This is a genomic window from Actinomycetospora sp. NBC_00405 (assembly GCF_036044095.1).
Classification (GTDB): domain Bacteria; phylum Actinomycetota; class Actinomycetes; order Mycobacteriales; family Pseudonocardiaceae; genus Actinomycetospora; species Actinomycetospora callitridis.
The window spans coordinates 5,781,999-5,838,257 of the sequence record NZ_CP107938.1 but is presented as its reverse complement, the minus strand read 5'-3'; the positions used below and the strand labels follow the sequence as shown (position 1 = coordinate 5,838,257).

The following is a 56,259-nucleotide window of genomic DNA, read 5'->3' as shown; positions in this document are numbered from 1 at the left end:
CCCCGGTGAGGGTGAACGACGTGCCGAAGCCGCAGGCCACCATGGCGAGGACCAGGACCGCGTAGCTCGCCGCGTCGCCCACCACGGCCCACAGCGTCAGGCCCAGGCAGGCCGTCAGGAGGCCGACGAGCATGAGCCGCTGGTGGGGGAAGCGGTCGGCCAACCGGCCCGACAGGGCGGAGGCCACCATCGTCACGGCCATCGCGGGCAACAGGGCGAGCCCGGCCAGCGCGGCGCTGAAGCCCTCGTGCTGCTGGAAGTAGACGCTGGCGGCGAAGATCATCCCGTAGAAGCCGAAGTTGAACAGGAGTCCGATGGCGGTCCCGCCCACCAGCGGTCGGGATCCCATCAGGGGCCTCGGCAGCGGGGGGTGGGCGCCGTAGCGCTCGCGCAGGACGAACCCGCCCGCGGCCAGGGCGGCGACGACGACCCCGGCGATGACCGCAGGTCCCCGGATGCCCTGGCGACCCACCTCGTTGAGGGCGGCGATCAGGGCGGCCACGGTCACTACGACGGCGGCCTGACCCAGCGGATCGATGACCCGCCGGGGGTCGCGTGGCGACGGTCCGACCGTCGCGAGCGTGGCCCCCAGGCAGAGCAGTCCCACCGGGAGGTTGATGACGAAAACCCAGCGCCACCCGACCGTCGAGGTCAGGACCCCGCCCACGAGCGGGCCGGCGGTGGCGGCGACACCCGCGATCGCGCCCCACAGCCCGAACGCGCGCGCCCGGGCCTGCGCCGTCGGATGGACCTGTTGCAGCAGCGCCAGCGAGGCAGGCACCAGCAGGGCCGCGCCGCACCCCTCGACGAGACGGAACACCGTCAGCGTGAGGGCGTCGCCCGCAACGACGCAGCCGAGGGACGCCCCGGTGAACACGGACACCCCGAGGCAGAACACGCGGCGGTGCCCCCAGCGGTCGCCGAGCGCCCCACCGAGCAGAAGCAGGCCCGCGAACGCGACCGAGTAGCCGTCCACGATCCACTGCAGGTCCGTCAACGACGTGGCGAGCTCGCGCCCGATCGCGGGCGCCGCCACGTTCACGATGGTCACGTCGAGGATGACCATGAAATAGCCGCTGCAGACCGCCAGCAGAGGCGCCAGGGCGACCCCGGCACCGGGCTCGGCGGGGTCACCCACGGAGCCCCGGCTCGCTGTCACGCCGGCATCCTCCACCCGCCACCGAACGATTCATCCGCCCCGACATCGTGTTCGGCGAGGGGCTGGTGACGAGTGCCGGCCCGGCGTCGGTCAGCGCAGGGAGCGGAACGCGGCGCGGACCTCGGTGGAGAAGAGGGCCGGCTCTTCCCAGGCGGCGAAGTGACCGCCCCTGTCGGCCTCGCTGAAGTAGGCGAGGCCGGGATAGACGGTCTCGGCCCAGCTCCGCGGGGCAGCCCAGATCTCGTCGGGGAAGGTCGTGAAGCCGACCGGGACCGAGACCGGCGGAGGAGCGTGCCCCGCTGCACGGGCGACGAACTGCCCGAACTCCCAGTACCACCGGGCGGCCGAGGCGCCGGTGCCCGTGAGCCAGTACAGCGTGATGTTGTCGAGGACGCTGTCCCGGGTCAGATGGCCGACGGGCTCGCCGTCGACGAACGCGCGGGAGATCTTGTAGTAGCTGTCCGTGTCGTGGTCGAGCATCCAGGCCGCCAGCCCGACCGGCGAATCCAGCAGTGCGTAGCCGATCGTCTGCGGTCGGGTGGACTGCTCGAGGAAGTAGCCGAAGCCGTCCGTCGTGAACGTGGTGAGCGCATCGAGCGCCGTCCGTTCCGGCTCGGTTCCCGCCGGCAGCATGTCCTTGATACCGATCGCCCCGGCGAGCAGGTTGACGTGAATGCCGAGCAACCCCTCGGGTGCCTGGCGTCCCATCGCGTCGGTCACGGCGGCGCCCACGTCGCCGCCCTGGGCGACGTAGCGGGTGTAGCCGAGGCGGACCATCAGCTCCGCCCAGGCCCGGGCGATGCGGCCGGCGTCCCAGCCGAGCTCGGTCGGCTCGCCCGAGAAGCCGTAGCCGGGCAGGGACGGCAGCACCAGGTGGAAGGCATCCGCCGGGGTCCCGCCGTGCGCGGTCGGGTCCACCAGCGGGCCGACCGCGTCCAGCAGCTCGACGACCGAACCGGGCCAGCCGTGCGTCATGATCAACGGCATCGCGTCCTCGTGTCGCGACCTGACGTGGATGAAATGCACATCGACGCCGTCGATCGCGGTCGTGAACTGCGGAAGCGCGTTCAGCCTCGCCTCGCAGCGCCGCCAGTCGTACTCGCTCCTCCAATAGCGCGCGAGTTCCCGGACCGTCTCCCGTTGCACGCCCTGCGAGCGATCGGACACGAGTTCGCGGGTGGGCAGACGTGTCGCCAGCACGCGTCGGCGGAGGTCGTCGAGGTCCTCCTGCGCGACCTCGACGCGGAACGGGTGCACCTCGGGTCGGGTGCCGGTGGGGATCGGGGTATCGGTGGGTGCCGACATGGCATCTCCTGACAGGCAAACAGCGGATGGCGTCGAGGTGTGCCCCCTGTCGGCATCGAGACGATTCCGTTGAGCCCGAAATTCCCCCGGCAAGACTCGAGGGACAGCTCACGAGGGCGCCGGCTCGCCGTCCTGCGACGCCGCCGACCGCCAAGAGGGCGCTACGCCGACACGAATGCGACGTCGCGCGCCGATCTCCGCGAGCACTGACTGCGGTCGCCGGACACGCCGACAGCAGAATCGGAGGGAGTCGTCCTGGCCCTTACGTCACTCTCTCCGAGCAGACCCGCGAATGGGGAACCGTACTCCTGGACGTCCGCCGGCAGGGAGGATTCGACGCCAGGAGGGAACGTGTGCCGATGCTGTTCGACTCGTCGGCGGCACCCTCTCTCCTCCATCGGAGGGAGGGAACGAGAATTCGCGCACGCGGAGTGCCGGAAACGACACGCTCGGGCACGAATTTCACCGATCGGTTTCTCGATGTCGGTCGCTGACAGATCGCCCGACCGGTCGGCGGCTGTTCGGCGGTAGGCCCGAGCAGTTCGCGGCCGCTAGCGTTCGCCGGCGCGACACGTGGCGCATCCGTCAACGCAGGGGGCGGCGCCGGTGTTCGGCGCCCATGACCCCGGTGCCTCCTCCCGGTCTCCTGCGCGCGTCCCGGAGCGTGCATGTCTCCCACCGTCTCCGCTGCCGTCGTCACGAGCCGCATCGAGGCCGAACTGATCGCCGGCTTCCTGCGTGACCACGACATCCGTGCCGCCGTGGCGGCGGACGACGCCGGGGGCCAGGAGCCCGAGCTGCAGCTGCAGGGAGTCCGCGTCCTCGTCGACTCGTCCGACGAGGACGCCGCGCGTCGTCTGCTGGCCGCCGTCGAGGCCGGCACCGATCCGGGCGATTAGCGCCGCTGACCCGAACCCCACCGCGACGGGAGCGCCGGCCTCCGTCGCAGGACCGCAAGGAGCACGTCATGGCCACGCGCGCAGCAAGCACGGCGACCGCCGAGCGGGAGATCCGTCCCTTCGCGATCGACGTCCCCGAGGAACAGCTCACCGACCTGCGGCGTCGCATCACAGCGACGAGGTGGCCCGACCGGGAGACGGACCCCTCGCAGGGCGTGCAGCTCGACACGATCCAGGCGCTGGCCGACTACTGGGCGACCGAGTACGACTGGCGCGCCTTCGAACGCCGATTCGCCGCCCTGCCGCACTTCGTCACCGAGATCGACGGCGTCGACATCCACTTCATCCATGTCCGCTCCGAGCACGCGGACGCGATGCCGCTCCTCGTCACGCACGGGTGGCCGGGCTCGACGATCGAACAACTGAAGATCATCGATCCGCTCACCCGCCCCACGGAGCACGGTGCGAGCGCGTCGGACGCCTTCGACCTGGTGATCCCGTCGCTGCCCGGCTACGGGTTCTCGGGACGGCCGACCGAGACCGGCTGGGACCCCGTCCGCATCGCCCGGGCGTGGGTGGAGCTGATGGGCCGGCTCGGCTACACGAGGTTCGTCGCGCAGGGCGGCGACTGGGGCAACGCCGTCACGGAGCAGATGGCGCTGCTGAAGCCGCCGGGGCTGCTCGGCATCCACACGAACATGCCGGCGACGGTCCCGCCGGAGATCTCGAAGGCGCTCGCCGTCGGCGACCCGACGCCGCCCGGCCTCACTCCGGCCGAGGAGAACGCGTACGAGGTCCTCGCCCACTTCTTCGCGACCGGCGTGGGCTACGCCGGCGAGATGGCGAACCGGCCGCAGACCCTCTACGGCATCGCGGACTCCCCCGTCGGCCTGGCCGCGTGGATGCTCGACCACGACGTCCGCAGCTACGAGCTCATCGCGAGCGCCTTCGCCGGACGACCCGGCGGGCTCTCGCGGGACGACGTCCTCGACAACATCACGCACTACTGGTTGACCAACACCGGGATCTCCTCGGGGCGGCTCTACTGGGAGAGCAAGCTCGCCTTCTTCGACGTCAAGGGCGTCGAGGTCCCGGTCGGCGTGACGGTCTTCCGCGACGAGCTCTACCCGGCTCCGAGGAGCTGGGCGGAGCGGGCCTACCCGCAGCTCATCCACTTCAACGAGATCGACGAGGGCGGCCACTTCGCCGCCTGGGAGCAGCCGCAGGCCTTCGCGGAGGAGATGCGGACGACCTTCCGGTCGTTGCGGTGACCAGGACCGCGGAGCTCCCGGTCGAAGGGGTGCTCCCGCCGCTCGACGGGGCGACCACGTGGCTGAACTCCGCACCGCTGACGCCCGAGGGCCTGCGCGGGAGGGTCGTCGCCGTCCAGTTCTGCACCTTCTCCTGCATCAACTGGCTGCGCACGGTGCCCTACGTGACGGCCTGGGCCGAGGACTACGGGCCCGGGCTGGTGGTCGTGGGCGCCCACTCCCCGGAGTTCCCGTTCGAGCACGACCCCGAGAACGTCCGACCCGCGCTCGCCGCGATGGGCATCGGCTACCCGGTGGCCGTCGACAACGACTTCGCGATCTGGCGCGCCTTCGACAACGCCTACTGGCCCGCCCTGTACGTCGTCGACGCGCAGGGACGGGTCCGGTACCACCACTTCGGCGAGGAGGCCTACGAGCGGTCGGAGCGCGTCATCCGGCAGCTGCTCGCCGAGGCGGGGAAGGACGTGGACCCGGACCTGGTCCACGTCGAGGCGGACGGGGTGTACCTCGCCGCCGACTGGCCGCGGATGGGCTCACCGGAGACCTATGTCGGCTACGCCCGGGCCACCGGGTTCGCCTCGCCGGGCGGGCTCGCCCTCGACCGAAGCCGGGTCTACCCCGAGCCTGCGCGGCTCCGGCTGAACCAGTGGTCGCTCTCCGGCGCGTGGACCGTGGGCGGTCAGGCCATCGTCCTGGACGAGCCCGGCGGCCGGATCGTGCACCGGTTCCGGGCTCGGGACGTCAACCTCGTGATGGGCGGCCGGGCGGACGGTGGGCCGGTGCGCTTCCGGGTGACGCTGGACGGTGAACCACCGCGCGCCCGCCGGGGCCTCGACGTCGACGAGGACGGCTCCGGGATCGCCCGCGAGGAGCGGCTGCATCAGCTGATCCGGCAGGACGGGGCGATCCGCGAGCGGACCGTCGAGATCACCTTCGCCGACGCCGGTGCCCGGGCGTACGTGTTCACGTTCGGCTGAGGGGCGAGGTCGCCGGCCGGGCGCACGCCTGACGCGCCGTCGAGAACGACCCCGGCCCCCGCCGCGTAGGCGTAGGTTCGGGGAGTCGGCCCCGAGGGCCGGCGTCCGTTCTCCGGGCACCCGCGATCCGGGCGAGCCCGTGCCCCCGACCCCGTCGCTCACCAGTGGTAGCGGCGGGGTCGTGTCGTGAGGTCTCCCGCCGAGGTCGCCGACGTCGTGGTCCTGCTCGCCGGTGGGCGGGCCGGCACGTCACCGGTTCCGACGTCGTCATCGACGGCGGCCTGGTGACCACCTCGTGACAGCGACGAGGCGAGCGGCTGCCCGTCTCAGTTCGACGGCTGCTCGAGGGGGCTGCCCACGGTGTCCAGGTGCTGCCGGAGGATGGCCAGGGTCCGCTCGCCGACCTCCGACGGCACGGGCCCGGTGTCGTCGAGCTGCCGCTCGTGGTCGTCGAGGACCCGACGGGCGGCCTCGACGAGCGAGACGCCGCCGAACTGGGCCGTGAAGTCGAGGCTCACGGCCGCCTGCTCGGTCGGCACGCCGAGCACGACCGCCAGCACACCCTCGGCCCGGTGGACGGTCGCCTGCTCGCGCGCGACCTCGGTGATCTCGCTGATCTCCATCGACAACCCCGACGTGCTCGCGCCGCGACGGAACGCGGCTGGTGGTCGGCGGGGGCTGGGCCGAGAGATCGACACCGCCACCATCGCTCATCTCCGGCGTCGATGCCACCCGGTGTGCGGTCGCGCACGACGTCTCCACGCGGACGATGCGGCCACGGGACGCCGGGACGACGGGGGAGCGCGGATGGACGGGCGACGGGTGATCCTGACCGCGGGCGCGGCCGCGGACCGCACGGTCGCTCGATCTCCGGCCAGGTGCTCCCGACCGACGGGGACTCGAAGGCCGCCCGGTGATCGTCAGGCGGCGTCGACCCGTCGGTAGCGGATGTGCGTGGCCAGCGGTGAGTGGAGCACCTCGACGGGCTCGAGATCGAAGGAGTCGGCGCCCTCGAACATCCGCTCGCCCGCGCCGAGCAGGGTCGGGGCGATGTCGAGGGTGAACTCGTCGATCACGCCGGCGTTCAACGCCTGCCGGACGGTGGAGGCGCCCCCGGCGATGTCCACACCCTGGTCGCCCGCGGTCTCGGCCGCCCGCGCGTAGGCGGCCGCGAAGCCCTCGGTGACGAAGTGGAACGTCGTCCCACCCTCCATCTCGATGGGCTCGTGGGCGTGATGGGTGAGCACGAACACCGGCGCGTGGTACGGCGGCTCGGCGCCCCACCAGCCGCGCCAGTCCTCGTCCCACTCCCCGCGGACCGGCCCGAACATGTTCCGGCCCATGACGTAGGCCCCGCGGGGGCGCATGAGCCACCCGGTCGCGATCTCGTCGGCCTCGTTGGCCCGCGGGTCGCCGATGTGCCACCCGTGCACCTCGATGCCGCGCTGCCCGAGCGGGTCGTCCCGGCTCTGGTCCGGCCCGGCGACGAAGCCGTCGAGTGAGATCGACATGTGGCAGGTGGTGTCCGACATCAGCGCTCCTGGGTGATTGCGAGTTGCAACCGGTCGGAGCACGGTAGCAGCTGGACCCGCCCAGCCGACGCGGAAGGCCGAGGACGGCTCGACCGTCGCCGACCGGCCACGGCCGGGCCGTCGATGGTCAGCGCAGCACCGCCTCTACCCGATGGTCCCGAGGGTGTTCGACGCGCTGCTCGTGCCGATCGAGGACGCCCCGTCACCGGTGCGGGGCCCGGAGTCCGGCACCCCGGCGTACTCGGGCAGCTCGGGGCCGGTGACCGCACGCTCGATGAGCTCGGTGAACCACTCCGAGGTGAAGTCCGGGGTCGGTGCGGGGTCCGGCCCGGGGACGTCGCGGGTCTGCGCGTTCAGCCGGCCGATCTCCTGGTTGGCCTCGACGAACGAGCGCATCCGCGCCTCGTACCCCGCGAACCCGGCCTGCGGCTCCCATCCGGCGGCGGCCAGCTCCCCGGCGAGCACGTAGGCGCCGACCAGGGCCAGCCCGGTGCCCTGCCCGGACATCGGCGACGAGCTGAACGCCGCGTCCCCGAGCAGCCCCACCCGCCCGCTCGACCAGCGGTCCATCACCACCTGGGCGACCTGGTCGAGGTAGAAGTCCGGGGTGTCGTCCAGGTGCTCGAGGATGCGCGGGGTCCACCAGCCGTAGCCCGCCATCCGCTCGCGCAGCAGCCGCTTCTGGGCGGCGACGTCCCGGTGGTCGACGTCGTGGTCGGCCGCGGGGAAGGAGAACATCGCCATCGCCTCGTGGGCCTCGTGGATGGGCCGCAGGCCGGCGGAGCGCCCGTTCTCCTGGTACTCGATCAGCCAGCGGTCCAGGCCGAACTCGTTGGGCACGCTGTAGAAGGCGAGCACGTGACCGAGGTGGCGGACGAACCGCTCACGCGGCCCAAAGACCATCGCCCGCAGCGCCGAGTGCAGCCCGTCGGCCCCGATCACCAGGTCGACACGTCGTCGGTCGCCGCCCTCGAAGGCCACGTCGACCCCGTCCGCGTCCTGGGTGAGCTCGGCGATGCGGTCGCCGAAGATGTACTCGACGTCGTCCCGGGTGTCGTCGTAGAGCACGCGGGACAGGTCCCCGCGCAGGATCTCGATCTCCGCGATGAACCCGTCGCCGCCGTCGTCCTCGGCGCTGAAGGTCTCCAGCACGTTCCCGTCCGCGTCCACGCTGTGGGCGCCGGCGGTCACGGTGCGGGCCGCGCGCACCTGCGCGTCCAGCCCCATGAGCCGGATGACCTCCTTGGCCACCCCGCGCGCGTCCACCGCCTGCCCGCCGGGGCGCAGCCCGGGGGCCCGCTCCACCACGGTGACCTCGGCTCCCCGTCGACGCAGCCAGTGGGCCAGCGCGGGCCCCGCGATGCTCGCCCCTGCCACCAACACCCTCGTGCCGCTCACTGCGCCCCCCGCTCGCCCTCTCGGACCACGGTCGGGACCCTACGGTGACCCCCTGACACCGGGGTCTCGGTGGCGGCGGCCCGGACGTGATCCGACGGGAGGGTGAGCACCTGGACGACGAGGACCTCCCGCTCTGCGCCGGCGACGTCGTGGTCGACAGCACCGGCGACCGCGTCCGGTTCCGGGCCGCCGTCCCCGCGCGCTGATGCGGGATCCTGCCGCCTCAATCCCCCCGGCACGGTGACGTTCGGCAGACCGGTCCGGGGATGACCGCACCGTGCGACGGCGTTGCACAGGAGAACGGGCCCGGGTCCCCCATGCAATCACCCGGCCCCTGTCCGACCGGACCACCGGTCAGGAGGAGCACCAGATGACCGACGTCAGCCCCGTCACCACCGAGGCCACCACCGGCAGCGTCCGTCTCGTGCGGGTGCCCGAGCTCGTCGGGGTGCCGGCGACCGACGCCCACGACCGCGCCCTCGACGCCGGCGTGCTCGCCGTCGCGGAGAACGCCACCCACACCGCGAGCGGCCGCAGCCTCATCCACCGCCAGGACCCCGACCCGGGCGCCGAGGTCGAGCACGGGGCGATCGTGCGGATCTGGGTCAGCTCCTGACCCGGTAGCCACGCCGGGGGCTCGAACCGCAGCCCCCGGTGGGGCACGATCGCAGGATGTGCCGCAACATCCGGGTCCTGCACAACTTCGAGCCCCCGGCCACCGACGCCGAGGTGCACGAGGCGGCCCTGCAGTACGTCCGCAAGATCAGCGGTGCGGCCCGGCCCTCGAAGGCGAACGAGGACGCCTTCGCCCGGGCCGTCGCCGAGGTCACCGCGAGTACCCGTGTACTCCTCGACGAGCTGGTGACGACGGCCCCGCCGAAGGACCGCGAGGTCGAGGCGGACAAGGCACGGGAGCGGGCCCGCGAGCGCTACGCCCGCTGATCGGCCCGCAGCCACCTCACCGCGCCCTGCTCCGCGGGCCGGGACGGCGCTGGATGACGCGTTCCGACGACCTCGGCGCCGCGGTGGGACTGGGCTCCGGCCCGATGGGCTGAGGCTCGACGGGCTCCGGCTCGGTTCGCTGAGGCTCGACCGTCGCGGCGGGCGGCGGCGCGTCCTCGGCCCGGTCGCGCCCGCGGGGCAGGCAGCACTTCTTGTACTTCGCCCGGGAGCCGCACCAGCACGGGTCGTTGCGGCCCGGGGGCCACGGGAGGCGGGGGCCGGGCTCCGGAGCGGTGCCCGCGTCGTCCTCGTCCGCCAGCATCGCGGCGAGCAGCTCCGGGGTCGCGACCTCGACCTCCAGGACCTCGCCCTCGGCGTCGGCGGCCTGCAGCTCGCCCTCGATGATCGCGCGGTGGGCGTCCCAGTCGCGCCCGAGCTCCCCGGCCGCCTCCGGCTGGGCGGCCAGGAGCTGGGTGAACGCCGCCTCCGGGAAGAACACCAGGTCCGGCGCGGCGTCGAGGTCGTCGGCGAGCGTGTCGTACTCGTCGGGGACGCGACCGAGCCCGGCGCGGACATCGCGGCGGGTCATGACCAGCTCGTCCACCACCGCCGCGACCTCGAGCTGCTCCTCGGAGCCGTCGGTCGCCCGGTCCTCGCGCTCCATGGCGGTGAGCATGGCGGCCGTGACCCACTGCTCGGCGAGCTCGGCGCGCCCCGTCTCCGTGAGCGCCTCGGCGACGGGTCCCACGGCGTCGACGTCGCGGTGCAGGAGGGGTCGCAGCGCCGCGAGCGCCGCCATCCCCTCGTCCTCGCGTCCCAGACGCAGGAGGCGCTCGGCGTGGATCGCCTGCAGCCACGTCGCGTCGACGGTCCCCTCGCCCGTCGTGGCCGCCCGGGCCGAGAGGGCGAGGGCCTCCTCGTGGTCCCCGGCGAGCTCACGGGCCTCGGCGGCGAGGCTCAGCGCGTAGCCGGCGTCGTCGGGGTCGGCCAGCCGGCCTGCCTCGACCGCGGCGACCAGCTCGACGGCGAAGGGCCGTGGATCGCGCGCGGCCTGCGCGTCGGCGCCGATGCCGTCGAGGTCGTCCGCGGTCAGGAGAGGAGCCACCGGCGCAACCTAGTCCCGGCCCGCCTCGTCCCGCTGGCAACGGCACCTCGGCGCTCGGGCCCCCCGGGACAGGACCGGTCGGCGTAGGGTCGATCGCCCCGGCGGAGTTGGCCCCGGACCTCGGCAGACCCCGCCCCTTTCTCGTTGGGCGGAGTTCCCGTGAGCGCCTTGTTGATCTCCCTCGTCGTGGTCGTCCTGGTCCTGCTGGTGCTCGTCACGGCGAGCGTGCGGATCGTGCAGCAGTTCGAGCGGGGTGTCGTGCTGAGGTTCGGGCGCCTCCTGCCGGACATCCGTCAGCCGGGCCTGCGCCTGCTGGTGCCGTTCGCCGACCGGATGGCCAAGCTCTCGGTGCAGACGGTCGTCCTCGACGTGCCGTCGCAGAGCACCATCACCCGCGACAACGTCACCATCGGGGTCGACGCCGTCGTCTACTTCCGCGTCCACGACCCGGTGCGAGCCGTGATCAACGTCCAGAACTACCTGCAGGCGACCTCCCAGGTCGCGCAGACCTCGCTGCGCTCGGTCATCGGCCGCGCCGACCTGGACACGCTGCTCTCGGACCGCAACCGGATCAACGGCGAGCTCAAGGACGTCATCGACGCCCCCACCGAGGAGTGGGGCATCAGCATCGACCGCGTCGAGATCAAGGACATCTCGCTCCCGGAGGGCATGCGGCGGTCGATGTCGCGCCAGGCCGAGGCCGAGCGCGACCGGCGGGCCCGCGTGATCCACGCCGACGGTGAGCTCCAGGCCTCGACCAAGCTGTCCCAGGCCGCCGCGGCGATGGGCGAGACGCCGGGCGCGCTGCAGCTGCGTCTGCTGCAGACCGTGGCCGACGTGGCGTCGGAGAAGAACAGCACGCTGGTGATGCCGTTCCCGGTCGAGCTGCTGCGCTTCTTCGAGAACCGCAGCGTCGACCCGGTGCCGACGGCCGCCGCCACTCCGGCGCCGGTCCCCGCACCGGAGCCGGACGTGGACGCTCCGGCCGCTCTCGGGGCCAGGGCGACGACGGACGCGCCGAGCAACGGCGCCGCCGTCCCGTCCCCCGGCACCGACCTCCCGGACCCGGGCGAGCGCTGACCGCCCGGGCTCAGTCGTCCCGCAGCGCGCGGCGCAGGATCTTGCCGGTGGTGGTGCGGGGCAGCTCGTCCAGGAACTCGATCTCCCGTGGGACCTCGTGGGCGGCCAGCCGCGACCGGACGTGGGCGCGCAGCTGGTCGGCGAGCTCCGCGGACGGGGTGACCCCGGGGCGCAGCACGACGAACGCCTTGGGGACCTGCCCGCGCCGCTCGTCCGGCACGCCGACGACCGCAGCCATCGCGACGGCCTCGTGCCCGCCGAGGCTCTGCTCGATCTCGCCGGGTCCGATCCGGTAGCCGGACGAGTTGATGACGTCGTCCTTGCGGGACTCGAACCACACGTAGCCGTCGGCGTCCTGGCGGGCCAGGTCGCCGGTGAGCAGCCAGTTGCCGAGGTACTTGGCCTCCGTCGCCTCCGGGTTGCGCCAGTACTCCAGCATCACTGACGGCGTCCGGCGGTCGAGGGCGAGCTCGCCGACCGTGTCGATCACGGGCGCGCCGTCGTCGTCGAGCACGACGGCGGTGAACCCCGGCAGTGCCTTGCCCAACGATCCCGGACGGACCGGGTACACCGACGCGCAGTTGCCGATGCAGGCGTTGAGCTCCGTCTGCCCGTAGCCCTCGTTCACGGTCGCGCCGAAGAACTCCTCGCTCCACTTCAGCAGGTCGGCGCCCAGGGCCTCGCCGCCGGACGCGACCGAGCGGAACACGAACCCGTCGCCGTCGATCCCGGACGCGCGGATCACCCGGAGCGCGGTGGCCGGCAGCAGGGTGAGCGTCACGCCGAACTCGCGCATCAGCCACACCGACCGCTCGGCGGTGAACGCCGGCTCGCGGTCGACCACCACCGGCAGGCCGTGGAACCAGGCCGGCACCAGGATGTCCATGATCCCGGCGATCCACGCCCAGTCGGCCGGGGACCACAGCACGTCGTGGGCCTTCGGGTAGAACTCGAAGATCGCCTCGAAGGCCGGCAGGTGTCCGAAGACGATGCGGTGGGCGTGCAGCGCGCCCTTGGGATCGCCGGTCGTGCCCGAGGTGTAGATCAGGAACGCCGGGTCCTCCGCGGCCGTGTCCACCGGCGTGAAGGCCGGGGACGCCGCGGCCAGTGCGTCCTCGTAGGAGTCCGCGCCCGCGCCGCCGATCACCAGCAGCGGCACCTGCTCGCCGCCGTCGTCGAGCGCCTCGCGCACCCGGTCCGCGTTCGCCGCGGCCGTCACCACGGCCCTCGCGCCGGCGTTGCGCAGCCGGTAGCGCAGGGCGTCCGGACCGAACAGCGACGACAGGGGCAGCGCGATCGCGCCCATCCGGAACATCGCGACGAAGCCGACACCCGTCTCGAACGAGGCCGGGCTGACCAGCCCGACGACGTCGCCCCGCCCCACCCCGAGCGCGGCCAGCGCATTCGCGAGCCGGTTCGAGGACTCGGTCACCTCGCCGAACGTGTGGTCGCGCGTGCTCCGGTCCACCTCGACGACGGTGAGCGCCCGCGCGCCCGGGTCCTGGCGGTCGGCGCACGCCACCCCGAGGTTGAACCGCTCCGGGATGTCCATGGTGGCGAAGTCGACCTGGCGCCAGAGCTCGTCGTAGCCCGGGGCGGGGCTCAGCAGCGGACGCTCCACGACGACTCCCGCGGGTCCACGACGATGAGGACCGGTCCACGGTAGGGCGCGGCTGGTGGCGTGGGTACCTCCATCGGGCACCACTGCCGTCAGCGCCTCGGGTCCTCCGGCCACGCGTGCTTGGGGTAGCGGCCCCGCAGCTCCGCGCGCACCTGCGGGTAGCCGGAGTCCCAGAACGACGCGAGGTCGGCGGTCACCGCCACCGGACGTCCCGCGGGCGAGAGCAGGTGGACGACCACCGGGACGCCGGCCAGGACGGGGGCCCGTTCCCACCCGAACGCCTGCTGGACCTTGAGCGCCACGACGGGCGCCGCAGGGTCGGTGTAGTCGACGCGGACGCTGCGTCCCGACGGGGTCGTGACCGTGGTCGGCGCGAGCTCGTCGAGCCGGCCGGCCTCCGACCACGGCACGAGGTGGCGCAGCGCGGACGCGACCTTCACCCGCGCGACGTCCGCGCGGCGGCGCATCCGCGTGAGGTCGAGCCACTCGTCGAGACGGGACAGCAGGGCCTCGTCGTCGACGGCCGGCCACGGGTCGCCGCGCGCCGCGTGCAGGAACGCCAGCCGGGCCCGCAGCGCCGTCGCCGCGTCGTCCCAGCGCAGCAGCCCGAGCCCCTCGGCGGCCAGGCCGTCGCGCACCGCGGCCGCGACCGCCGCCGGGTCGGGGTGGGCCAGTGGCCGGCGGGCCAGCACGATCGCGCCGAGGCGCTCGCGGCGCTCCGCCACGACGTCGCCCCCCTCCCAGGCCACCACCGCGTCGTCGTGCCACCAGCCCGCGGCGGCCTCCCGCGCGAGGTCCTCGTCGACGGGCACGGCGAGCCGCACCCGCGCCACCCGGTCGCCGGGACCGCGCACGGCGTCGGCCACGGCGATCCACGGGCTGCCCCGCAGCCGCGACCCCGCGGACAGCTCGACCCCGGTGCCCCCCGTCGTCAGGTACTCGCCGGCGTCGGCGCCGCGGGCCCGGGCGAGGCGGTCGGGGTAGGCGAGGGCGACGACGGAGGCCGCGCCCGCGTCGCTGCTCCGACGACCGGGCCCTTTCGCCCGGGTCCCCTGGCGCAGCCTCCGGACCTCCGCCCGCCACCGCGGATCGTTCGTGGCCCGGGCCGTGCGCAGGAGCTCCTCCAAGTCGTCGGAGTCGCCCCGCACGTCGGCGGCGAGCAGCGCCACCACCTCGGTCGCGGTGTCCGCCCCGACGGCCTCCGCGCCGTCGAGCAGCGCGCGACCGAGCCGGGGGTGCACGCCGGCCGTCGCCACCGACCGCCCCCGCTCGGTGATGCGCCCGCCCTCGTCGACGAGCCCCAGCCCGCGCAGGACCTCCCGCGCGGCGTCGAACGCCACGGCCGGCGGCGGGTCGAGCAGCGCCAGCCCTGCGGCGTCCGGCGTGCCCCACCGCGCGAGCTGCAGCGCGAAGCCGGCCAGGTCGGCGTGCGCCACCTCCGGGTCGTCGTCGCGGTCGCGGTGCGCGTGCTCGGCCTCCGACCAGCAGCGGAACACCGTGCCGGCGGCCTCCCGGCCCGCGCGCCCGGCGCGCTGGGTCGCCGACGCCTGGGACGCGAGCACCGTGACCAGGGCGTCGAGGCCACGGGCGTGGTCGGTCCACGGCCGCCGCGAGAGCCCGGCGTCGACGACGACCCGCACCCCCGGCACCGTCAGGCTCGTCTCGGCGATCGACGTCGCGAGCACGACGCGGCGCCTGCCGGAGCCGCCGCCCAGCACGGCGTCCTGGTGCGCCGCGTCCTGCCCGCCGTGCAGCGTGAGCACCTCGGCATCCACGCGGCCGAGGCGGCGCGCGACGTCGTCGATCTCCCGGCGCCCGGGCAGGAACACGAGCACGTCGCCGCTCGCCCCACCCAACCCCCGTCGCACCACCGCGGTCACGTGGTCGAGGAACGCCGGCTCCACCCGCATCCCGCGTGGCGGCGGGACGGGACGCGGGGGCGGGCTCCAGACGACGTCGACGGGGTGCATCGGGTCGGGGGCGGTGACGACGGGTCCGTCGAGGGCGACGGCCAGGTCGTCGGCGGCCGCCGTGGCGGACGTCGCGAGCAGGCGCAGGTCCGGGCGCAGGGCGGCGCGCGCGTCGACGCCGAAGGCCAGCGCCAGGTCGGTGTCGAGGTGGCGCTCGTGGCACTCGTCGAGGACGACGGCGCCGACCCCCGCGAGCTCCGGGTCGCGCTGGAGCCGGGCCACGAGCAGCCCCGTCGTGACGACCTCGACCCGGGTCTCCGGGCCGGTGCGGCGCTCGCCGCGGATCGCGTAGCCGACGCGTCCGCCCACCGGCTCGCCGAGCAGCCACGCCATCCGCTGGGCCGCGGCGCGGACCGCGACGCGGCGCGGCTCGGCGACGAGGACCCGCCCGCGGACCGACCCGGCCAGCGCGAGCGGCACCAGCGTCGTCTTGCCGGTGCCGGGCGGGGCGACGAGGACGGCGGCCCCGCGCTCGTCCAGTGCGGCCTCGAGCTCCGGGAGCGCCGCGCGCACCGGCAGGTCGAGGTCGACCTCGTCGATCACACCTGCCGGTCTACCAGTCGGACGGCCCGGATCATCCGAGCCGGGTGATGCGGGCGTCGGCCGGGACCGCTTGTCTCGACGCCGAGGGCGGACCGCGAGGCCTCCGCCGCGATCCGCCGTCGTCCGAGGAGTCGCGATGTCCGCTGTGGAGGATCTGACGGAGCTCGTCGAGCGCGCGGGTGCCGCCGAGCGGACCGCCCTCGCGTCGAGGTGGAAGGAACGCGAGGACGTCGACGCTCTCCGGCGCCGTGTGGAGGGCGCCATCACCGAGCAGCACCAGCTGGAGAAGCTCTCCCCCGGGCCCGTGCTGAGCGACCGGCGCGCCCGTCTCCGGGACGCCTTCCTCGACGAGGGACTCCGCCGCGCGCCGCCTCCGGCGGTCGATCACGCCGACGCCGCGCGCGCCGAGGCGGAGGCCGCCGGTGCCGTGACCGTCGCGCGGCTGGCGTTGTTCGAAGCGCATCTCGCGGTCCTCGACGCCCGGCTCGCCCGCATCGACGCCGGTGAGGCCGAGCCCGGCGCGGAGGCGATCGACGGCCACTCCCCGCTGCAGGGGCGCAACGCGGTCACCCGGCACGGGCCCGCGCTGGCGAACGGCGTGCGCGGCGAGATCGTGTACATGCTCGCGCGCAAGCCGCGCTCGCTCCTCAAGAGCCTGGCGATCGGCCTCGCGCTGGGCCTGCTCTACCTCGGGTTCATCCGGGTGTTCCAGTGGGACAGGGCCCAGGCGTGGCTGCCCTACCTCGGGCTGTGGGCGATCTCGGTCGTCATGGGCGGCGCGGTCTGCCTCAACGCCATGAGCTTCGACGCGATGCGCGTCCGGGCCGCTCTCGACAGCGGCGCGCGGCTGTGGCACCTGCTGGTGACCAAGAACCTGGCCCTGGTCTGTCTCGTCGCTCCGATCGGCTTCCTGCTCAGCGGCCTGCTCGCCTGGCGGGCCGGCAACCTCGACGCGTTCTTCAAGGCCTGCGCCCTGATGATCTCGTTCATCCTGCTCTGGCTGGGCGTCGGCAACGTCCTGTCGGTGATCGTGCCGATCCGCGACGAGCCGATCCTGCGCCGCCGGAAGGACGGCACCCTCAAACAGTTCGCGATCGTCTTCGCCGTGTCCTACGCGATCGGCTACATCGTGAACATCATGCTGCTCTGGCGGGTGTTCGCGGCCCAGGAGTGGGCGGCGCGCCTGGGGAGCGCGATCCTCCCGGCGATCTTCGTCATCGTCAGCAGCGCCTCGATGTGGGTCCTCCTGACCATCGTCGCGGTCGCGCTGTCCCAGCAGCCGAAGATTCGCCGGGCCCTGATGAAGGAGCTCGCCGACTTCCAGTCGAACGCCGAGGCACAGGCGCTCGCCCGGGAGGCGGACCAGGCCCGGGCGAGCGGCGCCTCGACGCCCGGGCCGACGACGGAGACGGCGGAACCGGGGACGTCAGCCGCGCGGTGATCGCGTCCGGGAGGTCATCGGGGGCTCCTGCCAGGTGCCGTCGATCACCGAGGGTTCCGGTCCGTAGAGACGGAAGATCGCGGTGAACGCGCCGGCCGGCGCGGGCAGCCAGTTGGCCCGCTCCTCGGGCGCGGACGGTTCGTCGTGCTGCACGGTCAGGGTCAGGGAGCCGTCCGGCCCGAACACCAGGCCGTCGGTGCGGTCCCCGATCGAGTACCGGTCGATCGGGTTGTCGACCAGCAGGCGGCTCGGGAGCGCGTACATGGTGATCGACCAGAAGAGCTTGACCGGCGGGAGCCGGTCGGCCGGGAAGCGCACCGTGTACGAGTCCCCGCCCGTCAACGGCCGGCCCTGCTCGTCGGCGTGCCAGCCGATGTAGATCGCTTCCTCGACGTTGTTGCCGTAGATGCCCATCGCCGCGGCCGTGGCGCGACGCAGGTAGTCCTGGCCCAGGCTCGCGCGACTGCCGAAGAGCCCGACCGAGGAGTGCGTGGCGTGGATGGCATCGTCCAGCCGACGGCGCCCGTCGTCGACGCCGGCGTCGAGCGCGGCTCGCTGCTCGTCGGTCAGCGACGCGGCGTCGAACGACCACCCCGGACCGATGCCGGCGCGGGCGAACCGGGCCATGAGCTCCCGCTCGGACGGGTCGGGCGGCTGGCAGAACTGCAGCAGGAAGTTCAGGTAGGCGATGAACTCGCGGCTCAGGGCGCGCTGCTCGTCCCACACCGGCCAGTCCACGGCCGGCGCAGGCGGGGGCGGCGCGGTGCCGACCACCGCGTGCCGTGGCGCGAGCCCGTAGTGCTCCTGCAGCGCCTCGACGTTCGGGAGGTCGTCCGGTCCGTCGAGGCCGGTGCGACCCAGGCAGCCGATGAACTCGGTCTCGGACCGGAACACCCCGTCGATGCCCTCGGGCACGTCCCCGTCCCAGCCCGGGCCGGCGAACAGGTAGCGGCCCCCGGCCCGGCCGGTGCTGAGGACACCGGCGTAGGCGAAGTTGTAGGTGAACAGGTCGAACCACTGGAACGTCACGTACCGGTCCCCCGGGACCGGCGGCACCGTCAGCACCCACGGTTCGGCGCGCAGGTCCAGCCACGCCCAGGAGTACGGGGTGTCGTTGTTGGCCGTCACGATGTCGGTGTCGGCGGGGGTGTAGACGCGGTCGTAGTGGCGGAACCGACCGAAGCCTCCGACGTAGCCGGGGAACGTCTCGTCCACGGCCTGCTCGTAGAGGGTCTTGTAGTTGAACAGCATCGCGTAGGCGTAGACGAACGCGTCGGCCGTCGTGGCCCTCAGCTCGTCCGGTCCGGCGTCCACCCGATGGCCTCCCGCACTCGGCCGCATCCCTGACCACCGCACGGTAGGGAGGCGCCCGGCGTCGTGGCCTCGTCCTGAGCGGGTGAGTCGAGTTCGACCGGCCCGCTCAGCCCACCCGCGTGATGTGGACGCGTCGACCTGGGCGGGCAGGTAGCCGGGGCAGACGACGTCCGTCGCCCGGCTCTGGGCGATCACCGGCGAAGGTCTTCACCGGCGATGCAGTGCCCGTCGTCGGGAAGGCGGTCGTCGGGAGCGCCGTCGACGACCACCCGCACCTCGTGCACGGCGTTGCGCGCCGCGTCGAGGGGCTGGACGCGCCCCTGCGCGTCGGTGGCGCGGGCCGCGAGCACGTGCTCGCCCGGCGGCAGCTCGAGCGCGAGGGCGAAGTGCTGCCACGTCCGGTGCTCGCCCCGCGCCTCCACGGTCGCCGGACGCCACCGGCCGTCCACGCCGACCTCGACCGACGCGACGGGCGATGCGCCCCACGCCCAGCCGGTCACCTCGACGGCGCCGACGCGTGCCCCCTCGACCGGGGCTGTGATCACGCTGGTGACGTCGAGGTCGCGCACCGGCTGCGGCCGGAGCTCGCCGGGGACGGTGCGCTGGTAGAGGCGGGTGGTGAACAGGTGCTCGGGGCGCCGGTCGGCGACGGTGAGCGTGCGGAGCCACTTGACGTTGTTGGTGCCGAAGTACCCGGGCACCACGAACCGTGCCGGCCCCCCGTGCTCGTCGTCCAGCGGCGCGCCGTTCATCCCGAGCGCCACGATCCCGCGCTCGCGGGCGACCTCGAGCGGCACGTCCTTGCGGTACTCGGTGCACGCGACGTCGGCGAAGACCCCGGCGTCGGCGCCCGTTGCCCACAGCGCCGACGCCGGGGCCGCGCCGGCGGCCTCGAGCAGCGCCGCGAACGGGACGCCGTGCCACACCACGTTCGCGGCCCGCCGCACGAGGACGCCGGGCTCGAGCGGGTTCCCGAAGCACTCGAGGACGGCCGGCACGTCGACGGTCGGCATGGCACGCAGCGCGGGCAGGTCCAGCTCCCGCGGAGTCGCGACGTCGCCGTCGATCCGCAGCCGCCAGGACTCGCGGTCGACGTGGGCGATGCCGAAGTGACCGATGACGTAGACGTCGTCGATCGCCGTCACGCGCTCGGTGAGGCGCTCCGGGCCGGGGATCCACTTCGTCGTCGACGCGGGGTCCATGGGCGTGGCGGTCACGACGGGACCTCCCGGGTTGGTCGAACGGGCCTGTCCAGGCTCCGGTGCCGGCCGGCCCGGGTCCAGAGGACGATCCGGTCCGGCGCCGCGAACGGCTGTGGCGGCGGGCCGGACCTGCGTAGCGTCAGGGCGCATGACGACGCCGTCGGTGCTGGACGAGACGCAGCTGGGCCACCTGCGCCACTGGGACAACCTCTCCCGCCGTCTGCCGCACGACTGGTCGCTGATGCAGGGCAAGGGCGCCGGCGAGGACGACTTCGGCAGCTACCGGTTCCAGCTCGCCTACATGATCTACGGGCTGGCCCTCACCCACCGGCACCGGCTCCCGGCGGCCCCGGGCCTGTTCCGCCCGACGATCCAGCGCCTCATCGAGAAGCTGCTGATGCCCGACGTCTGGCTCTACTGGCGCGACGTCTCGCGCGGCGGCATGGTCGCGAACGCGCACCTCTCCGAGGGCTACCACGAGGAGTGGGACCCCGTGGTGCGCGACAACATCATGTACTCGGCCTACGTGCAGTCCTGCGCCCTGCTGCACGACCACCTCTTCGCCGAGGACCGCTACGCCGAGCCCGGCGCGCTGACCTTCCGGCACTGGTCGTTCTTCTGGGGCGGCGAGGAGAAGCGCTTCTCCTACGACCGCGACTCGCTCAACGAGCACCTCTACTGGCAGATGGTCGAGAACGGCTACCTCGGCGTCGCCTGCGAGCCGAACTGCGTGTTCCAGATCTGCAACCAGCCCGCGATCCTCGGCTTCCGGCTGCACGACGTCCTCACCGGCGGGGACCGCGCCACCGAGGTGGTGGCCGGCTACGAGAAGGCCTGGGCCGACTTCGGGCGCCTCGACGGGGCGGGGCACTACAACCAGATGATCCTGGAGGACAGCCTGGTCGTGGCGCCGAACGCGATGCTCGCGCCCTGGGTCGACGCCTGGTGCGGGGCGCTGATGAACACCTGGAACCGCGACTTCGTGCGGGGGAACTACCCGCGCCAGGTCGCGGAGTTCCTCGTCCCCGGCCCGGACGGCACCCTCTCGGTGCGCTCCGCGCCGGCGAGGAACGTGATGGGCCAGGCCGTCATCACCGACACCTGCGACACCGGCTGGGTCGCCGCCTGGGCCTCCGAGATGGGCGACCGCGCCACCCTGGACGGCCTGCTCGCCCACGCCGACCGGTTCATGACGCCGACCCGGCAGGACGGCGGCCTCTACTACCCGCGCAACGACACCCCGACCGATGCCGACGGCCACCGCACCGAGGTCGAGCCGATGACGGGCAACGTCCTGCTCGGCTACGCCCGTCTCAACGTCCCCGACGGGCTGCACGAGCTCTACCAGCGCCCGTGGGGACCCGAGCACTTCACCGAGCCCGCGCTGACCGAGGTCGGACGCGACGTCGAGGTCCACCGCGCCGAGGTCGTCGACGGGGTCCTGCACGCCCGTCTGCGACGCACCGGCGACGGCGAACCGGCCGTCGTCGTCGGGCGTGTGCCCGAGGGCGCGCGGCTGCAGATCGACGGCCGGGGGGTCGAGGCACGCCCGGTGCCCGGGGGCCTGCGCGTCGACGTCGCCCCCGGGCCGGCCCACGACCTCGAGCTGGTGCCGTGAGCGCGCCCACCGACATCGCCTTCGACCTCGTCGACCACCACGGCGACCCGGTCGACGCCCGGTCCTACCCCGGTGCGTGGCTCCTGGTGCAGTTCGGCTTCACCTCGTGCCGCGTCGTGTGTCCGCGGGCGCTCACCCGGCTCACCGCGGCCCTCGACGAGCTCGACGACAGCGTGGCCGACCGGGTCCGGCCGCTCTACGTGAGCGTCGATCCCGAGCGCGACACCCCCGAGGTCATGCGGGGCTTCCTCGCCGCGTCGTACCCGCGCTTCACCGGGCTCACCGGCACCCCGGAGCAGGTCGAGGCGGCCAAGCGGGCCTTCCGCGTGTTCGCCCGCCGCCGCGCCGATCCCGAGGACCCGGACGGCTACGCCGTCCCGCACACCGCGATGACCTACCTCGTCGGCCCCGACGGGCACCTCGCCCACCACTGGCCCGACACCGCCGACGCCTCGACCGTCGCCGCCGGGCTGACCGCGCGCGTGGCGGCCGGGATCGGGGCGAGCCCGTCACCCTGACCGGGTCACGGAGGTGCGGACGGGGTCGGGGCGAGCCGGTCGAGGAACAGGGCGAACAGCTGCTCGGCGAACGCCACGTCACTCCCCCGCGCGAGGGACAGCACGGCGATGCCCGTCGAGGTGGCCTGCAGGAGCCCGAGCGACACCGGGTCGGCGTCCCTCCCCGCGGTGGCGAGCACCTCCGCGCCCAGCGGCGCCACGCCCGCGGCGAGGGCGCCGAAGGCGGCGCGGACCGCCTCGTTCTGGTCGGCGGCCTCGGTCAGGGCCAGCAGGACGCGGGTGTCCTCGGGCGAGCTGAACACCCGCGCGAGGGCCGTGACCTGCTCGGCCCTCCCGTGGGCGACGGCCAGGGTCTCGGCCAGCAGGGCGACGCGACGGCGCACCGCCTCCTCGGCGACCGCGACGAGCAGGTCGTCACGGGTCGGGAAGTAGTAGGTGAGGTGGCTCTGGCGCATCCCGGCCCGGGCGGCGACCCGGGGCTGGGTGAACCCGCCCAGCCCCGACTCGCCGATCACCTCGAGCGCCGCGTCGACGAGGGCGCGGCGCCGGTCGGGCTTCGCCGTCACGACGGCCCTCAGACCGCCGCCGGCTCGGCGGCGGGCGCGGCGATGTGCAGGGTGTCGGCGAGGTAGCGGCGCACGAGGGCCGGGTCGACGGTGTCGGAGACGAGGCCGAGGTAACCGTCGGGCCGGATCAGCGCCAGCCCCTCGGCCGCGAGCCCGTAGGCGCGGCCGACGACGTCCTCGGGGTCGAACACGTCCTCGCCGATCCGGACGACCGACCCGAGGTCACCGAGGGCCTCCGCCGGTCCGGCGGCGTCACCGCGCACGAGCAGCAGGAAACCGGGTCGCTCCGCCAGCTCCTCGACCGCGACGGGCGTGCCGTCGGGACGGGTGAGGCCCTCGGGGTCCGGGGCGTGCTCGCCCGCGCGGGCCGCGCCGTGGTGGTGGCCGCCGTACTGGACCGAGAGCGGGCTGTCGCGGTAGCTCACCCGCAGCTCGGCGGTCGTCGTGGCCGCGGCGGTCCCGAGCGGGTGGACGTGGCCGACGACGAACAGCGCGGCGTCGCGCAGCGCCGCGCCGGCGCCCTGCGCCGTGCCGACGTCGGTGAGCAGCGTCGTCGCCTTCACGACCTGGGCGCCGACCGGGTGTCGCTCGTCGTGGTAGCTGTCCAGCAGGACGGCGTCGGCGCGGCCCTGGACGACCAGCGCGAGCTTCCAGGCGAGGTTCGCGGCGTCCTGGATACCGGTGTTCATGCCCTGCGCCCCGGCCGGGCTGTGGATGTGCGCGGCGTCGCCGGCCAGGAGGACGCGCCCGAGGCGGTAGCGCGGGACCTGGGCGTGGTGGACCTCGAAGTAGGTCAGCCAGCGCGGGTCGCGCACGGTGACCCGCCCGCCCATGCGCGCGTCGGCGAGGGTCTGGATCTGCGCGAGGGTGGGGTCCGGCGCGTCCGCCCCGGGGTCGTCGACGAGGAACATGATGCGGGCACGGTCGCCGGCGAGCGGGAAGAGGATCCCCATCCCGTCGGGGTGGGTGAACATCCGGATCGTGTCGGGCGACAGCTCGGTGTCGACGTCGACGTCGGCCATCGCGAAGTGCTGGCCGTGGAAGGCGCCGTCGAGGTGCGTGCCCGCGAGGTGCCGCACGGCGCTGTGGCCGCCGTCGGCGCCCACGACCCAACCGACGCGCGTCGTCCGCTCGCCCCCCGGCCCGCGCAGGGTGACCTCGACGCCGTCGTCGTCCTGGGACAGCCCGGTCAGCGAGACCCCGCGCTCCACGACGATCCCGAGCTCGGTGGCGCGCTCGGCGAGGACGGCCTCGGTGTCGGGCTGGGGGATGTCGAGCAGGAAGGGGTGGCGGCTGGGCACGTCGTCGAACGGGACGCGCGCCCGCGTCTCGCCGGTCCGGCCGTCGACCATGGCGATCGCCGGGATGCGTCGCCCCCGCGCCTCGAGCCGGGGCAGCACGCCCATCGCCGCGAGCATCTCCATGCTGCGGGCGTGGAGGGTCACCGCGCGCGACTCGGTGGTCGGCGCCGGCAGGGCGTCCACGACGCGCACCGGCACGCCGAGCCGCGCCAGCTGGGATGCGGTCGTCAGCCCGACCGGCCCCGCGCCGACCACCAGTACGCCGTCCGTGGTGCTCATGTCCTGTGTCCTCCGCGCCCTTGTTTGGTGACCCAACCAAGTAGAGAACACCTGCTCAGAGGGCGTCAAGCGGCACTTCACCGGGTGCTCGACCGGACACGGAGGGCGCGCGGCACACCCAGGTGGCGCCGTCAGGCGGGCGGCCGACCGAAGTCGACGAGGACGCGCTCGAGGGGCGCGGGTTCGACCGAGACATCACCGGCGAAGGGGTGGTCGAGGGCCAGGGCGACGACCAGGAGGACCCCGATGAGCGCCGTGAGGCTCCCGGTCATGATCGTGTGCAGCAGCGCGCTGCGCAGCCCGAAGATCATGGTGAAGCCGATGGTCACGGCGGCGCCGACGATCAGCGCCACCCAGAGCACCGCGGGCACGCCCTGGTCGACGAAGTCCAGCCGCGCCGACCTCGCGGCGACCAGGTCGTTGAAGCGGTCGGCCTCGATGCCCTTGTACAGCAGTTCGTCCTGGGTCGTGGTGACCAGCGTGGCCAGGTGCTCGGACGTCTCGTCGAGCACGCGGGCCGTCGCGGGGGAACCGGGCTCGCCCTGCGCCATGGCCGGCCACTCGTCCTCCACCGCGACGGCCGCGTAGTCCCGGACGTCGGCGTGGATCTGCTCGCGGACCGGCGGCGGGAAGGCGACGCTGTCGCGGTACATCGTGCGCAGCGCGCTGGCCTCCTGTCCGACGACGTCCTCGGCCTCGGCGAAGTTCTCCCAGCTCACGATGACGACGAACCCCAGCAGGACCGCGTAGATCACCCCGACCACCGCGATGATGAAGCCCGCCACCTCGTTGTGGTCGCCCTCGCGCAGCACGGGCCAGACCCGCCGCAGGCCGACCTGCGCGGCCACGACCAGGGCCGGGAGCACGACGACCAGCAGCAGCCCGATGAGCCAGATCGGCACGGCGTTCACGGGCGGCGAGCGCCGGTGGACCTCGTCCCGTCGTGCATGTCGGCCCCCTCGATCGCGTCCCGGACTCACCCTTCCGTGCGCACCGGCACCCGCACGAGCGGGCATTCGGAGGAACCACGACGGTGCGAGGTGCCCGTCGCCTCGGCCGGGCTGGTCCGGGCGGGTGGGGGTGGACGTCGCCTACCGGCCGGGATTCCGGCGACAGGTGCTCAGGACTCCTCGGGCTGGAGCTGACCCGGAGTGACGCTCTGGGGCCCGAGGACGGACAGGAGCTGGAGCTTCTCGTAGCTCGCGCTGCCCGGGACGGCGGTGTAGACGAACAGCAGGTGGGACTGCCCGGGGTCGAGGAGCGTCTGGCAGTTGAGCTCCAGCTCGCCGACCTCGGGGTGCACGAAGCGCTTGACGTCGTGGGGCCGCAGGCCGATCTCGTGGGCGTCCCACAGCGTCTGGAACTCCTCGCTCTGCGCGAGCAGGAGATCGGCGAGGTACGCGGCCCGCGACCCGGGGCCGCGCAGGGTGACCAGCCCGCGCAGGCCCGAGGCGTACATCCGTGAGAGGAACGCGTGCTCCCCGGGCGCGTAGAGCGCCCGGGAGGCGGGATCGGTGAACCACCGGTAGCCGCGGCTGCGCGCGGGACCCGTGTAGGCGGTCGCGTCGCCGGTGAGCGCCACCCCCAGCGGGCTCTGGCGCAGCGTCTCGCCCAGCTCGGTGACGATCTCGGCCGGGGTGTCGGCGAGGCGGTCGAGGATGCGCAGCAGGCCCGGGCTGATGTGCTCGCTGGCCGCGCCGCGCACCGGTGGATGGTGCCCGGCGAGCCGGAAGAGGTGGTCGCGCTCCTCGAGCGAGAGGTGCAGTCCCTGCGCGATCGAGGCGATCATCTGCTCCGAGGGCTGCGGACCGCGCTCCCGCTCGAGACGTGAGTAGTAGTCGGTCGACATGTGGCACAGCGCGGCGACCTCCTCGCGCCGCAGCCCGCTCGTCCGGCGGCGCGCGCCCCGCGGCACCCCGACGTCCTCGGGCTGCAGCGCCTCGCGGCGCCGCCGCAGGAACGCCGCCAGCCCGGCCCGGTCGATCATCGACTACCGCCCTCTCCTCGGTGCTGCCCCCGTTCCTACCGGCGCGCGGCGGTACCCAGCCACGGATCGTCGATCCCCCTCTCGGGCGATCGGTGGCCCGCGCAGCCACGGATCGCCAGGCCGTGGTCGCGCCGCCGGCGACCGGCGAGTGTCGACGGCGCACACCCCGAGGAGCAGGAGAACCCCATGACGGACGACGTCGCCACGACCCTCCCGTCCGGGCGAGCACCCGAGCGAGAGGCGCGCTCGCCGTCGCCGCGCCGGTGGTGTTCGGGGTGCGGCTCGCCCGCCGGGAGTCCCTGCGCGGCGCGCTGATCGGCCTCGCCGTCGCCGGCGTCTGCGCCGCCGTCGCCGCCTTCTCCGGCGAGGCCCGCGCCTTCTTCCTGCTCCCCACCCTGATCCCCGCCGTGCTCGGCGTGGTCTTCCTCGCCTCGGTGCTCGTGCGCCGCCCGGTGACCGGGATGCTGTTCAACCGCCTCGCCGGCGGCCCCGCCGACTGGCGAGACCACGCCCGGCTGCAGCGCGTCTACACCCTCACCACGCTCGCCGCGGTCGGTCTCCACGCCCTCAACCTCGCCCTGCGCGACGTGGCCTACCTCGCGGACCAGCCCGCCGTCCTGGCCGCCCTCGGCCTCGCCGCCGCGCCGCTGTTCGCCGCCCTCGCCGCCGTCACCCTCCTCGCCGCCCGCCGCGCGATCGCCACCGCGGTCGCCACCGACCCGTCGCCCGCCGCCGCCTGATCACGACGTCGCGTGCACGGCCCGGGTGCGGATCTTGACCACGGCCCGCCCCGGTGCTTGTATCCATGAGCTCGGGGGTCGTTCACGAACCGCCGGTGAGCTGCGCCTCCCCGACCTCCACAGCAGAGGGGACGCCCGCCGGATGTGCACCCGAGTCGTCTACTTCGGCCTCGACGACCGGGTCGTCACGGGGCGGTCGATGGACTGGAAGTTCGAGATCACCACGAACCTCTGGGCGTTCCCGCGAGGGATGTCGCGCCACGGGCAGGCGGGCCCGAACTCGATGTCGTGGACGTCCCGGTACGGCAGTGTGATCGCCTCCGGGTACGACATCAGCTCCACCGACGGCGTGAACGAGGCCGGCCTCGCCGCCAACCTCCTCTGGCTGGCGGAGTCGCAGTACCCCGGGGCGGACGACGGCGCGCCGGCCCTCGCGCTGTCCCTCTGGGCCCAGTACGTGCTGGACATGTTCGGGTCGGTCGCCGAGGCGGTCGCCGCGCTGACCGCCACTCCCCTGGCCGTCCGGACGACCACCGTGCCCGGCCAGGACCGCCTCGCCACCCTGCACCTGTCGATGTCCGACCGCACGGGCGACAGCGCGATCGTCGAGTACATCGCCGGCCGGCAGGTCATCCACCACGACCGCAGCCACCGGGTGATGACGAACTCCCCGACCTTCGACCGGCAGCTCGCCATCAACGAGTACTGGAAGGAGATCGGCGGGGAGGTGATGCTCCCGGGGACCAACCGGGCCGCCGACCGCTTCGTGCGGGCGTCGTTCTACATCGACGCGATCCCCCGGACGGACGACCCGTTCACGGCGGTCGCCGCCGCCCTCAGCGTGGTGCGCAACGTGTCGGTGCCGTACGGCATCGCGACGTCCGACCAACCCAACATCTCCTCGACACGGTGGCGGACCGCGATCGACCACAAGGACCGCCGGTACGTGTTCGAGTCGGCCCTCTCGCCGAACACCTTCTGGGTCGACCTGGATCGTCTCGACCTCTCCGAGGGCGCACCGACCCGTGTGCTCGACCTCGGCGAGGCCTCGCGGACGGTGTACGCGGGCGAGACCAGTTCCGCCTTCGCCGACGCGGCCCCCTTCGGCTTCCTCGGGCTCGCGGCCTGACAGGACGAGAGGTCACGGTGATGACGACGCCCGCGGCGACGCCGAAGCGCATCCCCAAGAAGCTCTACGAGGCCGAGCTGCTGCGGCTGCAGGGCGAGCTGGTGCAGATGCAGGAGTGGGTCCGGACGAGCGGCGCCCGCCTCGTCGTGGTCTTCGAGGGACGCGACGCGGCCGGGAAGGGCGGCGTCATCCAGCGGGTCGTCGAGAACCTCAACCCCCGCGTCGTGCGCACCGTCGCGCTCCCCGCACCGACCGCGCGCGAGCGCACGCAGTGGTACTTCCAGCGCTACGTCGCCCACCTGCCGGCAGCCGGGGAGATCGTCCTGCTCGACCGCTCCTGGTACAACCGCGCCGGCGTCGAGCACGTGATGGGCTTCTGCACCCCGCAGGAGTACGACCGCTTCCTGCGCCAGTGCCCGATCTTCGAGGACATGCTGATCGAGGACGGCATCCTGCTGCGCAAGTACTGGTTCTCGGTGAGCCCCGACGAGCAGGAGCGCCGCTTCCGGGCCCGCCTCGAGAACCCGCTCAAGCGCTGGAAGCTCTCCCCCATGGACCTGGAGTCGATCAGCCGCTGGGACGAGTACTCGAAGGCCAGGGACGCCATGCTCGTCGCCACCGACACCGACACCGCGCCCTGGACGGTGGTGGAGTCCGAGGACAAGCGGCGCGCCCGTCTGAACACGATCGCCCACCTGCTCGACACGGTGCCGTGGACGCCGACCGACCTGTCGCCCCTGTCGATCCCGGCCCGCCCGCCGGGCGAGGGCTACGTGCGCCCGCCCCGCGAGCTCGCCCGTGCCGTCCCCGACCACGCGGCGATGCTGTCCGACGGATCCTGATCCACAATGGGGTCTCACGAACGCGAGGTGTGGCCCCGGATGTCCGATCTGAACGACCCCCCACCGCCGGAGCGGGCGCGCCCGCTCTCCGACGAGGAGGAAGCGGTGCTCGCGCGGCTCGAGGCCGACCTCGCTCAGGACCCGGCGCCGGGGCCCACCGAGCCCACCGAGCCCGTGCCGCCGGTGGCGGCGACACGGCCGGGCCCCCGACCACGCACCCTGCTGGTGCAGGTCGTCGTGGTCGTGGCGCTGGCCGTGGTCCTGGCACCCAGTGCCGCAGTCGGTGTCGTGATCGCGGTGGTCGTGCTCGCCGGTCCGATCGCGGTCTCGCTCTGGGCCCTGCGGGGTACGGCGGGCTCCCCGTCCTGAGCCCGGCGGGGTTCGCCGGCACCGGGGTGGCCCGGCAGCGTCGCCGCGTAGCGCCGCACGCGTCGGGCGCGGAACACCGCGAACAGCGCCGCGGCGCCGCCCAGGACGGCCAGCGGCGGCTCGAGCAGCAGCAGCCCGGCCGCGAGCAGTGCCCCGCCGAGCCCGAGGACCTGCCAGCGGCGCTGGGCCGCGAGGCACCGTGCCCGCTCGTGCTCGATCTCGCGCGGGTCCGCGTCGGCGACACCCGGCGCCGGTTCCCCCTCCGCCCGGGGGTCCCGGAACGCGAGCCAGGCATTGGCCGCGCCCGCGAGCGCGAAGACGGCCGCCCACACCGGCGCTCCCTGGGACGCCCGGGCGCCGGCCAGGGCCAGGAAACCGACCCCGAGCACGACATGGCGCCACGACACCGTGGTCCTCATGCGATCGCCCCCACGAGCTCGAGGGTCGCGACCGCGCCGCAGACGGTGAGGAACACCGAGCCCAGCACCACGAGCGTGCGCAGGGTCCGGCCCATCCGGTAGGGCCCCGGCAGGTTGACCTTGTCGACGTAGAGCAGCCCGGCACCGTAGATGCCGCAGGCGAGGACGCCGCCCAGGATCGACGCCGGCGTGATCAGATCGGTGAAGCTGAGGTCCGAGAGGATCGCGATCAGGGCGATGACGCCGGTCCAGCCGTAGACGAGGGGCCGGATGCCGCGCTGCCCGCGGGTCCGCACCTTCTCCGACACGGCCGCGAGGCTCTCGTACGCGGTCCACGAGTAGGCCTCCCAGAGCGCGTACACCGTGCCGAAAAGAACCATGACGATCGCGACGATGTAGAAGTACTCGAACACCGGCGCCACCACGCCGAAGAACTGCGACTGGTAGGTCAGGACGTCGTTCTCCTCGGGCACCTGCTGCTGCGCGCCCAGGATCGTCGCCCCGTTCATCATGAAGGCGACCGCGATGACGCCCAGCGCCAGGAACGCCGCGAGCATGTCGAAGAGCGGAGCACGGCTCCAGGCGCGGGCGTTGGCCACGTCGGCGGGCTCGGTCGACAGCGGGATCGGCGCGCGGTCGTCCTTCGCCGCGAGATCCTCTTCGATCCGACCGGCATCGCGGTGGCCGAGCATTCCCCACTTCTTCTCGCGCAACATCCCGGTGTAGCCGATGTAGTCGTACATGCCGCCGCCAAGGCCGCCCATGAACACCGCGAGCTCGACCCACACCGACGTCTCGGCGACGTCGGGGTACCGCTCTGCCACGAACGGCGCGTAGTCGGGGAAGACCGGCAGCAGCCCCTGGAGGGCCGCGAGCCAGTCCGGGTTCGACACGAACACCGCGATCAGGACCAGCACCACCATGATCCCGGCGATCGCCACCTGCACCTTCTCCAGCACCGCGTAGCCGCCGATGAAGGACAGGGCGGCGGCGACGACCAGCACGCCGATGGCCCACACGGTCGCGTTGCCGAGGCCGAGGGCCTCCAGGTAGTCCCCGAGGGCCGTCGACACACCACTGGCCCAGCCCGGGAAGGAGGCGAAGCAGATCACCACCAGCACGATGGGGAACCAGCCGCGCGGCCCGGGCATCACCCGTGCGAAGCGCCGCATCGGGTGCTCCCCGGTGAGGGTGATGTACCGGTTCGAGGCGTAGACGATGGCGCCCTTGGCGAAGCAGCCCACCACCACGGCCCAGAGAACGGCGTAGCCGAAGACGGCGCCCTCGCGGGAGGCGAGGATGGACTCCCCGCTGCCGATGGTGAGCGACGCGATGATCGCCCCGGGTCCGAAGTACCGCAGAGCGGTCGCCACCCCCACCCGTCGCTTGCGCAGGGCCGCCGGCGCCTCGGGCAGACGGAGCACCGGGTCGGTCGCCCGGCTCGTCTCGGATGTCGACATGTCGATCACTCAGAATCGTGTAGGAAATTTCCTGTAGGGTGGTGTGAGGCGGCTCACCCGTCAAGGGGGTGGGACGGGAGCGACGGGGGTCCGACATGAGCAGCGCAGTGCCGGGGACGACGGTCGGCCCGCTACCCCGCCGTCAGATGCTGACCGACGACGTCCACGAGGCGATCAAGGCGCTGATCATGGACCACGTCCTCGAGCCGGGCGCCCGGGTCTCGATCGACGGGCTCGCGCGCCAGCTCGGGGTGTCGCCCACGCCGGTCCGCGAGGCGCTGGCGCGACTGGAATCGGCCGAGCTCGTGGTCAAGGAACCGCTGCGCGGCTACCGCACCTCGCCGCTGCTCTCCCGCGAGCAGCTCGACGACCTCTACCAGTTCCGGCTGCTCATCGAGCCGTGGGCGGCGGCGCGCGCGGCCGAGCAGGCCGACGCCGAGGGGCGGGAACGGCTCGAGGCCGAGATGCGGTCCTGCGCGACGCCCGCGAGCGACACCTACGACTCCTACAAGGCGCTCGCCGCGCACGACACCCGCTTCCACGTGCTGGTGGCCGAGCTGGCCGGCAGCGCGCAGGTCCGGCGGGCGTTCGAGCGCACCCACTGCCACCTGCACATCTTCCGGCTGCACTACGACCGCGGGCTGGGCGAGCGGACGCTCGCCGAGCACCGCCGGATCACGCGCGCGGTCCTCGACCGCGACCCCGTGGCGGCGGAGGCGGCGATGCGCGGCCACCTCGAGGCCGCCTGCTACGAGCGCCTGCGCCCGGTCTCCGAGGAGGCCGGCGGTCCCACCCAGGGTTGACGCACCCAGGGTTGACGGCAGGGCTGATCTCATCCCATCTCTCACCCCATCCGGAGCACCTCCGAGGTCCCGAACCGCTCCGCGACGAGCTGCTTGACCCCGCGCGGGAAGTCGCGTTCGCAGGCGAGGTGGGTCGGGGTGAACTTCCGCATGGCGTCGGCGTCGCCGGCGAACGCGGCGGCGCAGGGCTCGGGGGCGACGTTGGCCAGGGCGAGGATGCCGCCCGCGCAGCCGAGCGCGCCGGCCATGTGGATCAGCGCCGGGTTCCCGGTCCAGACGGGCCCGGCGTAGGAGTCCACGGTGGCCAGCAGGCGGGTCGGGTCGCCCGACGAGTCCTTGCATCCCGCGACGGGCAGCGAGGGCAGCATCTCCACCGGGATGCCGGGCGGGGAGACCGCCGGGAAGTGGTAGGCCAGCACCGGGGTCGCGCCCGCGGCGTCGGCGAGCTCGCGGTAGTAGCCGGACGGGTCGGCGAGCCCGCGCGGGGTGCGGGCGATGACCGCGTCCACGCCGGTGTCGGGGGCCCGCGCGGTCAGCTGCACCGCCTGGTGGGTCGACGCGGCCCCGGTGCCGCCGACCACCACGGCGTCCCCGACCGCGGAGCGCACCGCGGAGAACAGCCGCAGGCGCTCGTCGTCGTCCAGCGCGTCGGCCTCGCCGGTCGTGCCGGCCACGACGATCGCGTCGGCGCCGAGGTCGACGAGCCGCGCGGCCAGGTCGGCCGTGGCGTCGGCGTCGAGCGCCCGGTGGTCGTCGAAGAGCGTCACCAGGGCGACGCCGACGCCGGTGAAGACGGGATCCATGTCGGTTCCTCCTGCAGAAGACATCAGTGGGACTCGCGCGGGACCTCGGCACCACCGGCCCCGACCAGGAAGTCGAGGTCGGCGCCGTGGTCGGCCTGCAGCACGTGCTCGGTGTAGAGGCGCGTCCAGCCGCGGGACTCCGCCGGGGCGGGCGCCCGCCACCGCTCCCGGCGGCGGGCCAGCTCGTCGTCGTCGACGTGCAGGGTCAGGGAGCGCCCGGGCACGTCGAGCTCGATCTCGTCCCCGGTCTCCACCAGGGCGAGCGGTCCCCCGACGGCCGCCTCGGGCGCGACGTGCAGCACGACCGTGCCGTACGCCGTGCCCGACATCCGCCCGTCGCAGACCCGCACCATGTCCCGCACCCCGCGCTCGAGCAGCTTGCGGGGCAGCCCGACGTTGGCGACCTCGGGCATGCCCGGGTAGCCGCGCGGGCCGCAGTAGCGCAGCACCAGCACCGTCGACTCGTCGATGTCGAGCTCGTCGCTGACCGCCCGGTACTCCTCGGGGGACTCGAAGACCAGGGCGCGGCCGCGGTGGCGCTGCAGCGACGGTGACGCCGCCGATTGCTTGATCACGGCACCGTCGGGGGCGAGGTTGCCCCGCACCACGGCCGTCCCGCTGCCCGCGGGCGCCATCGGCCGGTCGAACGGGTGGATGACCTCGCGGTTCCAGCACGCCGCGTCCGCGATCGCGTCCCCGAGGGTGCCCCCGGCCACGGTGGGCCGCCCGAGGTGCAGCAGCCCGGCGATCTCCTGCATCACCGCCGGCAGCCCGCCCGCGTAGCAGAGATCCTCCATGAGGAAGCGCCCCGAGGGCTCGAGGTCGACGAGCGTCGGCACGTCGCGGCCCAGCGCGTCGACGTCGTCGAGCGAGAACGGCACGCCCAGCCGGCCCGCGATCGCCGCCAGGTGGATGACCGCGTTGGTCGAGCCGCCGATGGCCGCGTTGACCTTGACCGCGTCCTCGAACGCCTCCCGGACCATGACCGACGACGGCCGGACGTCGGCCTCGACCAGCTCGACGATGCGCTGACCCGCCCGTTGCGCGGTCTGGTCGCGGCGGGCGTCGACGGCGGGCCAGGTCGCCGAGTACGGGAGCTGCATCCCCAGCGCCTCGGCCAGGCAGGCCATCGTCGACGCGGTGCCCATCGTCATGCAGTGCCCGGGCGAGCGGGCCATCGCGCCCTCGGCCACCGCGCACTCGGCGGCCGTGATGGTCCCGGCGGCGAGCTCCTCCTCGAAGCGCCACACCTGCGTGCCCGAGCCCAGCTGGCGACCCTGGTAGCGGCCGCTGAGCATCGGGCCGCCGGTCACCATGATCGCCGGCAGGTCGACGCTCGACGCGGCCATGAGCAGCCCGGGCGTCGTCTTGTCGCAGCCCGAGAGCAGGACCAGCCCGTCGAGGGGGTTGGCCCGCATCAGCTCCTCGGCCTCCATCGCCAGCAGGTTGCGGTAGAGCATCGCCGTGGGGCGCAGCAGCGTCTCGCCGAGCCCGGTGCACGGGAACTCGCGGGGGAACCCGCCGGCCTGCCACACGCCGCGCTTGACCGCCTCGGCGACGCGGTGCAGATGGGCGTTGCACGGGACGAGCTCGGACCACGTCGTGGCGATCCCGATGACCGGACGCCCGTCGAAGACCTCGTCGGTGACGCCCTGGTTGCGCATCCACGAGCGGTGGATCATCCCGGACCGGCCCTCGGCGCCGAACCACGCCGCGCTGCGACCGCTCATGGCCGACCTCCCGCGCTCGTCAGATGGGCCCGGACCCACTCCTCGACCTCGACGACGTGGGTGGTGGCCGCGGTCCACGCGGCGAGCGAGTCGCGCTCGCGCAGGGCGCGCAGGATCGCCACGTGCTGGTCGTGGGTCCAGCTCAGGACGTCGTGCTCGACGATCGCCCGCCAGATCCGGACGCGGGCCGTGCGCCCCGCGACGGCCGCGGTCAGCGAGGCGAGCGTCGCGTTGCCGGCCGCCGCGGCGATCGCGGCGTGGAACTCCAGGTCCTCGGCGACCAGGCGCTCGGGCTCGGTGAGCCCGCGCATCCGCTCGAGCCGTTGCTGGAGGTCCTGCAGCGCCGCCTCGTCGATGCGGGTCGCGGCCAGGGCGGTGGCGCCGGGCTCGAGCACACGGCGGCACTCGAAGAGCTCGGCGATCCCCTGCTCGCCGACCAGCTCGAGGAACGAGCCGGTGGCGCGCACCAGGCGATCGGGGCGCAGGTCGGTGACGAAGGTGCCGTCCCCGCGGCGTACCTCGAGCACCCCGGCCCCGGCGAGCGCCCGCACCGCCTCGCGCAGCGACAGGCGCGACACGTCGAGGTCGGCCGCCAGGTCCGTCTCCGGCGGCAGACGCTCCCCCGCCGAGAACTCCCCGTTCTCGACGCGGGCGACCAGCGCGCCGATCACCCGGTCGACGACGCTGTCAGCTCGCGTCACGGGCCCGTTCCGTCCACGCCGAGCCGTGCGGGAAGGCGTACGCGGCCCGGGCCGCCGCGAGGATCTCCGCGCTGTAGCCGGGGCGGGTCGGCGGCAGGTAGGACGTGCCGCCCATCCGGACCGGGTCGGCGAAGTGCTCGTGCAGGTGGTCGACATACTCGATCATCCGATCCTGACGGGTGCCGCTGACGGCGACGTAGTCGAACATCGACAGGTGCTGCACCAGCTCGCACAGCCCGACGCCGCCGGCGTGGGGGCAGACGGGGACGTCGTGGGCGGCGGCGAGCAGCAGGACCGCGACGGCCTCGTCGACGCCGCCGGGCCGCGCGGCGTCGAGCTGGCAGACCCCCATGGCCCCGGCGGCCAGGAACTGCTTGAACATCACCGCGTTGTGCGCGTGCTCGCCGGTGGCCACGCGGACGGGGGCGATGGCGCGCGCGATCGCGGCGTGCGCGAGGACGTCGTCGGGGCTCGTCGGCTCCTCGAACCACCAGATGTCGTACGGCTTCAGGGCTTCCGTCCAGCGCACCGCGTCCGCGGCCCCGAGCGTCTGGTTGGCGTCGATCATCAGGCGACGCCCGGGACCGATCACCTCCCGGGCGAGCGCGCAGCGGCGCACGTCGTCGGCGAGGTCCCCGCCGACCTTCAGCTTGATCGCGTCCCAGCCCGCGGCGACGGCCTCCCGGCACAGGCGCACCAGCTTGTCGTCGTCGTAACCCAGCCAGCCCGCGCTCGTGGTGTAGGCCGGGTAGCCCTCCTCGTGCAGCCGGGCCTCGCGCTCCGCACGCCCGGGGAGCTGCTCCTCGAGCATCGCGAGCGCGGCCTCGGGGGTGAGCGTGTCGCGCAGGTAGCGCCAGTCGACGAGGTCGACCAGCTCCTGCGGGGTCATGTCCGCGAGGACCTTCCACACCGGCTTCCCGACGGCCTTGCCGATGAGGTCCCAGGCGGCGTTGACGACCGCCGCGAGCCCGAGCTGGATGGTCCCCTTGGTCGGACCGAGCCAGCGCAGCTGGCTGTCGGCCTGCAGGTGCCGGGAGAAGCCGCCCGGGTCGGCCAAAAGCTCGGCGACCGACCAGCCCCGCGCCCGCCGGCCGATCGCCTCCGCCGCCGCGAGCGCGAGCTCGTTGCCACGCCCGATCGTGAACGTGAAGCCGTGGCCCTCCAGGCCGGCATCGGTGTGCAGGACGACGTACGCGGCCGAGTAGTCCGGCGCCTCGTTCATGGCGTCCGACCCGTCGAGCGCGCGCGACGTCGGGAAGCGGAGATCGACGGTCTCCACGTCGACGATGACCCCGTGCATGGCCCGCTCCTCAGACCTCTCGACCGCTCCGAGCGACGCGATCGCCGGAGATGCGCGAGTTCCTCACGGTGCCAGGCGCAGACATCAGATGTCTAGCGCTCGCGGTCGCCCTCCCCCGAGGCCGCCATCTCCGGGCTCGACGGCTCGTCGGCGATGTGGTGGCGCAGGTTGCTGCGGAAGTAGAGCAGGATCCCGACGAAGCAGAGCGCCGAGACGACGAAGGACACCTGGAGCGAGCCGAGCACGTCGGACACCGCGCCCTGCACCACCGGGATCACCGCTCCGCCGACGATGGCCATCACCAGGATCGCGCCGGCGGTCTCCTGGTAGCGCTTGTCCTCGATGGTGTCCAACGTCTGCCCGAAGATCGTCGGCCAGCACGGGCCCATCACGAGGTTGGAGGCGATGACGAACCAGATGGCGGACGAGGCCGGACCGAACGCGGCCAGCGTCAGCAGCACCGCGCCGATCGCGCAGTAGACCACCAGCACACGGGCCGCCGAGTACCGCGCGATGAGCCCGTTCGCCACGAACTTGCCGACCAGGAAACAGGTGAACCCGGCGATCATGTAGTTGGTCGCCTCGCGCTCGTTCATGCCCGGATACAGCTCCAGCGCCACCCGGATCGTGAACGACCACACCGCCGTCTGCAGGCCGACGTAGAGGAACTGCGCGACGATGCCCTTGCGGTACTGCGCGGTGCGGACAAGCACCCGCAACGTCTCGGTCAGCCCGGCCTCCTGCTGTGCCGGCTCGTCCGCCGGTGTGCCCCGGGGGAACTCGGTGATCACGAAGAGCACCAGCAGGCAGACGAGCACGATCAGGATGTACTTGTAGGGCAGCAGGGTGTTCTGCAGCAGGGCCTCGGCGAGGGCGCGCTCGGCCTCCGGCGTCGGTGCCGCGTCCAGCTGAGCCTCGATCGAGTCCCCGGTACCGAAGATCAGGTACTTGCCGAGGATCACGCCCAGCAGGTTGCCGATCGGGGTGAAGGTCTGCGAGATGTTCAGCCGCAGCGTCGACGTCCTGCGCGGACCGAGCATCGACGAATAGGTGTTCGCGCTGGTCTCGAGGAAGCTCAGGCCGATCGCGACGGCGAAGATGCTGAACAGGAACATCGCGTAGGTCGCGAGCGTGCTGGCCGGGAAGAACAGCCCACAACCGACGATGTAGACCGACAGGCCGATCAGGACGCCGACCTTGTACGACGTGCGGCGCACGATGCGGGACGCCGGGATCGCGATCAGGAAGTAGCCGCCGTAGAACGCCGACTGCACGAAGGCCGTCGCCGCGTCGGACAGCGTGAAGACGTGCTTGAACTGCGTGATCAGGATGTCGTTCAGCCCGGCCGCGGCGCCCCACATCGGGAACAGCAGCGACAACAGGAGGAACTGGAAGATCGGTGTCCGGTCGAGGTATCCGGAGGCCAGCTGCCGTGCCGGATTCTTGATCAGCATCGAATCACCCCGTGCGCCGCCGCACCCCGGACGATCGGCAAGGTAACCCGGCGGTCCGAACGGCGGCAATCCGCCGGTGGCCACTGAGGCCCGACGGAGCACCCCGGCGTGCCTACCCCAGCGCCGGGACGATCGCCTCGATCAGGTGCGGGCCGGGCTCGCGCCGGGCCCACCGCAAGGCCTCGAGCAGGTCCTCGGTGGTCTCCACCCGCCGCGCCGGCACGCCGTACCCGGTCGCCAGCGACACGAAGTCCGGCGTCGGGTCGGCGAGGGTCAGCATCCGCCCCGCGCGCCCCGAGTGGGCGGCCTCCCCCGCCCCGGTGCGGGCGAGCTCCACCCGCAGGATCGCGTACGCCGAGTTGTTGATCAGCACGGTCGTGACGTCGAGCTGCTCGCGGGCCTGGGTCCACAGCGCCTGCAGCGTGTAGAGCGCGCTCCCGTCGGCCTGCACCGCGACGACCGGGCGGTCCGGCGCCGCGATCGCCGCCCCGAGCGCGGCGGGCGGGCCCTGCCCGATCGCTCCCCCGGTCAGCGCGAGCTGGGTGTGCGGGGCGGCCGTCTGCAACGCCGGGGCCAGCACGGCGGCGGCGGTCAGCGACTCGTCGACCACGATCGCGTCCTCCGGCAGCGTCGCGGCGACCGCGGCGCACAACGACCGCACGTCCAGCGGTCCCGGTGCGGGCTCCGGCGCGTCCCGCGGCGCCGGGTCGGCCACGGCGTCCGGTGCCACCTCGGCCGCCAGCGCCTCGAGGGCGGCCGCTGCGTCGGACGCGGTGTCGGCCAGCCCGACCACCGTGCACCCCTCGGGCACGAGGTCCCCGGGGACCCCGGGGTAGCCGAAGAACGACACCGGCGACCGCGCCCCGGCCAGCACCAGCGACGACGCGCCGTCGAGCTGCTCGAGCGCCTGCTCGGCGAAGTAGGCCAGCTTGTCCGCCCGCGGGCGCCCGGCGCCGGTGTCCCAGCGCCGCGGGAACGTCTCCGTGAGCAGCCGGGCGCCGGTCGCGGCCGCGACCCGGCCCGCGGCGTCCATCGCCCGCGCAGTCAGTGCCGAGCCGCCGAGGAGGATCACCGCTCCGGGCTCACGCACCGCCTTCGCGGCCGCCGCCACCCGCGAGGGCGCCGGCGGGAACGGTGCCGCCACGGGCAGGGCGGGCGCGAGGGCGCCGCCCTCGGACCACGAGACGTCCGCCGGCAGGACCAGGGTCGCGACCTGGCCGCCGCGCTCGGAGGTCGCCGCCACCGCGCGCATCGCGTCGTCGGCCACGTCCCGCACGTCGCCGCAGACGTGCACCCAGCCCGACACCGTCCGCGCGAGCGCGGTGATGTCCGACTCGAGCGGCGCGTCGTGGCGCACGTGGCTGGTGGCGTGCGCGCCGACGACGCACAGCAGCGGCGTCCCGGCCCGGCGGGCGTTGTGCAGGTTCGCCATCCCGTTGCCCAGCCCCGGCCCCAGGTGCAGCAGCACCGCGGCGGGCCGGCCGGCGAGGCGGGCGTAGGCGTCCGCGGCACCCGTCGCGACGCCCTCGAACAGGGTGAGCACGCCACGCATCTCGGGGACGGAGTCCAGCGCCTGCACGAAGTGCATCTCGGAGGTACCGGGGTTCATGAAGCACACGTCCACGCCGGCCTCGACCAACGAGCCGACCAGCGCCTCGGCGCCCCTCATGCGTCGGGCCCGGGCAGCGGAGCGGGCGGGGAGCACCACCACGTCGTCATGGTGCCCACTCCACACGGTGCGGCCCTACCGGTGCCAGCCGGGATCGGCGCTCGACCGTCCGGCGGTGGAGGAACGGAGCGTGTTCGTTCAGAATCGGAGGGTGAGGCGCACCACACCGGCCATCGGGGGCCGGGACCGCGGAGCACCTGGCCGCGGACCGGTGGACGCCGCGACGAGGAGGACGCCGATGTCCGAGACCGTGTCCACCGATCTCCCTGAGCTCGACGCCCTGGTGGTGGGAGCCGGGTTCTCCGGTCTCTACATGCTCCACCGCCTGCGGAACACCCTCGGCATGTCGGCGCTGGTGCTCGAGGCGGCCGACGACGTCGGGGGCACCTGGTACTGGAACCGCTATCCGGGAGCGCGGTGCGACTCGGAGAGCTACTTCTACAGCTTCTCCGACCGGCTCTCCGAGGACCTCCTCGAGGAGTGGACGTGGAGCGAGCGCTTCGCGGGCCAGCCGGAGATCCTGCGCTACCTGCAGACCGTCGCCGACCGCTTCGACCTGCGCCGCGACATCCGCTTCCGGACCACGGTGACGGCGGCGTCCTGGGACGACGACGCCGGGCGCTGGCTGGTCGACACCCAGGACGGCGAGCGCTTCGCGGCCCGCTTCCTCGTCACCGCGGTGGGCTGCCTGTCGACGACGAACCTGCCCGAGTTCCCGGGCCGCGACAGCTTCACGGGCGACTGGTTCCACACCGGACTGTGGCCGCACGAGGGCGTCGACTTCACCGGCAAGCGCGTCGCCGTCATCGGCACCGGGGCCACCGGCGTGCAGCTGATCCCCGAGGTCGCGCAGGAGGCCGCGCACGTCACCGTCTTCCAGCGCACGCCCAACTACGACATCGCCGCGGGCAACCACCCGGTGACCCCCGAGTTCGACCGTGGGATCAAGGACGACTACCCGCAGATCTGGGCGCGGACCCGCAAGACGGCGTTCGGCTTCCCCTACGACGTCGCGGACCGCACGGCGCTGTCGGTGCCGGAGGACGAGCGCCAGGCGATCTTCGAGGAGGCGTGGGCGAAGGGCGGCTTCCGTCTCGGCACGACGTTCAACGACCTGCTCCTCGACGAGGACGCCAACGAGACGGCCGCCGAGTTCCTCCGCAACAAAATCCGGGAGCGGGTGGACGACCCGGAGATCGCCGAGATGCTCGCGCCGAAGGACCACCCGTTCTTCACGAAGCGACCGCCCCTCGAGAACGGCTACTACGAGACCTACAACCGGGACAACGTGACGCTGGTCGACGTCAACAGGTCGCCGATCGAGGCGATCACGCCCGCCGGTGTGCGCACGACGGACGGCGAGTACGAGGTCGACAGCATCGTCTACGCCACCGGGTTCGACGCCATGACCGGCACGCTGTTCAAGCTCGGCATCACGGGACGGGACGGACTGACGCTCGCCGAGAAGTGGGCCGAGGGCCCGCGCAGCTACCTCGGCATCGCCACCCACGGGTTCCCGAACCTGTTCATGATCACCGGACCGCAGAGTCCGTCGGTGCTGAGCAACATGCCGGTCTCGATCGAGCAGCACGTCGACTGGGTCGCAGGCTGCCTCCGCCACCTCCGCGAGCAGGGTGTCGCGCGGATCGAGCCGACCCGCGAGGCCGAGGACGGCTGGGTCGCCCACCACGACGAGGTCACCGCGACGACGCTGCTCCCAAGGGCGAACTCCTGGTGGGTCGGGGCCAACATCCCCGGCAAGCACCGCAGCCTCTACCCGTACGTCGGCGGGGTGGGGGCGTACCGCGGCATCTGCGACGACGTCGCCGCCAAGGGCTACGAGGGGTTCGCGCTGAGCCGGGCCGGCGCGGTGGCGCCGGCCTGAGCGGTGACGTCGGGGGCCGGCCGCGGCTACCGCTGCGGCCGGGCCATCGCCCCCTGGCGGGCGGCCTTCTCGGGCTCGGACATCGAGCGGTGGTCGACGACCTGCCGCTTCGTGGCCTCGTCGCCGCCGACGACGTGGTCGTCGCCGGCGAACAGGGCCTCGATGCCCTGGCGGGCGACCTCGGTCCGGTCGTTCTTCCAGCTGTTGTCGCCGAAGACGGTGTCCCCCATGCCGGCGTTGGCGTGGAACTCGGAGGCGGTGGCGCCGGGCAGCAGCGCGGTGACGGCGATGCCGTCCTCGCGCAGCTCCTCGCGGATCGACTCGGCGAAGGAGAACCCGAAGGCCTTGGTGGGCCCGTAGACCGGCTCGTAGGGCGTGGGGGTGGTCGCCGACACCGACGAGACGACCAGGATGCGCCGATTGCCCTGGTCAGAGCCCTGGTCGAGCATCGCGCGGACCACGCGCTTGGCCATGTGGACCGTGCCCGCGCAGTTGATGGCGATCATGCGGAGCTCGTCGTCGAGGTCGGTGTCGGCGAAGGCGCCGCCGACACCGATCCCGACGTTGAGGCAGGCGACGTTGATCGGTCGCCCGAGGTCGGCGACGAACCGCCAGAACGCCTCGACACCGTCGAAGGTGGCGGCGTCGGCGCGGAACGGATAGGCCTCGACACCGAGCTCCTCGAGCTCCTTCGCGGCGTGGTGGACGCGCTCGCTCTGCCCGGAGATCGCGACGTCGTGGCCGCGCTCGGCGAGGCGGGCGGCCAGCTCGAAGCCGATCCCCGACGAGCCACCGGTGACGAGGGCGAGGGGACGGGTGGCAGTCATGGCGCGGGGGTGCCCGGCCGCATCCGTGGCGACCCCCGCGAAGGAGGTCGTCGCGGGTGTTGCCGTTCGGGCCTTCGTTGTCGGGGGTCGGCCCTAGAATCGAACGTATGAGCGAACGGGGTCTCGGGGTGGTGGAGCGCGAGGCGCTCGACCGCGCCCGGACGCGCCTGGTCGCTCTGCGCGCCGAGCAGTACCGGTTGCTCGAGGACATCGCCGAGCTCGAGCGCCTCGGGGTCGCCCAGCAGACCGGTGACCGCGCCACCCCACGGCTGCTCCAGGACCTCTCGACGCTGGATCTGCACGAGGCGAAGCGGCTGGCCGAGGAGTCCGCCGATCTCGCCCCGCGCCGTTCCCTGCTGGGGGAGCCGTTGCCTCCGCGGTTGCCGGTCACGGCGACGGTCTACGCCTCCGGGGAGATCGGCCCGGCGCACGTCGTGATCATCCGCAGGACGATGGCGCACCTGGAGCGCCTCGAGACGGTGTCGGTGGAGGACTGGTTCGCCGCGGAGCGTGTGCTCGCCGACGACGCCACCCGCTTGCCGCCGCGGCTGTTGGCACGGGTCGCGGCCCGGCTGATCCTGGCTTTCGACTCCGACGGGGCCGCCCCGCCCGAGGGGGAGGACTGCCGCGACGAGCTGCACGTGGTTCGCCGCCGCGACGGGCGCCTGGAGTTCAAGGGGCGGTTGCACGACCCTGTCGACGGGGAGGTGTTCCTCGGCGCGATCGACCCGCTCGCCGAACCGTTCGGCCCCGACGACACCCGCAGCCTCGTACGGCGCCGCATCGACGCGCTCAAGGACATCGTCAGCGACAGCGGGCGCCCCGGCGGCCTCACCGACGACGCCACCCACCCCGACGACGCTGCCGACGCCGACGCCGACGCCGCGGACGAAGACGCGGACGAGGACGCGCTGATCCCGCAGCCTCGCCGACCCGCGCCGGTGCCGGCGCAGCGCCCGGGTCGGGCACTGGTGACGATCACGATGGACCTGCGGTGGCTCCAGCTCGCCACCGGCCACGGCACCCTCGACACCGGGACCCCGGTCGATCCGGCCACCGTGCGCCGGTGGGCCTGCGACGCCGAGGTCGTCCCTGTCGTGCTCGGCGCGAAGTCCGAGCCCCTCGACGTGGGCAGGTTGCAGCGCACCGTCACCGACGCCATCCGCCGGGCCCTCAACATCCGCGACGGGGGCTGCGCGTTCCCCGGCTGCGACCGGCCCCCACGGCGCTGCCACGCCCACCACATCCGCTTCTGGGGCCACGGCGGCGACACCCGCCTGCCGAACCTCGTGCTCCTGTGCCGGCACCACCACCAGGTGATCCACCACGGCCACTGGACGGTGCAGATCGTCGACGGCCTGCCCTGGTTCACCCCACCGAGCTGGATCGACCCCGACCGGCAACCCCGACCCGGCGGCCGACCCCGCGTCCCCCTCTGACGGTCGAGTCCCGATCCGGCGCTCGGAGCGCGCGCCTTGACCATGCCGCGACGGCACGGTGTTCCGTGGACGCCATGACCGCCGCACCGCCCCGCGGGACCGCGCCCGACCTGATCGACGTCGAGGACTTCTTCACCGATCCGCCGTTCGGCGACCCGTCGATCTCCCCGGACGGCACGCGGATCGCCTACCTGGCGCCGCACCGGGGGCGCCGCAACGTGTGGGTGCGCGGCGTCGAGCAGGACCACGAGCAGGCTGTCCCGGTCACGCACGACACCCGCCGGGGGATCAGCACCTACTACTGGACCGACGACCCGCGCTGGCTGCTCTACCGGCAGGACACCGACGGCGACGAGGCGTGGCACCTGCACCGTGTCGACCTCGACCACCCGGACCAGCCGGCCGTCGACCTGACGCCGCTGGCCCCGGGCTCGCGGGTGTTCGCCGTCGACCCGGAGACCACGGTGCCCGGCACGGTGATCGTCTACATGAACCCCCGCCCGCTGTTCGTCGACGTCTTCCGCGTCGACGTGGCCACCGGTGCGACCACCCCGCTCGTGGAGCGGACCGATCCGGCGGAGACGTTCCTGCTCGACCGGGCCGGCCGCCCGAGCTGGCACGTCTCCCAGGACGCCGAGGGCACCCACGAGATCGCGGCCGTGGACCCCGACACCGGCGAGCGGCGGATCGTCCACCGGGTCGGCGGTCCGGAGCACCCGATGGGCCTCTTCCTGCTGCCCACCCCGGACGGCCGCGGGGCGCTGCTCGGCGACTACCAGGACTCCGACGACCTGCGGCTGACCCGGATCGACCGCGAGACCGGCGAGCAGACCGTGGTCGCCGCCGTGGAGGGCCACAGCCTGGACACCCTGAGCTCGGTCGCCGACTCGCTGCCGCCCAGCGTGTTCGTCAGCCGGCGCACCGGGGAGGTCATCGCCGCCCGCTTCACCGGCGACCGGCCCCGCGTCGTCCCGCTCGACCCCCACTTCGCCGAGGTCCAGGCCGCGATGGAGGAGCTCTCCGACGGGGTCCTGAACGCGGTGTCGTCCGACCTGGACGAGCAGCGCTGGATCGCCACCTTCGGACACGACCGCGAGACGACGGGGTCGACCTGGTTCTACGACCACGCCACCGGGGAGAGCCGCCTGCTCTCCGGCGCCGACCGGCACCCGGACCCGGCGGTCCTCGCGCCGATGACCCCGGTCGCCTTCCCGGCCCGCGACGGCCTCCCGCTGCACGGGTTCCTCACCCTGCCCGTCGGGGTCGCGCCGCAGGGCCTGCCGCTGGTCCTGCTGGTGCACGGCGGCCCGTGGATGCACGACACCTGGGGCTACAACGCGACCGTGCAGTTCCTCGCGAACCGCGGCTACGCCGTGCTGCGCGTGAACTTCCGCGGCTCCACCGGCCACGGGCGCCGCCACCTCACCGCCGCGATCGGCGAGTTCGCCCGCGCGATGCACGACGACCTCATCGACGCCGTCGACTGGGCCGTCGCCCGGGGCTACGTCGACCCCGACCGCGTCGGCATCCTCGGTGGCTCCTACGGCGGGTACGCCGCGCTGGTGGGCGTCACCGTCACCCCGGACCGGTTCGCCGCCGCCGTCGACTACGTCGGCATCTCCGACCTGGCGAACTTCCTGGCCACGCTGCCCCCGTTCGTGCGGGCGAACATGACCAACAACTGGATCCGCTACGTCGGCGACCCCGACGACCCCGAGCAGCTGGCCGAGATGCGCCGGCGCTCCCCGATCACGATGGTCGACCGAATCCGGACCCCGCTGCTCGTCGCCCAGGGCGCGAACGACGTCCGCGTCGTGCAGGCCGAGTCCGACAACCTCGTCGCGCCGCTGCGCGAGCGCGGGGTGCCGGTCGAGTACCTCCTCGCCGAGGACGAGGGGCACGGCTTCGAGAACCCCGAGAACCAGGTCCTGCTGCACCGCGCGATCGAACGGCACCTCGCCACGCACCTCGGGGGACGTAGCGCGTCCTGACTACCCGGGCACGACGGCCCAGGAGCTCCGGCCGTCACCGTCGATCGGGACGGTCGGTCCCCCGGTGACCTCGGGACGGACGGTGGCCTGCCCGAGTCCCCGGACCCGCGCGAGCACCTCGCGTCCGGCCCGGCCGCCCTCCCCGGCGACGAGCGCCTGGGCGTCGAGGCCGGCCGCGAGCGCGAGATCGACCGCTCGCGCGGCGGCAGGGCCCTGCGTGACGACCACCGCCGTCGTGACCCCGAAGACGTCGCGGGCGCGGCGCATGGTGTGCCAGGTGTCGAAGCCCGCGTAGTCGGTGAAGACGTCCTCGGCTGCGACGCCGGCGGCGAGCGCGGCGTCGCGCATCGCGTCGGGCTCGTTGTACTCGAGGCGGGCGTTGTCGCCGGACACCAGGAGCTTCTCGACCCGCCCGGCGCGGTACAGGCCGACGGCCGCGTCGACGCGCTGCCGCACGACGGCGCCCAGCGACCCGTCCGCCCGCACGAGGGATCCGGGCACGATCGCCACCTGCACCGGCCGCGCCGTGGCGGCGTCCGCGGTCACGAGGTGGTCGGTCCGCCGGACGACCACGACGTTCGACACGGCGACCACGAGCACGAGCACGACCACGAGCAGCACGCCCGCCGCGAGCACGAGCCCCAGGGTCGGCCGTGCTCCGGTCACCGTGGGAACGCCGCAAGGATCGACGGCGAGAGCAGGGACGACATCAGGCTCCTCGTACTCCTCGGCTGCCCTCGTTCCTACCGCCGGTCCGCGCGCGCGTGCCACGGATCGTCGGTCCCCCCGTCGCGCCGCGCCCGCTCACGACGGGCACCTCCCGGGTGCCAGGTCCGCCCGCCGCGCCTCCAGGAACGTCCGTTCCGTGTCGTTCGTGGCCAGGGTGATCGCCTCCGCGTAGGCGGCGACGGCCTCGTCGGTCCGGCCCAGGCGCGCCAGCAGGTCGGCGCGGGTGGCGGGCAGCAGGTGGTAGCCGGGGATCTCGAGCTCCTCGACCGCCGCGAGGGCGACCGCGGGTCCGTGCACCTCGGCGACGGCGACGGCGCGGTTCAGCGCGACGATCGGGGTCGGGGTGAGCGCCATGAGCTGGTCGTAGAGGGCGAGGACCTGCGTCCAGTCGGTGGCCGGGCCGTCGGTGTGCACGGCGTTGATGGCGGCCTGGATCTGGTACGGCCCGGGGCGATCACGGCGCAGGCAGCGACGGACGAGCTCGTGCCCCTCGGCGATCAGCTCACGGTTCCACAGGGTGCGGTCCTGCTCGGCGAGGGTCACGATCTCGCCGGAGGGCGCCGTGCGGGCCGGCCGGCGGGCCTCGGTGAGCAGCAGCAGCGCGAGCAGGCCGAGCACCTCCGGCTCGTCGGGCATCAGGTCGGCGAGCGCCCGGGCGAGGCGCACCGCCTCCGCGGAGAGATCGGTGCGCAGCAGCGGACCGGTGGTCGCCGTGTAGCCCTCGTTGAAGATCAGGTAGAGCACGGTCAGCACCGGCGGCAGGCGGTGGGGCAGCTCCGCCTCGGCGGGGACCCGATAGGAGATGCCGGCGTCGCGGATCTTCTTCTTCGCCCGCACGATCCGCTGGGAGATCGTCGCCTCGGGCGCGAGGTAGGCGCGGGCGATCTCGGGGACCTCGAGCCCGCCGAGCAGGCGCAGGGTGAGCGCGGTCTGGGCGAGTGGGGAGAGCGCCGGGTGGCAGCAGGTGAAGATCAGTCGCAGCTGGTCGTCGCGCACCGGTCCCACCTCCTCGGTCTCCTCGGGCTGGTGCAGCAGCAGGGCCTGCGCGTGGCGGGCCTCGCGGGTGGACTCGCGGCGGACGCGGTCGAGAGCCCGGTTCCGGGCGGTGGTGACGATCCAGGCGCCCGGGTTGCGCGGCACCTCCTCCCCCGGCTGCGCCCACTTCTCCATCGCCACCGCGAACGCGTCCTGCACGGCCTCCTCGGCGAGCCCGATGTCGCCGAGGAGGCGTGTGAGGGTGGCGACGCAGCGGCCGTACTCGGCGCGGTAGACGCTGGTGAGGTCCATGAGGACGGGCGTCCCGGTCAGGCGAGGCCGTCGAACGGCCGGACCTCGATGGGCGCCTCGCACGCCTCCGCGCACTTCTCGGCCCAGCCCAGCGCCGCGTCGAGATCCGGGACCTCGATGACCCAGAACCCGGCGAGCTGCTCCTTCGTCTCCGCGAACGGCCCGTCGGTCATGGTGGTGGTGCCGTTCTGCACGCGGACGACGGTGGCGCTGTCGTAGGGCAGCAGGCCCCCGGCGAAGACCCAGATGCCCTGCGCCTTCATCTCGTCGTTCACGGCGCCGACCCGGGCGAAGTTCCGCTCCTGCTCCGCCTCGGTGGGCCGGGGTCCGCTCTGGTCGAGCTCGACGCTCATCAAGTAGTGCACGGTGCTCGCTCCCGTTCGTGAGGTCGTTGTTCGTGGGGTCGTTGTTCGTGAGGTCGTTGTACGTGGGGTCGTGTCAGGCCAGCCGGCGGGCGACGGCGGGGATCACGATCGCGGCGGCCACGACGTGGGTGAGGATCAGCAGCATCTTCGTGGACACGGCGGCGTCGGCGAGCACGTCGGGCACGAAGGAGAGCACGGTCAGCGCGACGGTGGTGCGGACCCACGCCGTGCGCGGGTGGCGGGCGAAGCGCCGCAGCGCCGTGGCGATGACCAGCCCGAGGACGGAGAAGATCACCGTCAGGACGGCGAACCCGCTGGTCGGGATCGGCGCGCCGGAGATGGCGGTGCTGATGCCGATCGCCTGGCCGCCGGCGGCGACGGCCGCGGTGGCGACGGACGCGGCGACGGTGGCCGCGGCGCCGGCCAGGAGCATCGACCCGACGCCCGGGGCGGTCGCGGTGGTGTCGTCGGCGGTGGCGGTGGTGGTCGTGGACACGGGGACCTCCGGTGGGTGCGGGGACCGGCTCGGTTGCCGCTCCCTCACCCAGGCGACGAACGGGGTCGACCCCTTTTCGACACGCCCACCGGATTTCCTCCGAGAATCTTCGCCGGCCCTCTCAGGCGCCCCCCGACCCGGCGAGCTCGTCCTCACGGCGGGTGAGGACCAGGGGTCCGTCCTCGGTGATGGCGATGGTGTGCTCGGAGTGGGTGGTGCGCGAGCCGTCGGCCGAGCGGATGGTCCAGCCGTCCGGGTCGTAGGTGATCTTGTCGGTGGTGCGGGCGAACCAGGGCTCGAGGGCCAGGGTGAGCCCCGGGCGCAGGCGAAGCCCCCGTCCGGCGCGGCCCGCGTTGGCGACGTGTGGGTCCTCGTGCATCGTGCGCCCGAGCCCGTGCCCGCCGAACTCGAGGTTGACCGGATAGCCGTGACGGGCGGCGACCGCGCCGATCGCGGCGGAGACGTCGCCGAGCCGCCGGCCGGTCTGCGCGGCGGCGATCGCGGCCTCGAGGGCCTCCTCGCCGGCCGAGACCAGCTGCCGGTCCTCCTCCCGAGGGGTGCCGACGATGACGGTGCGGGCGGAGTCGGCGACCCAGCCGTCGACCGCGACGGCGAGGTCCATCGTCAGGACGTCGCCGTCGCGCAGCACGTAGTCGTGCGGCAGCCCGTGCAGGACCGCGTCGTTGACCGACAGGCAGATGACGTTGCGGAAGGGGCCGCGGCCGAACGAGGGGGCGTAGTCCCAGTAGCACGACTCGGCGCCGCGCTCCCGGATGAGCTCGCGGGCGTGGAGCTCGAGGTCGAGGAGGTTGACCCCGACGTCCGCGCGCTCCCCCACGGCCTGCAGGACGTGGGCGACGAAGCGCCCGGTCGTGTGCATCCGCTCGATCTCGGCAGGGGTCTTGAGCTCGATCATCGCCGCACCTCGGAGTGGGATAGTTATCCCGGTATTAGTATCACGGTCATGGTGCGCGTGCCCTTGACCCCGCAGGACCACGAGCGAGGCCGGCGACTCGGCGAGGTCCTGCGCGCGGCGCGCGGGCCACGGAGCATGACCTCGGTGGCCACGGCCGTCGGGATGTCCCCGGAGACCCTCCGCAAGATCGAGACGGGCCGGGTCCCGACGCCCGCGTTCTTCACCGTCGTCACGCTGTGCAACGAGCTCGGGGTCCCGCTCGACCAGCTCGCCGACCGGTGCGCCGCCGACGACCCGGCGGAGCCACGCAGCGCCTGACGGCGGAGCACCTGATCAGAGGTGGACTTCCCGGCCGGTCGGGAGCACAGTGGCCCCGACCCGGTCCGGACCCCGCCGCGGCGTGAATTCCGAGGCTCTTCACGAGCCGCGAGCCACGAGCACAGCGGGTGACCATGAACGACGACGGCCGGCCTTTCGACCCCCGGGTCCACCAGGCCGAGGGCATGCTCACCGCGCGGTACGGGGTGCCGATCACCGAGGCGGCCGTGATGCTGCGCGCGTGGGCGGCACGGGGCGACATGACGGTGTCCGAGATGGCGGCCCAGGTCGTCAGCACGCTCGTCGTCCGCCGCGGGAACGGACACCGGCCTCGGTGACCGGACATGCGAAGGAGTCCGCGATGAGCGAGCAGCAGGCCGTGAGCACCGGGGAACGTGTGGGGGTCGAGCTGGCACGGGCCCTCGAGGACGCGGCCCGCGGGCTGGTCGAACGGGGGGCGGACGAGGACGTCGAGCACACCCTGCAGCTCATCGTGCGGGGCGCGATCCACACCATCCCGCACGTCGAGCAGGCCGGTGTCTCGCTGGTCGAGCGCGGCGGGATCGTGACGGCCCGCGCGCCGAGCAACGACGTCGTGCGCGAGCTCGACGAGCTCCAGACCGACCTCGGGGAGGGGCCCTGCCTCGACTCGATCTGGTACGAGCAGCGGACGCTGATCGAGGACATGACCCAGGTGCGCGCCCGGTGGCCCCGGTGGGCGGTCGAGGCCGAGCGGCGCGGCATCGGGTCGTTGATGGCGTTCCAGCTGTTCGCCGACAAGGGCAGCGCCGGAGCCCTGAACCTGTACGCGTCCGAGTCCGGGGTGTTCGACGAGGCCACGGCGGACACCGGTTCGCTCTTCGCCACCCAGGCCGCCCTGGTGCTCCACAGCGCCCAGCGCGTCCACGGCATGGCCGGCGCCCTGGCCAGCCGCGACCTCATCGGGCAGGCCAAGGGCGTGCTCATCGAACGCATGGGTGTGGGTCCCGAGAGGGCCTTCGCGCTGCTCGTGGAGTCGTCCCAACAGACGAACATCAAGCTCGTGGACGTCGCGGCCTGGCTGGTCGGCGAGGCACAGAAGCCGGGCAGGCCGGGTAACCACAGACGTTAGCCCGGCACAACGGGGTGGGTACCTGCGGGCCAGGTCGGTCGTGAACCCGCGGGTAGGACGTCGACTCAGGTCCCGTCGGTTCAGCCTTCCGAGCCGGCGGGGCCGTCGTCGTCCAAGCGACTCACGCGGCCCCGGAACTCCTCCGGACAGGACGAGGTCGCCGACCATCCGCCGGTAGTGCGCACGCCGATCGGGGTCGAGGAGGTCCCGGTCGAACACGGCCTGGAAGGTGTGCCGGTTCGCGAGGCGGAAGATGCAGATCGCGCTGATCACCATGTGCACGTCGAGGGCGTCGACGTCGGCGCGGAAGAGTCCCGCCGCGTGGCCGCGCTCGAGGATGCCGCCCAGCACGTCGACCGCCGGCGCCGCGAGGCCGGCCAGGGCCTCCGACGTGCGCAGGTGCTCCGCGCGGTGGATGTTCTCGATCGCCACGAGACGGACGAAGTCGGGGTGCGACTCGTGGTGGTCGAACGTCAGCTCGGCCAGGGCCCGCATCGCCCGGGCCGGGTCGAGGTGCTCGACCTCCAGCTGGGCCTCGAGGACGCGGATGCCGGCGTAGGCGTGCTCGAGCACCGCCAGGTAGAGCCCGCGTTTGCTGCCGAAGTAGTAGTAGATCATCCGTTTCGTCGTGCGGGTGCGGGCCGCGATCTCGTCCACGCGCGCGCCGGAGAACCCGTGGTCGGCGAACTCGGTGGTGGCCACGGCCAGCAGGTCGGCGCGGGTGCGGGCGGCGTCGCGGCGCCGCTCGACCACCCCCTCCTCGGCCACCCCTGCCTCCTCGGTCACGGCCCCGACCCTAGGCGGCACGGGCCATGGCGGGCGCCTGAGCCGCTGGATAATGAACCATCCGGTACGTACGCTGCGGGCCGTGAGACTCGTTGCCGACCCCGACACCGTGCAGGTCGGCCTCATCGGTGCGGGCATCGGCCCGTCGCTCTCCCCCGCGCTCCACGAGCGCGAGGCGCGCGCGCTGGGGCTGGCGTACCGCTACACGCTGGTCGACCTCGACGCGCGGGGCCTGGGCCCCGCCGACGTCGGCGACCTCCTCGCCGAGGCCCGCCACGCCGGCCTGCGGGGCGTCAACGTCACCCACCCCGTCAAGCAGCGGATCCTGCCCCACCTCGACGCGCTCTCCCCCGACGCCGCGGCGATCGGGGCGGTCAACACCGTGCTGTTCGACGGGGAGCGCAGCCTGGGCCACAACACCGACTGGTCGGGGTTCGCCGCGGCCCTGCGGACGGGCCTGCCCGGGGCCGCGCTCGGACGGGTCGCCGTGCTCGGGGCCGGTGGTGCCGGCGCCGCCGCGGCCCACGCGCTGCTCACCGCCGGGGCCGGCGCCGTCGACGTCCTCGACGTCGACGCCGACCGGGCCCGCGAGCTCGTCGCCCGGCTCGACGCGACCTTCGGCCCCGGCCGCGCGCACGCCGCCACGGCCGACGCGATCGGCGATGTCCTGCCCTCGGCCGACGGCCTGGTCCACGCCACCCCGACCGGCATGGCCGACCACCCCGGCCTCCCCGTCCCGGCCACGGTCCTGCACCCGCGCCTGTGGGTCGCCGAGATCGTCTACCGCCCGCTGCGGACCGCCCTGCTGGAAGCCGCGGCCGGGATCGGGTGCCCGACGCTCGACGGCGGCCTGATGGCGGTGCACCAGGCCGCCGACGCCCTGCACCTGTTCACGGGGCTGGCGCCCGACACCGCCCGGATGCGCCGCCACCTGCACGAGCTCGTCGGTGAACCAGCCCAGCCCGACCCCCGGGAGGACCACCGTGCCGGCTGACCCCCGCACCGCCGTCGCCACGGTGTGCCTCTCCGGCGCCCTGGAGGACAAGCTGGCCGCCGCCGCCACGGCGGGCTTCGACGGCGTCGAGATCTTCGAGCCCGACCTCGTCGCCTCGCCCATGTCACCGGGCGAGGTCCGGCTGCGCTGCGCGGACCTGGGCCTGTCGATCGACCTCTACCAGCCGTTCCGCGACCTCGACTCCACCGACGACGACCGCCTCGCCGCGAACCACCGCCGCGCCGAGCACAAGTTCGACGTCATGCGCGCGCTGGGCACCGACACCGTGCTCGTGTGCTCCTCGGTCGCCCCCGACGCCGTCGCGGACCCCGACCGGCTCGCCGGGCAGCTGCACGGCCTGGCCGACCGGGCCGCCGAGCGCGGTCTGCGGCTGGCCTACGAGGCGCTCGCGTGGGGCCGGCACGTCGACACCTGGGAGGCGTCCTGGGACGTCGTCCGGCGGGCCGACCACCCGGCGCTGGGACTCTGCCTCGACAGCTTCCACGTCCTCTCCCGCACGTCCGAGATCGACGGGATCGCCGGGATCCCCGGCGAGAAGATCTTCTTCCTCCAGCTCGCCGACGCCCCGGTGCTCTCGATGGACGTGCTGCAGTGGAGCCGCCACCACCGGCTCTTCCCCGGTCAGGGCGGCTTCGACCTGCCGCGCTTCCTCGGCGCGGTCCTGGGCGCCGGCTACGCGGGCCCGCTCTCGCTCGAGGTCTTCAACGACGTCTTCCGCCAGGCCGACCCCGTGCGCACCGCGGTGGACGGGCACCGCTCCCTGCTCGCGCTCGCCGAGGCCACGGCCGCCGGCGGCGCCGGCACCGACCCGGTGGGCGGACCGGCGCCGGCCGTCGAGGGCACGGCGTTCGTCGAGATCGCCACCGGGGGCGAGGACCCCGCGCTCGACGACGCGCTCACCGCCCTGGGCTTCGCCCGCACCGGGCAGCACCTCACCAAGCCCGTCGACCGCTGGGAGCAGGGCCGCGCCCGCATCCTGGTCCACCGCACCGAGGGCCCCTCCGCGGCGATCAGCGCGCTCGCGGTCGAGTCGGCGGACCCGCCGGCCGCGGCCCGACGGGCGGCCCGGCTCGGGGCGCCCCGCCTCGCCCGCGCGCACGGTCCCGCCGAGGCCGACCTCCCCGCCGTGACCGCCCCCGACGGCACGGCGCTGTTCTTCTGCCGGCCCGGTGTCGACGCCGACTGGAGCGGCGACTTCCGGGCCACGGGGAGTACGGGTGAGGGCCTGGGCGTCTCCGGCGTGGACCACGTCGGGCTCGCCCAGCCCTTCGACCACTTCGACGAGGCGACCCTGTTCTACCGCGCGGTGCTCGGGCTGCAGCCGGGCAGTGCCGGCGAGTTCGCGGCCCCGTTCGGCCTCGTGCGCAGCCGTGCCCTCGCCGATCCCGCCCGGCGCGTCCGCCTGGCCCTCACCGTCTCGCTGCTGCGTCGCGGCGAGTGGGCGCCCGGCATCCCGGAGCCGCAGTACATCGCGCTCGCCGTCGACGACGTCGTCACCGCCGCCCGCGCCGCGCGGGCGGCGGGGGCGCCCCTGCTCGGCATCCCGGACAACTACTACGACGACCTCGCCGCGCGCGTCGACCTGCCGCCCGACCGGCTCGCGGCGTACCGCGAGCTCGGCGTCCTGCACGACCAGGGTCCGGACGGCGCCTACCTGCAGGTCTGCACCGAGGTCCTCGCCGGGCGGATCTTCGTCGCCCTCGTCCAGCGGGTGGGCGACGACGACGGGTACGGCTGGACCGACACCCCGGTGCGCATGAGCGCCCACCGCCGGCAGCGCCTCGCGCGCCGAGCGCTCACCCCGGGCTGAGGCGGTCCTCCCGTGCCCGGACCGTCGGGGTGATCAGGCGCCGGGTCGACCGGCGGAAGGCCCAGAAGGCGACGACCGCAGCCACGAGGGTCATGGGCGTGCCCATCACGACCTTCGCGATCGCGAGCCCGCCGGTCGAGTCGATGCCGTAGAGCCACTGCGTCACCACGAAGCGGGCGGCGAACACGGCCGCGGCGGCCAGCGTCGCGACGTCGTGGGCGCGCCGGGCGGGCCGGTCCTGCCGCCACGCGTGGCCGCCGCCGTGCAGGGCGTTCCACGCGAGACCGGTCAGCGGCCGGCGGACGACGACCGACGCCGTGGTGGCGACGAGGCCGATCAGGGCGGCCACGATGCCGACGAGGAAGAAGTTGCTGGCCGAGCCGGTCCAGACCGCGATGCCGCTCGCGATCGCGACGCCGAACACGCCGCCGAGCACCGTCGTGGTGGGCTCGCCGCGCGCCCGGAAGATCGCGGCCTGCACCAGGGCGACGGCGAGGGCGATGCCCGCCGCGGCGAGCAGCGGGACGACGACGATCGCGACGGCGAACACCACCTGCGGGATCGCCGCACCCAGCACGCCCCACGGCCACCCGAGGCGCTCGAGCAACGTCATCGGCCGATCCCCGGGGCCGGGGACGGGCACCTCGTCGGTCGGGGTCTCGTCGACGTCCCCCGCGACGTCCCCGGGTCGCGAGGGGCACTGCGGCATCGGCGCTCTCATGGCGGTCCTCCGTCGTGGGAGCGGGCCCGGACGAGCTCGCATGCCCCCGACGAGACGCCGTGCCGCTGCGGCACACTCAACCGCTCGACCGCGTGAGCCCTGTCACTCCCCGAGCGGGGTGCGGTTCACGGGGCCGCCCCGTCGGCGCGGTGGACGTGGACGAGCGCGACGTCGTCGTCGTGGACGCCGCCGGTGAGGCTCGCGACGAGCCCGTCGCAGGCCGCGGCGGTGACCGGCCGGGGCAGCGCGGCGACCGCCTCCAGCAGCCACTCGATGCCCTGCGTGAGGTCGCGGGTGCGGCTCTCGACGAGCCCGTCGGTGTAGAGGAGGAGGTCGGCCCCGGGCGGGAACTCCGCGCGGCGCTCGGAGAACGCGCGGCCGACGCCGAGCGGCTGGGCCATGGCCTCCCCGAGCTGCTCGATCGTGCCGTCGGCGCGACGCAGCACGGCCGGCAGGTGCCCGGCGTTGGCGTACACGAGCGCCGCGTCCGGCCGGAGCACGGCGTAGAAGCAGGTGACGAAGGTCGGCTCGGCGAAGGTCTCGAGCAGCGCCGAGACGTAACGCAGCACGTCCGAGGGCGCCAGGCCGAGCACGGCGTAGGAGCGGATCGCGGTGCGGACCTGACCCATGATCGTGGCGGCGGTGACCCCGTGCCCGACGACGTCGCCGATGACGACCGCGGTGCCGCCGCCCGCGAGGGGGATGACGTCGAACCAGTCGCCGCCGATCTTGTGCCCGGTGGCGGCGGGCAGGTAGCGGGTGACGAGGTCCAGCCCCGGTACGGCGGGCGCCTCGGGCAGCATGCTGCGCGAGAGCTCGCGGGTGAAGTTCCGCTCGCGCTCGTAGAGCTGGGCGTTGTCCAGCGCGATGGCCGAGTAGCCGGCGATGCCCTCGGCCAGGTACTCGTGGCGGCCCGTGAACCGCCCGCGTTCGGGGTGGCCGAAGAAGAACCCGCCGAGCACCTCGCCGCTGGTCGGGCTGATCACCGAGACCGCGAGGTAGCTGCACACGGGCAGGTGTCCCTCGGGCATCCCGCGGTACGGGGTGTTGTGGCCGAAGCGCGGGTCGGCGGTGATGTCGCCGCTGCGGACGGTGCCCTCGCCGTCGAACGTCGGC

At 73.7% G+C, this 56,259-nt stretch carries 51 protein-coding genes and 1 pseudogene (2 of these 52 running past the window's edge); 21 read left to right on the top strand and 31 right to left on the bottom strand.

What is annotated here, in order from left to right; genetic code table 11:
• Together OG774_RS28800 and OG774_RS28795 are read right to left on the bottom strand one after the other, a co-directional pair.
• On the bottom strand, positions 1-1,159 hold the 5' portion of the coding sequence (locus tag OG774_RS28800; protein ID WP_328305745.1) for an MFS transporter. The gene continues 230 nt to the left of window position 1, outside the view; the window shows 1,159 of its 1,389 coding nt (coding positions 1-1,159); the start codon lies at positions 1,157-1,159; the stop codon falls past the left edge of the window.
• A 90-nt stretch (positions 1,160-1,249) separates the two neighbouring features.
• A complete protein-coding gene (locus OG774_RS28795) occupies positions 1,250-2,557 on the bottom strand; it encodes an epoxide hydrolase family protein (protein ID WP_328305744.1) in 1,308 nt (435 codons plus the stop codon).
• Positions 2,558-3,132: 575 nt separating this feature from the next.
• Here OG774_RS28795 and OG774_RS28790 point away from each other — a divergent pair.
• The 3 genes from OG774_RS28790 (at position 3,133) to OG774_RS28780 (ending at position 5,611) form a co-directional block, all read left to right on the top strand.
• The gene (locus tag OG774_RS28790; protein ID WP_328305743.1) at positions 3,133-3,363 is read left to right on the top strand and encodes a putative signal transducing protein; all 231 of its coding nucleotides are present in this window, start codon (positions 3,133-3,135) and stop codon (positions 3,361-3,363) included.
• A gap of 68 nt (positions 3,364-3,431) precedes the next feature.
• Positions 3,432-4,634 (top strand): epoxide hydrolase family protein, encoded by a 1,203-nt coding sequence (locus OG774_RS28785; RefSeq protein ID WP_328305742.1) that lies wholly within the window; start codon positions 3,432-3,434, stop codon positions 4,632-4,634.
• The gene (locus OG774_RS28780) at positions 4,631-5,611 is read left to right on the top strand and encodes a hypothetical protein (RefSeq protein WP_328305741.1); all 981 of its coding nucleotides are present in this window, start codon (positions 4,631-4,633) and stop codon (positions 5,609-5,611) included. The genes OG774_RS28785 and OG774_RS28780 overlap by 4 nt, the downstream gene beginning before the upstream one ends.
• A gap of 326 nt (positions 5,612-5,937) precedes the next feature.
• Here the strand turns inward: OG774_RS28780 and OG774_RS28775 are convergent, their stop codons facing one another.
• The 3 genes from OG774_RS28775 to OG774_RS28765 form a co-directional block, all read right to left on the bottom strand.
• Positions 5,938-6,234, bottom strand: a complete 297-nt coding sequence (locus OG774_RS28775; protein WP_328305740.1) for a hypothetical protein — start codon at positions 6,232-6,234, stop codon at positions 5,938-5,940.
• A 297-nt stretch (positions 6,235-6,531) separates the two neighbouring features.
• The gene (locus OG774_RS28770; protein WP_328305739.1) at positions 6,532-7,143 is read right to left on the bottom strand and encodes a dihydrofolate reductase family protein; all 612 of its coding nucleotides are present in this window, start codon (positions 7,141-7,143) and stop codon (positions 6,532-6,534) included.
• Between the two features lie 144 nt (positions 7,144-7,287).
• Positions 7,288-8,526 (bottom strand): FAD-dependent monooxygenase, encoded by a 1,239-nt coding sequence (locus OG774_RS28765; RefSeq protein ID WP_328305738.1) that lies wholly within the window; start codon positions 8,524-8,526, stop codon positions 7,288-7,290.
• Between the two features lie 385 nt (positions 8,527-8,911).
• On the opposite strand from OG774_RS28765, the gene OG774_RS28760 reads away from it, so the two are divergent.
• On the top strand, positions 8,912-9,157 hold the full coding sequence (locus tag OG774_RS28760) for a PASTA domain-containing protein (protein WP_328305737.1): 246 nt from the start codon (positions 8,912-8,914) through the stop codon (positions 9,155-9,157).
• Between the two features lie 56 nt (positions 9,158-9,213).
• The gene (locus OG774_RS28755; protein ID WP_328305736.1) at positions 9,214-9,483 is read left to right on the top strand and encodes a DUF2277 domain-containing protein; all 270 of its coding nucleotides are present in this window, start codon (positions 9,214-9,216) and stop codon (positions 9,481-9,483) included.
• A 16-nt stretch (positions 9,484-9,499) separates the two neighbouring features.
• Here the strand turns inward: OG774_RS28755 and OG774_RS28750 are convergent, their stop codons facing one another.
• Positions 9,500-10,588, bottom strand: coding sequence for an SEC-C domain-containing protein (locus tag OG774_RS28750; protein ID WP_328305735.1), 1,089 nt, complete (start codon positions 10,586-10,588; stop codon positions 9,500-9,502).
• A 168-nt stretch (positions 10,589-10,756) separates the two neighbouring features.
• Here OG774_RS28750 and OG774_RS28745 point away from each other — a divergent pair, with 168 nt between their 5' ends.
• The gene (locus OG774_RS28745) at positions 10,757-11,668 is read left to right on the top strand and encodes a slipin family protein (protein WP_328311198.1); all 912 of its coding nucleotides are present in this window, start codon (positions 10,757-10,759) and stop codon (positions 11,666-11,668) included.
• 10 nt (positions 11,669-11,678) lie between these two features.
• Here OG774_RS28745 and OG774_RS28740 read toward each other — a convergent pair whose 3' ends face one another.
• Entirely contained in the window at positions 11,679-13,289 is a 1,611-nt protein-coding gene (locus tag OG774_RS28740) for an AMP-binding protein (protein WP_328305734.1), read from the bottom strand.
• A gap of 89 nt (positions 13,290-13,378) precedes the next feature.
• A complete protein-coding gene (hrpB, locus tag OG774_RS28735; RefSeq protein ID WP_328305733.1) occupies positions 13,379-15,802 on the bottom strand; it encodes an ATP-dependent helicase HrpB in 2,424 nt (807 codons plus the stop codon).
• Between the two features lie 136 nt (positions 15,803-15,938).
• On the opposite strand from hrpB, the gene OG774_RS28730 reads away from it, so the two are divergent.
• Complete coding sequence (locus OG774_RS28730; protein ID WP_328305732.1) at positions 15,939-17,243, top strand: hypothetical protein; 1,305 nt, start codon at positions 15,939-15,941, stop codon at positions 17,241-17,243.
• On the opposite strand, the gene OG774_RS28725 is transcribed toward OG774_RS28730, so the two are convergent.
• Together OG774_RS28725 and OG774_RS28720 are read right to left on the bottom strand one after the other, a co-directional pair.
• Positions 17,229-18,557 (bottom strand): DUF1254 domain-containing protein, encoded by a 1,329-nt coding sequence (locus OG774_RS28725; RefSeq protein ID WP_328305731.1) that lies wholly within the window; start codon positions 18,555-18,557, stop codon positions 17,229-17,231. The two genes, OG774_RS28730 and OG774_RS28725, sit on opposite strands and share 15 nt — an antisense overlap.
• A 191-nt stretch (positions 18,558-18,748) precedes the next feature.
• Positions 18,749-19,774, bottom strand: a complete 1,026-nt coding sequence (locus OG774_RS28720; protein ID WP_328305730.1) for a molybdopterin-dependent oxidoreductase — start codon at positions 19,772-19,774, stop codon at positions 18,749-18,751.
• 133 nt (positions 19,775-19,907) lie between these two features.
• Here OG774_RS28720 and OG774_RS28715 point away from each other — a divergent pair, with 133 nt between their 5' ends.
• Both OG774_RS28715 and OG774_RS28710 read left to right on the top strand, forming a co-directional pair.
• Positions 19,908-21,377, top strand: coding sequence for a linalool dehydratase/isomerase domain-containing protein (locus OG774_RS28715; protein WP_328305729.1), 1,470 nt, complete (start codon positions 19,908-19,910; stop codon positions 21,375-21,377).
• A complete protein-coding gene (locus tag OG774_RS28710) occupies positions 21,374-21,895 on the top strand; it encodes an SCO family protein (protein WP_328305728.1) in 522 nt (173 codons plus the stop codon). Before OG774_RS28715 ends, OG774_RS28710 begins: the two co-directional genes overlap by 4 nt.
• A 5-nt stretch (positions 21,896-21,900) precedes the next feature.
• Here the strand turns inward: OG774_RS28710 and OG774_RS28705 are convergent, their stop codons facing one another.
• From OG774_RS28705 to OG774_RS28690, 4 genes are all read right to left on the bottom strand, one after another.
• A complete protein-coding gene (locus OG774_RS28705; RefSeq protein ID WP_328305727.1) occupies positions 21,901-22,461 on the bottom strand; it encodes a TetR/AcrR family transcriptional regulator in 561 nt (186 codons plus the stop codon).
• Between the two features lie 8 nt (positions 22,462-22,469).
• A complete protein-coding gene (locus tag OG774_RS28700; RefSeq protein ID WP_328305726.1) occupies positions 22,470-24,041 on the bottom strand; it encodes an FAD-dependent monooxygenase in 1,572 nt (523 codons plus the stop codon).
• Between the two features lie 131 nt (positions 24,042-24,172).
• Positions 24,173-24,952 (bottom strand): bestrophin-like domain, encoded by a 780-nt coding sequence (locus OG774_RS28695; protein ID WP_328305725.1) that lies wholly within the window; start codon positions 24,950-24,952, stop codon positions 24,173-24,175.
• A 209-nt stretch (positions 24,953-25,161) separates the two neighbouring features.
• Complete coding sequence (locus OG774_RS28690; RefSeq protein WP_328305724.1) at positions 25,162-26,028, bottom strand: helix-turn-helix transcriptional regulator; 867 nt, start codon at positions 26,026-26,028, stop codon at positions 25,162-25,164.
• Positions 26,029-26,048: 20 nt separating this feature from the next.
• Between OG774_RS28690 and OG774_RS28685 the strand changes: the two genes are divergently transcribed.
• The 3 genes from OG774_RS28685 (at position 26,049) to ppk2 (ending at position 28,739) form a co-directional block, all read left to right on the top strand.
• Positions 26,049-26,768 (top strand): DUF3159 domain-containing protein, encoded by a 720-nt coding sequence (locus OG774_RS28685; RefSeq protein WP_328305723.1) that lies wholly within the window; start codon positions 26,049-26,051, stop codon positions 26,766-26,768.
• A gap of 142 nt (positions 26,769-26,910) precedes the next feature.
• A complete protein-coding gene (locus OG774_RS28680) occupies positions 26,911-27,897 on the top strand; it encodes a linear amide C-N hydrolase (protein ID WP_328305722.1) in 987 nt (328 codons plus the stop codon).
• Positions 27,898-27,917: 20 nt separating this feature from the next.
• On the top strand, positions 27,918-28,739 hold the full coding sequence (gene ppk2 / locus OG774_RS28675) for a polyphosphate kinase 2 (RefSeq protein ID WP_328305721.1): 822 nt from the start codon (positions 27,918-27,920) through the stop codon (positions 28,737-28,739).
• Positions 28,740-28,873: 134 nt separating this feature from the next.
• Here ppk2 and OG774_RS28670 read toward each other — a convergent pair whose 3' ends face one another.
• Together OG774_RS28670 and OG774_RS28665 are read right to left on the bottom strand one after the other, a co-directional pair.
• Positions 28,874-29,527, bottom strand: coding sequence for a hypothetical protein (locus OG774_RS28670; RefSeq protein WP_328305720.1), 654 nt, complete (start codon positions 29,525-29,527; stop codon positions 28,874-28,876).
• Entirely contained in the window at positions 29,524-30,987 is a 1,464-nt protein-coding gene (locus OG774_RS28665) for an Nramp family divalent metal transporter (protein WP_328305719.1), read from the bottom strand. Before OG774_RS28665 ends, OG774_RS28670 begins: the two co-directional genes overlap by 4 nt.
• A gap of 95 nt (positions 30,988-31,082) precedes the next feature.
• Between OG774_RS28665 and OG774_RS28660 the strand changes: the two genes are divergently transcribed.
• Positions 31,083-31,790 carry a GntR family transcriptional regulator gene (locus OG774_RS28660; RefSeq protein ID WP_328305718.1) on the top strand — a complete coding sequence of 236 codons (708 nt, stop codon included), beginning with the start codon at positions 31,083-31,085 and terminating at the stop codon, positions 31,788-31,790.
• Between the two features lie 41 nt (positions 31,791-31,831).
• Here the strand turns inward: OG774_RS28660 and OG774_RS28655 are convergent, their stop codons facing one another.
• The 6 genes from OG774_RS28655 to OG774_RS28630 form a co-directional block, all read right to left on the bottom strand.
• Positions 31,832-32,593: a dihydrodipicolinate synthase family protein gene (locus tag OG774_RS28655; protein ID WP_328305717.1), complete on the bottom strand. Its 762-nt coding sequence runs from the start codon at positions 32,591-32,593 to the stop codon at positions 31,832-31,834.
• Positions 32,594-32,616: 23 nt separating this feature from the next.
• On the bottom strand, positions 32,617-34,323 hold the full coding sequence (locus tag OG774_RS28650) for an IlvD/Edd family dehydratase (protein ID WP_328305716.1): 1,707 nt from the start codon (positions 34,321-34,323) through the stop codon (positions 32,617-32,619).
• Positions 34,320-35,024, bottom strand: coding sequence for a FadR/GntR family transcriptional regulator (locus tag OG774_RS28645; protein WP_328305715.1), 705 nt, complete (start codon positions 35,022-35,024; stop codon positions 34,320-34,322). The genes OG774_RS28650 and OG774_RS28645 overlap by 4 nt, the downstream gene beginning before the upstream one ends.
• On the bottom strand, positions 35,011-36,324 hold the full coding sequence (locus OG774_RS28640) for an enolase C-terminal domain-like protein (protein ID WP_328305714.1): 1,314 nt from the start codon (positions 36,322-36,324) through the stop codon (positions 35,011-35,013). Before OG774_RS28640 ends, OG774_RS28645 begins: the two co-directional genes overlap by 14 nt.
• 92 nt (positions 36,325-36,416) lie before the next feature.
• A complete protein-coding gene (gene fucP / locus OG774_RS28635; protein ID WP_328305713.1) occupies positions 36,417-37,778 on the bottom strand; it encodes an L-fucose:H+ symporter permease in 1,362 nt (453 codons plus the stop codon).
• Between the two features lie 112 nt (positions 37,779-37,890).
• A complete protein-coding gene (locus tag OG774_RS28630; RefSeq protein WP_328311196.1) occupies positions 37,891-39,447 on the bottom strand; it encodes an acetolactate synthase large subunit in 1,557 nt (518 codons plus the stop codon).
• Positions 39,448-39,685: 238 nt separating this feature from the next.
• Here OG774_RS28630 and OG774_RS28625 point away from each other — a divergent pair, with 238 nt between their 5' ends.
• The gene (locus OG774_RS28625; protein ID WP_328305712.1) at positions 39,686-41,332 is read left to right on the top strand and encodes a flavin-containing monooxygenase; all 1,647 of its coding nucleotides are present in this window, start codon (positions 39,686-39,688) and stop codon (positions 41,330-41,332) included.
• Positions 41,333-41,358: 26 nt separating this feature from the next.
• On the opposite strand, the gene OG774_RS28620 is transcribed toward OG774_RS28625, so the two are convergent.
• Positions 41,359-42,159, bottom strand: coding sequence for an SDR family NAD(P)-dependent oxidoreductase (locus OG774_RS28620; protein ID WP_328305711.1), 801 nt, complete (start codon positions 42,157-42,159; stop codon positions 41,359-41,361).
• Positions 42,160-42,266: 107 nt separating this feature from the next.
• On the opposite strand from OG774_RS28620, the gene OG774_RS28615 reads away from it, so the two are divergent.
• A complete protein-coding gene (locus OG774_RS28615) occupies positions 42,267-43,598 on the top strand; it encodes an HNH endonuclease signature motif containing protein (RefSeq protein WP_328305710.1) in 1,332 nt (443 codons plus the stop codon).
• A 74-nt stretch (positions 43,599-43,672) separates the two neighbouring features.
• Positions 43,673-45,589 (top strand): S9 family peptidase, encoded by a 1,917-nt coding sequence (locus tag OG774_RS28610; RefSeq protein WP_328305709.1) that lies wholly within the window; start codon positions 43,673-43,675, stop codon positions 45,587-45,589.
• Here OG774_RS28610 and OG774_RS28605 read toward each other — a convergent pair whose 3' ends face one another.
• The 5 genes from OG774_RS28605 to map all read right to left on the bottom strand — a co-directional run bounded on the left by OG774_RS28605 (position 45,590) and on the right by map (position 49,382).
• Positions 45,590-46,255, bottom strand: coding sequence for a SanA/YdcF family protein (locus tag OG774_RS28605; protein WP_328305708.1), 666 nt, complete (start codon positions 46,253-46,255; stop codon positions 45,590-45,592). It abuts the gene before it with no gap.
• Positions 46,256-46,393: 138 nt separating this feature from the next.
• Entirely contained in the window at positions 46,394-47,605 is a 1,212-nt protein-coding gene (locus tag OG774_RS28600) for an RNA polymerase sigma factor (protein WP_328305707.1), read from the bottom strand.
• 17 nt (positions 47,606-47,622) lie between these two features.
• Positions 47,623-47,958, bottom strand: a complete 336-nt coding sequence (locus tag OG774_RS28595) for a YciI family protein (RefSeq protein ID WP_328305706.1) — start codon at positions 47,956-47,958, stop codon at positions 47,623-47,625.
• Positions 47,959-48,043: 85 nt separating this feature from the next.
• Positions 48,044-48,466 carry a DUF6069 family protein gene (locus OG774_RS28590; RefSeq protein ID WP_328305705.1) on the bottom strand — a complete coding sequence of 141 codons (423 nt, stop codon included), beginning with the start codon at positions 48,464-48,466 and terminating at the stop codon, positions 48,044-48,046.
• A 121-nt stretch (positions 48,467-48,587) separates the two neighbouring features.
• Positions 48,588-49,382, bottom strand: a complete 795-nt coding sequence (gene map / locus OG774_RS28585) for a type I methionyl aminopeptidase (protein ID WP_328305704.1) — start codon at positions 49,380-49,382, stop codon at positions 48,588-48,590.
• Between the two features lie 48 nt (positions 49,383-49,430).
• On the opposite strand from map, the gene OG774_RS28580 reads away from it, so the two are divergent.
• The 3 genes from OG774_RS28580 to OG774_RS28570 all read left to right on the top strand — a co-directional run bounded on the left by OG774_RS28580 (position 49,431) and on the right by OG774_RS28570 (position 50,811).
• Positions 49,431-49,700, top strand: coding sequence for a helix-turn-helix domain-containing protein (locus tag OG774_RS28580; RefSeq protein WP_328305703.1), 270 nt, complete (start codon positions 49,431-49,433; stop codon positions 49,698-49,700).
• Positions 49,701-49,828: 128 nt separating this feature from the next.
• On the top strand, positions 49,829-50,038 hold the full coding sequence (locus OG774_RS28575; RefSeq protein ID WP_328305702.1) for an ANTAR domain-containing protein: 210 nt from the start codon (positions 49,829-49,831) through the stop codon (positions 50,036-50,038).
• 23 nt (positions 50,039-50,061) lie between these two features.
• On the top strand, positions 50,062-50,811 hold the full coding sequence (locus tag OG774_RS28570; RefSeq protein ID WP_328305701.1) for a GAF and ANTAR domain-containing protein: 750 nt from the start codon (positions 50,062-50,064) through the stop codon (positions 50,809-50,811).
• A gap of 147 nt (positions 50,812-50,958) precedes the next feature.
• On the opposite strand, the pseudogene OG774_RS28565 reads toward OG774_RS28570, so the two are convergent.
• Positions 50,959-51,579 (bottom strand): annotated as a pseudogene (locus tag OG774_RS28565) (TetR/AcrR family transcriptional regulator); the annotation flags it as partial.
• Between the two features lie 100 nt (positions 51,580-51,679).
• Here OG774_RS28565 and OG774_RS28560 point away from each other — a divergent pair.
• Both OG774_RS28560 and OG774_RS28555 read left to right on the top strand, forming a co-directional pair.
• Positions 51,680-52,591 (top strand): shikimate dehydrogenase, encoded by a 912-nt coding sequence (locus tag OG774_RS28560; protein ID WP_328305700.1) that lies wholly within the window; start codon positions 51,680-51,682, stop codon positions 52,589-52,591.
• On the top strand, positions 52,581-54,422 hold the full coding sequence (locus tag OG774_RS28555; protein WP_328305699.1) for a sugar phosphate isomerase/epimerase and 4-hydroxyphenylpyruvate domain-containing protein: 1,842 nt from the start codon (positions 52,581-52,583) through the stop codon (positions 54,420-54,422). The genes OG774_RS28560 and OG774_RS28555 overlap by 11 nt, the downstream gene beginning before the upstream one ends.
• Here the strand turns inward: OG774_RS28555 and OG774_RS28550 are convergent.
• Both OG774_RS28550 and OG774_RS28545 read right to left on the bottom strand, forming a co-directional pair.
• Positions 54,409-55,143: a DUF3159 domain-containing protein gene (locus OG774_RS28550; protein WP_328305698.1), complete on the bottom strand. Its 735-nt coding sequence runs from the start codon at positions 55,141-55,143 to the stop codon at positions 54,409-54,411. The two genes, OG774_RS28555 and OG774_RS28550, sit on opposite strands and share 14 nt — an antisense overlap.
• Positions 55,144-55,268: 125 nt before the next feature.
• Positions 55,269-56,259 carry the 3' portion of a PP2C family protein-serine/threonine phosphatase gene (locus OG774_RS28545; RefSeq protein ID WP_328305697.1) on the bottom strand. Its footprint extends 611 nt past the window's final position, so only the last 991 of its 1,602 coding nucleotides appear in the window; its start codon lies off the right edge, out of view; its stop codon occupies positions 55,269-55,271.

Excerpts from the sequence above, each read along its gene's own strand:
- OG774_RS28660 (WP_328305718.1), top strand. The coding sequence starts at position 31,083 with ATGAGCAGCGCAGTGCCGGGGACGACGGTCGGCCCGCTACCCCGCCGT.
- OG774_RS28595 (WP_328305706.1), bottom strand. The coding sequence starts at position 47,958 with ATGAGCGTCGAGCTCGACCAGAGCGGACCCCGGCCCACCGAGGCGGAG.
- fucP (WP_328305713.1), bottom strand. The coding sequence starts at position 37,778 with ATGCTGATCAAGAATCCGGCACGGCAGCTGGCCTCCGGATACCTCGAC.
- OG774_RS28715 (WP_328305729.1), top strand. The coding sequence starts at position 19,908 with ATGACGACGCCGTCGGTGCTGGACGAGACGCAGCTGGGCCACCTGCGC.
- OG774_RS28690 (WP_328305724.1), bottom strand. The coding sequence starts at position 26,028 with ATGATCGACCGGGCCGGGCTGGCGGCGTTCCTGCGGCGGCGCCGCGAG.
- OG774_RS28650 (WP_328305716.1), bottom strand. The coding sequence starts at position 34,323 with ATGAGCGGTCGCAGCGCGGCGTGGTTCGGCGCCGAGGGCCGGTCCGGG.
- OG774_RS28665 (WP_328305719.1), bottom strand. The coding sequence starts at position 30,987 with ATGTCGACATCCGAGACGAGCCGGGCGACCGACCCGGTGCTCCGTCTG.
- OG774_RS28570 (WP_328305701.1), top strand. The coding sequence starts at position 50,062 with ATGAGCGAGCAGCAGGCCGTGAGCACCGGGGAACGTGTGGGGGTCGAG.
- OG774_RS28620 (WP_328305711.1), bottom strand. The coding sequence starts at position 42,159 with ATGACTGCCACCCGTCCCCTCGCCCTCGTCACCGGTGGCTCGTCGGGG.
- OG774_RS28580 (WP_328305703.1), top strand. The coding sequence starts at position 49,431 with ATGGTGCGCGTGCCCTTGACCCCGCAGGACCACGAGCGAGGCCGGCGA.
- ppk2 (WP_328305721.1), top strand. The coding sequence starts at position 27,918 with ATGACGACGCCCGCGGCGACGCCGAAGCGCATCCCCAAGAAGCTCTAC.
- OG774_RS28775 (WP_328305740.1), bottom strand. The coding sequence starts at position 6,234 with ATGGAGATCAGCGAGATCACCGAGGTCGCGCGCGAGCAGGCGACCGTC.
- OG774_RS28615 (WP_328305710.1), top strand. The coding sequence starts at position 42,267 with ATGAGCGAACGGGGTCTCGGGGTGGTGGAGCGCGAGGCGCTCGACCGC.
- OG774_RS28640 (WP_328305714.1), bottom strand. The coding sequence starts at position 36,324 with ATGCACGGGGTCATCGTCGACGTGGAGACCGTCGATCTCCGCTTCCCG.
- OG774_RS28760 (WP_328305737.1), top strand. The coding sequence starts at position 8,912 with ATGACCGACGTCAGCCCCGTCACCACCGAGGCCACCACCGGCAGCGTC.
- OG774_RS28770 (WP_328305739.1), bottom strand. The coding sequence starts at position 7,143 with ATGTCGGACACCACCTGCCACATGTCGATCTCACTCGACGGCTTCGTC.
- OG774_RS28790 (WP_328305743.1), top strand. The coding sequence starts at position 3,133 with ATGTCTCCCACCGTCTCCGCTGCCGTCGTCACGAGCCGCATCGAGGCC.
- map (WP_328305704.1), bottom strand. The coding sequence starts at position 49,382 with ATGATCGAGCTCAAGACCCCTGCCGAGATCGAGCGGATGCACACGACC.
- OG774_RS28670 (WP_328305720.1), bottom strand. The coding sequence starts at position 29,527 with ATGAGGACCACGGTGTCGTGGCGCCATGTCGTGCTCGGGGTCGGTTTC.
- OG774_RS28655 (WP_328305717.1), bottom strand. The coding sequence starts at position 32,593 with ATGGATCCCGTCTTCACCGGCGTCGGCGTCGCCCTGGTGACGCTCTTC.
- OG774_RS28625 (WP_328305712.1), top strand. The coding sequence starts at position 39,686 with ATGTCCGAGACCGTGTCCACCGATCTCCCTGAGCTCGACGCCCTGGTG.
- OG774_RS28550 (WP_328305698.1), bottom strand. The coding sequence starts at position 55,143 with ATGAGAGCGCCGATGCCGCAGTGCCCCTCGCGACCCGGGGACGTCGCG.
- OG774_RS28785 (WP_328305742.1), top strand. The coding sequence starts at position 3,432 with ATGGCCACGCGCGCAGCAAGCACGGCGACCGCCGAGCGGGAGATCCGT.
- OG774_RS28755 (WP_328305736.1), top strand. The coding sequence starts at position 9,214 with ATGTGCCGCAACATCCGGGTCCTGCACAACTTCGAGCCCCCGGCCACC.
- OG774_RS28680 (WP_328305722.1), top strand. The coding sequence starts at position 26,911 with ATGTGCACCCGAGTCGTCTACTTCGGCCTCGACGACCGGGTCGTCACG.
- OG774_RS28700 (WP_328305726.1), bottom strand. The coding sequence starts at position 24,041 with ATGAGCACCACGGACGGCGTACTGGTGGTCGGCGCGGGGCCGGTCGGG.
- OG774_RS28730 (WP_328305732.1), top strand. The coding sequence starts at position 15,939 with ATGTCCGCTGTGGAGGATCTGACGGAGCTCGTCGAGCGCGCGGGTGCC.
- OG774_RS28610 (WP_328305709.1), top strand. The coding sequence starts at position 43,673 with ATGACCGCCGCACCGCCCCGCGGGACCGCGCCCGACCTGATCGACGTC.
- OG774_RS28600 (WP_328305707.1), bottom strand. The coding sequence starts at position 47,605 with ATGGACCTCACCAGCGTCTACCGCGCCGAGTACGGCCGCTGCGTCGCC.
- OG774_RS28630 (WP_328311196.1), bottom strand. The coding sequence starts at position 39,447 with ATGAGGGGCGCCGAGGCGCTGGTCGGCTCGTTGGTCGAGGCCGGCGTG.